Consider the following 57,671-nt stretch of genomic DNA (forward strand, 5'->3'; position numbering starts at 1 on the left):
ATCAAAAAAATCATATGAAATATTTTCATTTCTTTCTAACATTTCATTGATGAGTTTTTCACGTCTTTTACTAGGTCCTAGCAAACCAATATAGGCAACTTCCTTTTCTGTAACAACAGATAAGTACTTGAGATCCTTTACATAACTATGTGTCATAAACATAATTGCTGTTTGCAAATCAAGTTCAAATGAACCAAATTCAGTTTCAGAAATCCCGTGATAATTTGAAGCTCCCGGAAAATTATTAATGCTCTTAGGATCGTCTGGAGGAGCAATTATGTCGACTTCCCAACCTGTTGATGATGCATATTTGCATAATTGAACAGCATCGTGTTCTGATCCAATAATCACTAATTTAAATCCAGGTTGAATGGTTTGTTGAAAAACATCTAATGAAGTATCATTAGAACTGTTCTTACTTACAGCATAAGTTGCATTTGAAAAATGAAAGGTAGATAGACCTTGAAACCGTTTGTCTTCTTCTTTGGAAAAAGTGGAAGAAATTGTAAAAGGTTTTCGGGATGTGCACTGTGTTTCAAAAGCAGTGTAAAATTCATCCTCAGGATCAAATGGTTCGATAAGAATGTATAAAATTCCTTCACAGCCCAGGCGATATCTTCCGTCATAAACCATAAGTTTGGGTTGATCTGACTCGAAAACACTTTGTGCCTGTCTTAAAACTTCCTTTTCTACACAACCGCCACTAACGGCACCAATCATTTTGCCATTGTTTTGAACAGACATTCGTACTCCGGGTCTTCGGTAAGAAGAACCGTCTAGTGCAACTACGGAAGCTAAGGCAGTTTTAATCCCTTTCTCTTTAGCGATCTTAGCAGATCTGATAATATCTTTGAGTTCGTGCAGCATAAAATTAGAGTAGCAAAATACGAATTTTACTGTTTTTGATCTTACAGAAAAGCCGCAAGTTTTGTTAAGGATTTATGAAAATTAAAAAAAGATGTCTTGAGCTGTTCGAAAGGTATTGGCATGAGCTTCTACAATAACTTTGATATCTTTAGAATAACCGCCTCCCATACTACACACTACAGGAATTGAAAAATCTTTACACGATTGTAAAACAATTCGATCTCGTTCTTTACATCCTTCCATAGACAGAGAAAGCTTTCCTAATTTATCGGACTCGATCACATCAACTCCAGATAAATAAAAAATAAAATCAGGCTCTTGCTCTAAAATCAGTTTAGGAATGGTCTCTTTTAAAATTTGCAAGTATTCTTCATCTCCAACTCCGTTATCCAAGGCAATGTCTAAATTGCTTTGTTCTTTGATAAATGGATAATTACTCTTCCCATGCATAGAAAAAGTAAAAACGGAATCATCATCCTTAAAAATTTCAGCAGTTCCATTTCCCTGATGTACATCAAGATCGATAATCAAGATCTTATCTGCCAAATTCTTATGCTGTAAATAACGAGCTCCAATTGCTTGGTCATTAAATAAGCAAAACCCTTCTCCTTTGTTTGTGAAAGCATGATGAGTACCACCGGCAATATTCATAGAAATCCCATTCTTTAAAGCATATTCACAAGCTTTTAGAGTTCCGTCTGCGATAACTATTTCACGCTCAATCAACAATTCATCCAAAGGAAACCCTATGCGACGAGCAATTTTTGGATCGAGCGTAAGATTCATCAGATCCGATACATATTCAGGATCGTGAGCCAAAAAGATATACTTGTTGTTAGGGATTTCAGGTTCAAAAAAGTTCTCTTCTGTACAAGTCCCTTCGTGAAGCAATTGATGATATAACAGCTCATACTTACCCATGGGAAACCGATGCCCCAAGGGTAAGGGATGCCTATAAATAGGATGGTACGCTATTTTAAGCAGTGTATTGTTTATCTATTGATCGTTTTAGTTTGAGAAAGAAGCTCTTTCCCATTGATAATTCCTTCAATATACAAATTTACACTTCCATTGTAACTTCTCGGAATTTTAAACGAAGCAATTCCATTTTCATCAACATTTACTTCAGGAACCCAATCTACAACTCCATAATCTCTAAAGAATTGAGATCTTTTGGTAGAATAGATAGGCTTGTAAAACTTTTTAGGAGCGCTAAAGGTTAAAGAATACTGGTATTTAGAAACACTTTTTCCTCCGTTGTTGTTATTGAAAGCCAACTTAGGATTGGTCACAATTTTGATAAGAGTTCTACCTCCTCGTACACCAAAACCTAAACCTCCTCTGTTGATATCGATGTAATCTATTTCATCCATTCTCATGTAGTAAAGGAAGTTAAAATCTTCTGTTACAATTCCGTTGATCATAAATAAAGGAACTGTAGCATTAGGGCTTAATGGGTTTCTATCTTCAATAGTATATTGACCGATTCCTCCTGAGTTTTCAATTCTAAACCCTCTACCACTAAGGTATTGAGATAAAGATCGGATATTTCTTCTGTCACTGTCATCAAAAACATGCACATTTCCCCAACTCTTATTCCTGATCTTTTCAATTCTGGAAGATCTTCTGTACTTAGACTTAACTACAACTTCGTTCAACGCCTCTGCGTCTTCAATATCCCAATTAGCAATTAAAGGATTTGTATCTAATGAAGTTATAGAAGACAAGTCTCTTAATGGAGTATTGTACGAATTAAGTGTAAAATCAGGAACTTCTGAAGGATAGAACTGCAAGTACATTGCTGCTTTTTGAGTACTACCGTTCTTTCTTAAAATACTAACACCATAGCTATCTTCTTCAAAAGGGAAGATGTTTGCATGAGTGAATTTTTTATCATTTTTACGCACCTGTACCACATTAGGTCTACTTCCTTCTACAGGATACACCATAAAGCGATCACCCTTCTTTTCGTTGATATTGGCAATCACATCAATTCCACTTTCAAAACGGTGATTGATGACAATTTTGGAAAAGATATTATTCCAATCATAGCTACTCCATCCTTGAGTGATTAGCAGATTATCCAGATCGGCTTTTGATTTTTTGTTAGGATTGGCAAAGTAATACCCGGCATTTTCAACAAACCCTTTTACATAAGGATTCAAATAAGCTTGAGAGAAAATATTTGAATTAAATCGGTACGACTTTGTGCTTTTAGGAAGTATAGAAACACTCAGGTTTTGTACTTTAGAAGGATCAATGGTTTGAGCTACTTTTAAAGATACCACCAAAGAATCTTCAACTTGTGTTGTATTTACATCAGTGATGTTTGCCGTTGCAACATCTTTCCAGTTAAAATAGACACGCTCTAAAATAGGCACATTCTTTTCAGGATCGAAAACAGTAAAGATGTTTACCCCCGAATATAGGTTTTGATGACTTAGTGCTTTTACAACCTGACCGTTATCTCCAAATTGGAAAGATGTGGTTTTAACAGTTGACCCGTTGTGTATAGCTAAGATGTATTCTTTTCCTTTTACATAAGGAATAGACTTTTGATTGGCTCTGAATAACAGTGCGATCTTTTTAGGATAACTAAGAATAGAAATATTAAACCCAATAGGATCGATATCTGTGATCTGCTTTTCAATATTTTGTTCATTGTTAGCCACAACTACCTTGTAGTTTTGACCTTCTAAAGGTTTTAAAGGAACTTTGGCAACACCAAATTGATTGAGTTGAAATTCTTTAATGGTTTGATTGTTTCCATCTACGATAGCGCCGGAAGCATTGGCCAAACCAAATCCGTTAGAATCTTTGACAATTACACCAAGGTAATTACTTACACCTTCAACCAAGTGTCCACCTTCAGGTAATGCTTGAATAACAAAAGAGCGTTGCTTTTTGGTAGTTACAATTTCTTTTTGCTTATCAGGATCGATAACACTAAAAGAGTGTTCGTAGAAGTTACGCTCATCAAAATTGAGCATCCAGTTGGTATAGGCTCTAAAGGTATACTTACCGGAGGTAAAGAGGCTGTCTATTTTAAATATATTAGAAGAAACCCCTTTGTTTACTTCGATGAGTTTGCTTTTGATGATCTTTCCGTCTTTATCAGACACAGTACAGTATAAGTTCTTGGTAACCAATGAAGGTTGTCTAGTAAACTTATCAAAGACATAGGCTGTAAACCCTAACATTTCATTTTTTATAAGAGTGGATTTGTTAAGATGCGCATAAGCAACTTCTCGTGGAGAAGACACAAAGTCCTTATAAGAATTGATAATCTTGTCTTGTGATGTTTGAGCTAATGTGCTCAATGAAAAAATGAAAGAAAAAGCGAAAAGTAAGTTTCTTTTATAAGCAATCAGTTTCATGGGATTTCGTTATTTAATATCTATTCAATTATGACAAATTAAAACCTAAAAGGTTTAAATGGAGCCTTAGACCAATAAAACATTGGTCGATAACAAAGATAATCCTTAACAAAATGAGGCCTCTTTTTTTTAACGAATAATTAGGAAACGAGACGTTTTATTGAGTAAACGTGCTTTTTTAGGTAATTAACTGATCTGCTGACCGTTTCTTACCACTCTTTCAGGTTCTACAAATGCAAGCTTTCCATCTGGAGTATCGGTCATTAAGATCATTCCTTGACTCTCTACACCTCTAATTTTTCTAGGAGCTAAATTTGTCAAAACAGTTACTTGTTGCCCTATGATCTCTTCCGGAGAAAAGCTTTCAGCAATACCAGAAACAATAGTCCTTACATCAATTCCAACATCCACTTTTAATTGAAGTAATTTTTTGGTTTTGGCTACTTTTTCGGCCTCTAAAATAGTTCCCACACGAATATCCAATTTGGTAAAATCTTCAAATTCTATAGTTTCTTTTTGAGGCTCTACAGTTTTGTTTGCCTGTTCATTAGCTAGTTTAGTAGCTTCTAACTTTGCCAATTGAGCTTCAATAGTTTTGTCTTCTATTTTAGAGAATAACAATTCAGATTTACCAATTTGATGACCGGAAGCTAAAAGAACATCTTGTTCTGCAACATCATTCCAAGACAATTCTTGAAGTTGTAAGATCGATTTCAATTTAGCAGAAGTAAATGGTAAGAAAGGTTCAGAAACAACAGCCAATCCAGCAGCTATTTGTAAAGCTACATACATGATGGTCTTTACACGCTCTTCGTCAGTTTTAATCTTTTTCCAAGGCTCTTCATCGGCAAGGTATTTATTACCTAATCTTGCCAGATTCATTAATTCTTGAGAACCTTCTCTAAATCGGTAACGCTCTACAGATTTTCCAACAATACCCGGAAAATTTTTTAAGGCTGCAAGTGTATCCTCATCAACCTCAGATAATTCATTCGGTTCAGGAACAATCCCGTCAAAGTATTTGTGAGTTAATACAGCAACACGGTTGATAAAGTTTCCGAAGATCGCTACCAGTTCATTATTATTTCTTGCTTGAAAATCTTTCCAAGTAAAATCATTGTCTTTGCTTTCAGGAGCATTGGCAGTTAAGGTATAACGCAACACATCTTGCTGACCCGGGAATTCTTCCAAGTATTCGTGTAACCATACAGCCCAGTTTTTAGAAGTTGATAGTTTGTTTCCTTCTAAATTTAAAAACTCATTAGCAGGAACGTTTTCTGGTAAGATATAACCACCATGAGCTTTTAACATGGATGGGAAAATGATACAGTGAAAAACAATATTGTCTTTTCCGATAAAGTGAACCAGTTTGGTGTCTTCATTTTTCCAATAATCTTCCCAGTTCTTTCCTTCTCGCTCAGCCCACTCTTTTGTAGAAGAAATGTATCCGATAGGAGCATCAAACCATACATATAATACCTTTCCTTCACCTCCTTCAACAGGAACAGGAATTCCCCAATCCAAATCACGAGTTACAGCTCTCGGTCTTAATCCATCTTCAACCCACGATTTTACTTGCCCGTATACATTTGGTTTCCAGTCGTGCTTATGACCTTTTAAGATCCATTCTCTTAAGAAATCTTCGTGTTTGTCTAAAGGCAAGAACCAGTGTTTGGTTTGTTTTACTGTTGGAGTATTTCCGGTGATCGCAGATTTTGGATTGATCAGGTCTGTGGCATTATGACTGGTTCCACAATTCTCACATTGATCTCCATAACTTTCTTCAAACCCACATTTAGGACACGTTCCTACAACAAAACGATCGGCTAAGAATTGATCTGCTTGCTCGTCGTATAACTGCTCTGTAACTTCCTCTATAAACTCTCCTTTGTTGTATAGATCTACAAAGAATTCAGAAGCTGTTTTGTGATGAACATCCGCAGAAGTTCTTGAGTAATTATCGAAAGAAATTCCAAACTCTTCAAACGATTTTTTAATGATTCCGTGGTATTTATCAATGATCTCTTGAGGAGAAACTCCCTCTTTCTTTGCTTTCATTGGAATGGCAACACCGTGCTCATCACTTCCGCAGATATAAGCAACATCATTTCCTGTCAATCGTAAATATCTTGAATAAATATCTCCGGGCACATACACCCCTGCTAAATGACCGATATGAATAGGTCCGTTAGTATAAGGTAATGCCGCTGTGATCGTATATCGTTTCGAAGAACTCATGAATTTCTTTTTGGTCAAGTTTTTGCGAGACAAAAGTACAAAAAGGAAGTTGAACTCCTTTTTGAATAACAGATGAAAATAGATACATTTACAAAAACCTTTTTTATGAAGAATCGAAATCGATTCGTAATCGTTTTTTTACTTCTTATGAGTTCTCTGTCTGCCATAGCGCAAACAGAGAATGATTCAATTCAAAGCCCAATGAAATTAATACGTCCGGCATACTTGCAAAAAGGAGATTCTATTGCCATTGTAGCTCCGGCAGGGATCTTAAAGAATAAAAAAGAGATCATTAACAAAGCAAAGCAATTGGCAGAAAGTTGGGGCTTACAGGTAATGATAGGAGACCATGTGTTTAATCAGAATCATCATTTTGCAGGAACAGACGATGAACGAGCTACTGATTTTCAAAAAGCATTAGACAACCCAAACATCAAGGCTATTTGGTCTGCACGCGGAGGATATGGCTCTGGACGAATTCTAGATAGATTGGATTTCACCAAGTTTAAAAACAATCCGAAATGGGTTATTGGCTATTCAGATATCACAGCACTTCATAGTCACATACATAACTTAGGTGTTGAAACCATTCACGGAATGATGGGAACTAGTATGCAGTTTGACCCGGAAGAGAATAAGCAAAGTATTGAAACCTTACGAAAGGCATTGTTTGGAGAAGAATTGAGCTACAAAATTTCTTCATCAAAATATAATAATCAAGGAAAGGCAGAAGGGGAATTAATAGGAGGAAACCTAACGATATTACTCACCATGTTGGGAAGCAAAAGCCAATTAGACACAGATGGAAAAATTCTGTTTATTGAAGAGATCGGAGAGTATAAATACCACATAGATCGTATGTTGCAAAGTTTGAAAAGAGCGGGTTATTTTGATGGATTGAAAGGATTGATCGTAGGAGATATGAGCAATATTAAAAAGAATACAACCAAATGGGGAAGCTCTATAGAGCAGTTGATCTTAGATGCAACGGCAGGATATGATTTTCCAATTTTATTTGGTTTTCCTGCGGGCCATGAAGTAGACAACAGAGCTTTGATCATGGGAAGAAACATACAAATGAGTGTGAAGGAAACAACTTCAGAAGTAAATTTTAATGAGTAGTATAGCAAAAGCAATTCAAGAGTTTTCCTCATTTATATGGGGGCTCCCGTTATTAATATTATTGATCGGAGGAGGAATTTACCTTCTGATCCGTTCTCAATTTGTACCCTTTCGATTTTTCGGTCATGCCATTCAGGTATTACGAGGAAAATATGACGACCCCAATGATCCGGGTCAGATCAGTCATTTTCAAGCATTAACCACGGCTCTTTCTGCCACGGTAGGAATGGGAAATATCTCGGGAGTTGCAGTAGCTATTGCTGTAGGAGGACCGGGAGCCATTTTTTGGATGTGGGTAAGTGCTGTAGTGGGAATGTCTACCAAATTTTTTACCTCTGCTTTGGCAATCATGTTTAGAGGAAAAGACAGCGACGGAGAGTTGCAAGGAGGGCCTATGTATTTTATTACTGAAGGATTAGGGAAAAGTTGGAAACCTTTGGCTCTATTCTTTAGCGCTTGTGCCATGATAGGGGCCTTGCCAGTTTTTAATGTCAATCAATTAACACAAGCAATCAATGACATAATGCTAAAACCCAATGGTGTTACTGTTAATGATACTACCAATTGGATCATCGGAATTGTACTTGTTGTCATCACTTCAATTGTTGTGTTAGGAGGATTGAAACGTATTAGCAAAGTAACAGCCAAATTAGTTCCGGCAATGGTATTACTATATTTCATTCTAGTACTTGTTATATTGGGAGTGAATATTGATGTTGTTCCAAAGTATTTTGGAATGATCTTTACCGATGCATTCTCGGCAGATTTTATCAAACCAGACGCTTTTTACGGAGGAGCTTTAGGAACTTTGATCATATTAGGAATCAGAAGAGGAGCTTTTTCTAATGAAGCAGGTATTGGTACAGCGCCTATGGCACATGGAGCAGCAAAGACAGCTGAACCTGTACGTGAAGGATTGGTAGCGATGTTAGGACCCTTTATAGATACTATTGTTGTGTGTACATTAACAGCATTGGCCATTTTAGTAACCGGAGTATGGCAAACGAGTGGAGATAACGGCGTAAGTTTAACAGCAACAGCTTTTGGAGAAGCTATGCCGGGAATTGGCAAATATCTATTGATGATCTGTGTGGCGGTCTTTAGTATCTCATCACTATTCTCATACTCTTATTACGGAACCAAATCCTTATCTTTTTTAACCAAAGCGAAGTACAAACACTTCTATAACTATCTGTTTATTGCCAGTATTATCTTAGGAGCAACCTCAGACTTGGACACGATGATCAGCCTTATTGATAGTGCTTTTGCACTCATGGCTATTCCAACCATGTTGGCAACGATCATTTTAGCGCCCAAAGTCATGAGGGAAACCAAGAAATATATTTCTAAAATGAAAGAAGATATTTAGAACTCACAAACACTAGGCTTGAGTTTTACCTTGTTTAGGATATTCCAAATATCATGATCTAATTCTTTGGGTGATATTCGAAAAACAACGGTGGTTGTATTTTTCTCCTTACAATAAAAGCTTTTAACTAGAGTGTTTAGGCGAATCATTTTTTTTGTGTGAAAACGATCGTAAAAATGCATTTTCCCAATAAAATCAGAGTCTAAATTCGAATCGTTATTTTTTAGGAAGAGCATAACAGATTCCGGAATTTTAGAACTACCAACACCGGCCAAACCATCATAGTACATTTTCATGTAGACCTCAAGATTTATAGAGGTTGTTTTTTGTTTTCCTTTCACGTGCCAAGCAAAAATATAAGCCCAAAAACCATCACTTTGTTTTTTTGCCCAACCTTCATGAAAACGCAGATCTTCGTAGCCTTCATAAGGGATATCTCTAGCAAACCCTAAAGGGAACTTGAGAATTTCCTTAGTCCATGTACTATCTGTTACAAAGACACCTAAGTGATGTTCGGTTTGTGCAAAACTTATTTTAAAACAGGCAAGCAGCAACACAAGAATTATAGCTCTCATAATTACAAACTAATTTTAACCTCAAAACCTATGGCATCTGAGATAGCATTGTCTTTTAATCTGCTATTGTAATTAACACCCCAACGAGTTCTGTCTATCTTAAACTTAGTAGTCATTGTTTTTTCTTTGAAGTTTACTTCTGCGCGAAAATTGATGGGTTTTGTAATTCCTTTGATGGTCATGTCTGCTTCAATTCTCATATGAGTACTGTCATTATACTCCACCTTTGTAATCGAAAGAGTTGCGTAAGGGTGCTTACTCACATCGAAAAAATCAGGATCTTTTAAATGATTTACCAATCCTTGATTGGATTTAGGATTTTCAATGTCAGTACTTTTGATGGTACTCATGTCTATGATGAACGTACCACCTGATATTTTATCATTGGTTTTTAGGAAATATCCTTCTTTAAGATCAATAGTCCCGTCATGCCCACCAAAATAAAAAGTATAATAACCATACCAGTGAACTGAGCTTTTTGAAAGGTTGATTTTTAATACTTCTTGTGCATTTATATAAGACAAAAAGCAAATACTAATAACGAATGTTAAAAAGAGTTTTTTCATGATATTTTGATTTTCAGGTAAAACTAGAGCGACCTTAAATCGAGAATGTCAAAAAAGTGTAAAAGAAGTGTCAACAGTTGTAAAAAGTCAGGAAATTGTCTGTTCTTTACAGAAATTATGAGCAAGAGAACCATTTATTCATTTGTTGCTATCGTCATTATTATTGCAATGATTCGTTTTTTTGAAAACAATCATGAAGGCTCGGATGACTTCTCTAAACAAATAAAGATCTCACTCCGAGAGGTAGGTAATCAGTTGTTGCTTTCCAACGGAGATTCTACCTCACTTATTTTACCTATAAAAAAACTAAATAACTCTCAATACGAACTTTCCTTTGAAAGCCATTTGTTGTTTTCTCCCGATAGTTTGGTAACCATTGTAAAAAGAACTCTTGAGAGATCAGAGTTATCTGAAAACTATCTTGTAGAAGTTGTTCAGTGTTCAGATAAAGAAGTAGCGTATAGCTACCAAATGAATATTGAAACCGAAAAAACCATCATTCCGTGTTTGTCGAGAGTTTTACCGCAAAGATGTTATACACTGCAATTTCAGTTTTTGGATCAAAAAGAAGGATGGTTCGCAAGATTTCCAATCACATTATATGTGCTCATCTTTATAGTATTTCTGATTCTGGAGTTTGTCTTGCGCAAGACCAAGCCTAAAAAGAAGGAAGAAGAAAAAAACTATACATCTTTGGGAAGCTTTCACTTTTATCCAGAGCAAAACAAATTGATCAAAGAAGCTACAGAGATTGCACTTTCAAAAAAGGAATGTGAACTGTTGGAACTCTTTGTAGCACACCCCAACCAAATCTTAAAAAGAGATGAACTCACCAAAAAGATCTGGGAAGACAATGGTGTTTTTGTAGGCAGAAGTTTGGACACTTACATCTCAAAACTTCGCAAAAAATTAAAAGAAGACCCTTCCATTAAGATTGTGAACATTCACGGTGTTGGATATAAATTAGAGATTTTAAATAGCTGATTTTATGTATTTTTAGCGTAAAAAGCTATGTCTAAACATTATGATCTTGGAAGAACAGGAGAGCAAATAGCCACAGACTTCTTATTAAAGAAAGACTATGAGATTTTGGAAAGAAATTGGCGATTTCAAAAAGCAGAAGTCGATATCATTGCTAGAAAAGAGGGAGTCTTAGCCATCGTAGAGGTTAAAACCAGATCAACCAACGAATTTGGGAATCCGCAAGACTTTGTCAAACAGAAAAAAATCAAACTACTTACAAAAGCCGTTAATGAATATGTAATTCAGAACGATCTAGATATTGAAGTCCGTTTCGATATTATTGCAATCACGCAATCCAAAGAAAAGTTTGACATTGAGCATTTAGAAGATGCATTCTATCACTTTTAATTCAAGCTTCCTAAGATCATTTTTAGATCATCGATCTTTTCAGGGTTGGCAATGATTTTTTTATCCATTCCCAAAACAAAATAGGTAGGAGTTGAATTTACCTGATACATTCTGGCAGTTTTATTTTCCCATTTTCCTAAACCAAGTGCGTGGTGCCATCCAGGTAAGTTCTTGATGTAATTTTTCCACATAGTATCCGAAGTTTCCATGGCAAAGGCAATAACCTTGGTATTGGTTTTTCCTTTCATGAACTCATAGATCTGAGGAACTTCACGCAAACAATGAGAGCATTCTGTACTGTAAAAGATGAGCAAATAACTTTGTCCGTCTTTCAACTGAGAAAGACTCATTTCTTTTCCGTTTTCGGTCCAGGTAAAATCAGGAGCTACTCTACCAATAGCGGTAGCCATAACTTCATCTATGTTTTTCTTGAATTCAAGATTTTGATTCTCTTTAGGAAGCTTTTCAAAGTGATTTGTCATCAAATAATCAACCAGTTCTATGTTTTTAATAGAGGCAAACTGAGAAGTAAGAAACTCGATCACATCAGCTTTGAATGTAAGGTCATTTACTTTTCCTATAGCAATATCTACTGCTTTTTTATGTAATCTCTCTTGTTCTTTTGCATCTCTAGAATAGTTCATGTAAAACACATAATCGGCAATACGGTCTATCAAGAAAGAAGAATTGTATAGGTAAGAACTTGAAAAATCGATCTTATCAAAGAAATGACTAATCACTCCGTTCAAATATTCCTGAGAACTTTTTGCCACAGTAGGAGAATTGTATCTGTCTGTTGCAATGATAAAATGATGTACCAAAGTTCCTTTAGAAGAATTGGCATAAGAGTTCTGAACATTAGAAATGTTTTCCACTGCTTTTTTATAAGCACCTTCCAATTGTTGAGAAGGGTTTTTCAAATAAGCAACTTGCAGAGAATCTACTTTGTATTGTGCAGTAGCAATATCAGCCAAGAACTTTTTATACAGTTGATTTTCTTTAGACTTTGAAAAAACGGTTGTGCCTTCAACATCTCCAGGATTAAAAGAAAGCTCTACATCTTCTTTGTTAAATAAAAAATCTACAAATCCGTTTTGCTGAAGATCGTATGTAATTCTGTAAGCACCTGTTTTTGCATCGGCAGGAAACTCAAACTCAAAAGTTCCATAGGTTAAGTTTTTTCCGTCAACCTGTTTTACTTCTTGTTTGATCTGAGTGTTTTTCACAAAGACTTGTCTGGCACCTTCTACCTTATAAAGCAGTACCCAAGTATATTTTTTAGGAGGATGTAAGTTTCCCTTTACAGAATATTGTGCTTGCGCTAATGAGCTGATAAATAAAAGTAGGATCAGAATTTTTTTCATGAATCTCGATTTAAATTGAACTCCCAAGAAGTGTACCAAAATTACTGTTTCTCTATGAAAATATGTACATTGCTGTAAAATAAATCAACATGAACTTTCAAGATAAAGTAGTTTGGGTTACAGGAGCATCCTCAGGAATAGGAAAAGCATTAGCTGTAGAACTATCTGAACAAGACGCTTTGCTAATCATTTCGAGTAGAAATGAAGAAGCTTTGAAAGAAGTAAAAGCAGCGTGCAAATTTCCGGAAAGGGTAAAAGTATTGCCTTTGGATCTTGAAAAACACAATGATTTTGAAGAGAAAGTAAAGCAAGCCATATCTTGGAGTGGTAGAGTTGATATATTAGTAAATAACGGAGGAATTAGTCAACGTTCCTTTGCGAAGGATACTGTGATTGATGTAGACAAGCGAATTATGAACATCAACTACACAGGAACCGTTGCTTTAACAAAAGCATTGCTACCTCATTTTTTAGAAAGACAGCAAGGTCACTTTGTTGTAACTACCAGCATTGTAGGAAAGATAGGAACTCCTTTACGATCTAGCTATGCAGCATCTAAACATGCACTTCATGGCTTTTTTGATAGTCTGCGAGCTGAGGTTCATGAGAATAACATTCAAGTTACCTTGGTCTGTCCGGGGTATGTAACCACCAATGTTTCTATCAATGCCTTGCAAGGTGATGGAACGGCACAGCAAACAATGGACAAAGCCACAGCAAATGGAATCAAACCCGAACGATTTGCCAAACTGATGGCTAAAGCAATCGCCCAAAAAAAGCAAGAAGCGTATATAGCCGGAGCAAAAGAAAAGTTAGGTGTTTATGTAAAACGATGGGTTCCTAAACTCTATTCGTACATGGTTAGAAAACTGAGTGTTACATAGGATTCAGTAAGCATTTTTACCCACCTGAAAAGCGGTAGTCAATTCTGCGCACTTTTACAATTGAGTATATCTACTCTAGTGAGTTTAGTATCTCTGTATGATCTTTATATGATTGTTAATCAGTTAATTATTTAACAACTGTTAAATCCGGAACAACCTTTAAAATTTATATAGCAAGACATTAAAAATTGGGGGGAATGCCCATGGGTCTGAGTCTCGGGAATTTCACCAGAGTTTTCGGGGCTCTATTTATTGTTTTGGAAAAAAATCCATCGCTTCGAAATAGCCGATAATAGCTTCTTTCATCAAAACAGTTTGCTCTCCCGGTTTTAAATTAGGAAGCTCTGTAAGCATTTTGTAATGAGGCCAACCATCTTCATCAAAATAATCGAATTCATAATAACCATAAGGCTCAAGAAGTTTACAAATGGCAATATGCATTAAGTTCATCTTCTCATCTTTTTTGAAACGTCTCTTTCCCTGACCCAATTCCTGAACTCCAATCAAGTAAATGATCCCATCTACATTGAGATCTTCGCCATCAGAGAATTGTTGGGTAAGTTCTTTCACTAAATACTCCCACTTTTCTTTTAAGTTGCTTTCTTTCTGCATTGCCAAATATTGTTGCGCAAAGGTAGTAGATTTTGGCTACTTTTGTTCTGCATGGATCTGCCAAAAAAACTTCAAGGAAAACTTCAAACAAGGATCGAAAACAATTCTTTAAGGAAACTTTCGAAACCAAAAGATTTGATTGATTTCTCCTCGAATGATTACCTCGGATTTTCTTCTTCAGTTGAAATTTTTCAAGAAACTCATCAGTATTTACAAGAAAAAAACTTCTTAAAAAATGGAGCTACCGGTTCCCGTTTGATTTCGGGAAATCATTCTTTATACAATGAAGTTGAGAAGTTCTTATGCGATTACCATAAATCAGAAGCTGCATTGATCTTTAACTCAGGATACGATGCCAATATTGGCTTTTTTGCTTCGGTTCCTCAAAGAGGAGATGTGGTTTTGTATGATGAGTTATCTCATGCTTCTATTCGCGATGGAATCACAATGAGTCATGCAAAGTCTTTTAAATTCAGGCATAACGATTTGTCTCATTTAGAAGAGCAATTGCAAAAACTCAAAGAATCTGATACAGTTTATGTGGTTACAGAATCAGTCTTTTCTATGGACGGAGATTCTCCTAACTTGGAAAAAATAACAGAGCTTACCAATGCATACAACGCATTTTTAATTGTAGACGAAGCACATGCTTTGGGTGTTTTTGGAAACAAGGGAGTTGGACTGATTCAGAAATTAGGGTTAGAAGAAAAGATCTTTGCAAGAATTGTCACCTTTGGAAAAGCATTGGGCTGTCACGGTGCGGTTATATTAGCTAACAATCCATTGAGAGAATATTTAATAAACTTTGCCCGAAGCTTTATTTATACTACAGGTTTGCCACCTCACTCTTTGGCAACTATTCTAAAGAGTTATGAGCAGATGCAAATTTCCGGATCTCAGGAGAAACTTAGAGAGAACATTCAATTCTTTACAGAAGAGGTAGAGAGAATGGGAATGTCAAAACAATTTATTTTAAGCAGTTCTGCCATTCATTCTTGCATCATTCCGGGCAATAGGCAAGTAAAACAAGCTGCTAAAGAACTTCAAGAAAAAGGTTTTGATGTCAAAGCAATTTTATCTCCTACAGTACCTCAAAATGAAGAGCGTCTTCGTTTTTGTTTGCATGCATATAATTCTTTTCAAGAAATCACAGCTGTCTTAGAAGCACTTCGTATTTTTGTTGTTGCTTAACAACGTCGAATGAATAACGATTATATCATTTTAACCGTCTTCGAATATTCTACAGAAGCACATGTAGTTAAATCTAAACTGGAGTCAGAAGGAATCAGAACCATGCTGATGGATGAAAAAACAATCGATTCAGACCCATTATTGAGTCAAGCTATTGGAGGAGTTAAACTTCTTGTACACAAAGAAGATTTGGATAAGGCCATGCAGATCTATAATACAGTAAGAAAGTATGAGAAAGACGAAGAAGGAAATGATTTGTATTGCCCTTCGTGTAATTCCAATCAAATTCTAGTAGCGCCGTTAAGAAGAAGAAATATATTTTTTATGCTTTTTCCTTTTTTTGAAAGGAGAAGATATATCTGTAATACCTGTAAAACGATTTTTTAAATGTCGAAAAAGTATTTTATCACTGGAATTTCAACTGAAGTAGGAAAAACCATAGCTTCTGCTATAGTTACAGAAGCTCTAGAAGCTGATTATTGGAAACCGGTTCAGGCAGGAGATTTAGAATTTTCAGACACACATAAGGTTCAAAACCTAACCTCTAATTCAACCTCTGTATTTCATTCAAATGCCTTTGCATTAAACACTCCTATGAGTCCACATGCTGCAGCAGAAATTGATAAGATTCAAATCCGATTAGATCAAATTATTGAGCCCAAAACTCAAAATGATTTGGTTATTGAAGGAGCCGGAGGCTTATTAGTTCCGTTAAATGATACAGATACGATTTTAGATATTATCAAGCCGGGTTATAAGGTGATTGTTGTGTCTAGACATTATTTGGGAAGTATCAATCATACCTTATTAACAGTGAATTTATTGAAAGAAAAAGGATTCGATGTTGCAATCATCTTTTCAGGAGATGAGCATCCTACAACAGAAGAAATCATTGAAAAGATGACTCAGGTACCTGTTTTAGGGAGAATTAATGACGAACCTTATTTTGATCAGAATGTGATCAAGGAATATGCAGCAAAGTTTAAAACTGTTTTGTAGATGAATTTAAGAGAGAGAGATCAAAAGCACTTATGGCACCCGTTAAAACAACACCAATTACAACCTGAAAGTTTAGGAATTGTAAAAGCAAAAGGATGTGTATTAACGGATGAAGATGGAAATGAATACATAGATGCCATTGCAACTTGGTATACCTGTATGTTTGGACATTGCAACGATTTTATTACCAGTCGTGTTTATGCTCAAATGCAACAGCTAGATCAAGTGATGTTTAGCGATTTTACGCACGAACCCGCAGTAAAACTTTCGGAAGAGTTGATAAAAATACTTCCCGAAGGACAAAACAAGATCTTCTTTAACGATAATGGATCTACAGCGGTAGAAGCAAGTATTAAAATGGCATTGCAATACTATTTTAACAAAGGAAAAAAACGCTCAACATTTATTGCTTTTGAAAATGGATTTCACGGAGACACTTTCGGAGCGATGGGAGTTTCAGGACTATCTGTTTATAATGGTCCTTTTGAAGATCTATTGATCGATGTAAAACGTATTCCTACACCAAACGGAGAGAATCATGAAGAAATTTTAAGCCTGTTAAAAGACTATGCGTCAAATGATGACATTGCTGGGTTCGTATATGAGCCTTTAGTACAAGGAGCAGCAGGGATGAAAATACATGATGCAGAAGGCTTAAATGAAATTTTAAAGTTTTGTAAAGAACACCAGATCATTACAATTGCCGATGAGGTAATGACCGGATTTGGGAAAACAGGAAAGCATTTTGCCTCAGATCATATAGAAACCAAACCGGATATTATTTGCTTGAGCAAGGCATTAACAGCAGGGTTGATTCCTATGGCTATTACATCCTGTACGCAAGAAATTTACGATGCTTTTTTAAGTGATGATATAGCAAAAGGATTCTTCCATTGTCATACCTATTCTGCAAACCCGGTAGCTTGTTCTGCGGCAATTGCCGGGATAGAACTCTTACAAACAGATGCTATTCAAAAGAACATAAAAGAAATAAGCATAGCACATAAGGCTTTTGAAGAGCAAGTCAAAAATCACCCTAAGATAAAATCAACGCGACATATCGGAGTAATTTTGGCTTTGGATCTCAATACAAAAATGGCACGTTATGGCGATTTAAGAGATAAACTCTTGAAGTTTTTTATGAGTCGCGGAGTCTTTTTAAGACCTCTGGGAAATACAATTTACATCCAAGTCCCTTATGTAATTACAAAAGAAGAATTAGAGAAAGTATATCGTACTATAGAGGAAGCTTTAGATACCCTCTAAAGATTTGTCTAAAAGGTTTACTTGTTGATTATTATCTTTTAGTACGATGTAGAGTTTTTCGTAGTGCCACTCACCGTCCACTTTTTCAGCAACAACACGAATTCTAGCTTTTCCATTTGGGCCTGCTACTGGGATAACAAGATCTGCATCACCGCTATTATTGCTAAAGTTGATTTCACCGGAAACCATTCCTTTTACTTCTAAAGGAGTTCCAATTTGCTCAATTACAATAGGATTTTCAGAGGCTTTATCCAAAGCATACTTAGCAGGAGTAGATTCAGACATCATTCCTGTTACGCCAAAGATCAAAGCGCCAACACCTAAAAAGAATAAGATGATTAAAGTTCCACACCCTACTGTGGGTACAAACCATAGCCAATTTCTTTTGAACCAGCTTTTTTGCTGTTGCTCTTCCATATGTTTCTTTTTGAGGCAAGATACATAAAAATAGATTTCAAAAGATTCCTATGGTCAATAATTACGGTTACTGTATTTTTGCAAGCAAAATACACTCAGTTGAAAGAACCTGTTTCTATTACATCAATTGCTTCAATTTCTGCTTTGGGAACCACTCCAGAAGAAATTTGGGAGCAGTATTTAAACGACAATCATTCGATTGCAGAAAAGCAGTTTGATCAAACGAGTGCTTTGGTGGCAGAATTACCCTCTTCTCTTAAAAAAGAGATCAAGAAACTGAAGGGTTCAGATACAAAATATAAGAAGTTGGACGATTCTGTTTTGTATGCTATTTATGTATCTAGAGAGGCAGTAAAAGAGGCAGGTTGGAATTCTAACGACGACTTTGGAGTAAACATAGGATCTTCAAGAGGAGCCACACGACTTTTTGAAAAGTACCATCAAGAATTTTTAAAGAATAACAAAACAGCCACATTGGCTTCTCCAACAACAACCTTAGGGAACATAGCTTCATGGGTAGCTCATGACTTGCAAACCAAAGGTCCGGAGATCTCTCATTCCATTACCTGTTCTACAGCACTTCATGCTTTACTGAATGGAGTAGCGTGGATTCAAGCAGGGCTTACAGATAAGTTCTTGGTAGGAGGATCTGAAGCCTCTTTAACAGATTTTACCATTGCTCAAATGAATGCAATGAAGATCTACTCAAAGCAAAAAACAAGCTATCCGTGTAGAGCTTTTGATCTTGAAAAGAAAAAGAATACGATGGTTTTGGGAGAAGGAGCTTCTTCCATTTGTTTAGAGAGAGGAAACTCGCCTAAAGCAATTGCTAAGATCGAAGGAATTGGGTACGCTACGGAGATTTTGGAGCACAATATTTCTATCTCTGCAGAAGCCGAATGTTTTCAGAGATCTATGAAAATGGCTTTAGAAGGAGTTGATCCCAAGGAGGTTGATGCAATTGTAATGCATGCGCCGGGAACCATTCAAGGAGACCTTTCAGAATACAAAGCCATCTCATCTGTGTTTTGTAACAAAATTCCATTTTTAACTACTAACAAGTGGAAACTGGGACATACTTTTGGTGCTTCTGGACTTTTAAGTTTAGAATTGGCTATATTTATGCTCCAAAAACAGCAAACGATTGCTGTTCCTTTTGCTATGAAACAACACCCACCAAAAAAAATCAATAAAATTCTGGTGAATGCTGTAGGTTTTGGCGGAAATGCAGTTTCCGTTTTACTGTCGAAATAAGCTCAACTTATTTCCTCAAGAATTGCTATATTTAATAACTTTAAAAACAATAACACTATGATGGAATGGTTTTCTGAACTTTCGTCTTTTGAAAAGTTCTATTGGGTCATTACTGGAGTTTCCTCGCTTTTTTTTGTATTTATCTTGATATCTACTTTTGTAGGAGGTGATGTTGATGATGTTGGAGATGTAGACGCCGAGATTGATGCTGATACAGGTGTCGGATTTCAGTTTTTTACACTTAAAAATACGGTAGCCTTTTTTGCAATATTTGGATGGAGTGGAGTTTCTAGTATCAACTCAGGAAATTCAACTTCAACAACCCTAATTATCTCAATGATAAGTGGGCTAATTATGATGATTTTAGTTGCACTTTTAATGTTCTATATGAGAAAATTAAATGATAGTGGAACATTGAGAATAAAAAATGCTTTAGGAGGTATTGGTGAAGTTTATACAACTATTGGTGCTAATAGATCTAAAATAGGGAAAGTACAAATCAAAGTTCAAAGCTCCCTCAGAGATTTAGAAGCATTAACTGATCATGATACTGATTTAACTCAAGGTGAAGTCATCAAAGTGGTTGAAGTAACATCTAACGGAATATTAATTGTTGAACCTCAAAAAAAATAAAAAATGTCTATGTTAAACTATTTAATTACAATGCAAATTGATAGCTTTTTTGGTCCCACAGCCACCATTGCTGTTGGAGTACTAATACTGGTTATTCTTTTTACAGCCTTTATAAGAAGGTACAAACGTTGTCCATCTGACCGGATTTTAGTTGTCTATGGTAAAGTTGGTGGAGGTCAGTCTGCTAAGTGTATTCATGGAGGAGCTGCGTTTATTGTTCCTGTAATTCAAGATTACGAATTTTTAGATTTGACACCTATTTCTATAGAAGTAAGCTTGGTAAATGCCCTGTCTAAACAGAACATTCGTGTCAATGTTCCTTCAAGATTTACCATTGGTATTTCTACAGAGCCGGGAATTATGCAAAATGCAGCAGAACGTTTACTAGGTTTAGGGCAAAATGAGATTCAAGACCTAGCACAAGAAATTATTTTTGGTCAATTACGTTTGGTAGTTGCTTCTATGGATATTGAAGAAATTAACTCCGATAGAGATAAATTTTTAGCCAATATTTCTCAAAGTGTAGAATCTGAATTAAAGAAAGTAGGATTGAAATTGATCAACGTAAACATTACAGATATCGTTGATGAATCAGGATATATCGAAGCACTTGGTAAAGAGGCTGCTGCACACGCAATTAACGCAGCTCGTAAATCGGTAGCTGAAAAGAACAGAGATGGGTCTATTGGTGAAGCAAATGCTGTTCAAGATCAAAGAACACAAGTTGCTGCTGCCGATGCCAAAGCAGTTGATGGAGAGAACACAGCAAAAATTGAAGTAGCAAATTCAAATGCCTTAAGAAGGCAAAAAGAAGCAGAGGCAGAACGTACTGCAACCGCTTCAGAAAAAGTACAAGCAGCAAAAGCATTAGAAGAAGCATATGCTGCTGAGCAGGAAGCAGAAAGAGCCAGAGCAGAAAGAGAAAGAGCGTCTCAAACAGCAGATATTATTGTACCAGCTCAGATTGACAAAAGTAAAGTAGAGATTGATGCAGAAGCTGAGGCAGAAAGAATTAGAAGAAAAGCCAAAGGAGAGGCAGATGCAATTCTATTCAAAGCACAAGCAGAAGCACAAGGATTGTATGAAGTATTAACGAAACAAGCAGCCGGTTTAGATCAGATCGTACAAGCAGCCGGAAACGATTCTCAAAATGCTGCCTTGTTACTGATTGCAGATAAGCTTCCTGAGTTAGTAAAACTACAATCAGAAGCCATTAAGAACATCAAGATCGATAAAGTAACCGTGTGGGAAGGAGGAAATTCCAAAGATGGAAAAACATCTACTTCAAACTTTATTTCAGGAATGTACAAAGCAGTTCCACCATTACAGGAAATGTTTAATATGGCAGGAATGCAATTGCCGGATTACCTAAAAGGGAAAGAGATTTCTGCTGAAGGAACAACAGTTCCTGTAAAATCTGAAACAAAAGAAGAGAACAAAAAGCCCTCGGACGATAAACCATCTGATGAGAAGAAATAAACAAGAATAAATTCCGCTACTACAGCGGAATTTTTTACTTTTGATCTTATAATTATCTCGAATATATGAGCGTAACTAGACACAATTGGACGAAAGAAGAGATTCTTGAAATTTATAACAAACCCTTAATGGAACTGCTTTACGAAGCAGCCACGATTCACAGAGAACATCACGATCCGAATACAGTACAGGTATCTACCCTTTTATCGATTAAGACAGGAGGATGCCCGGAAGACTGCGGATACTGCCCTCAAGCAGCAAGATATCATACAGACTTAGAAGGAAACGACCTAATGACCGTTCCTCATGTAAAAGCACAAGCTTTAAGAGCAAAAGCCTCGGGAAGCTCTCGTGTGTGTATGGGAGCCGCTTGGAGAAACGTAAAAGACGGACCAGAGTTTGAACAAGTTTTGGAGATGGTAAGAACCATTAACAAACTAGATATGGAAGTTTGCTGTACGTTAGGAATGTTAACTGAGAACCAAGCACAACGTTTGGCAGAAGCCGGATTATACGCGTACAACCACAATTTAGATTCATCAGAAGAATATTATAAAGAAGTAATTTCTACTCGTGGATATGAAGATCGTTTAGAAACGATTGACAATGTTCGCAAAACCAATGTAACTGTTTGTTCAGGAGGAATCATTGGAATGGGAGAAAAAGAAGAAGACAGAGCAGGAATGTTAGTAGCTCTAGCTACATTAAATCCTCAACCGGAATCTGTGCCGATCAATGCCTTGGTTGCTGTAGAAGGAACTCCGTTAGAAGATCAACAACCCGTTTCAATCTGGGATATGATCCGTATGGTAGCTACCACTAGAATTGTAATACCGGAAACTCAGGTAAGATTATCTGCCGGGAGAACAGAAATGAGTAGAGAAGGTCAAGCAATGTGTTTCTTTGCCGGAGCAAACTCAATCTTTGCAGGAGATAAATTATTAACCACTCCAAATCCGGATGTAAATGAAGATATGGAGATGTTCAAACTTTTAGGATTGAATCCACAGAAGCCTTTTATCAAAAAGATGCAACCTAAAACAGTTGAAGCAGAAGACTCTCAATTTAAGTCTCTAGGTGAAAAACCTAAATGGTCAAGACCTGAGCATACCATTGAAAGAAATGAAGAAGCTAAGAAGAAGGGAAGAGACAAGAAAATAGATAAAGTAATTCAACAAGCAATAGAAGCCGAAAGTAAAGAAGAGACAAAAATAAAAGCGTAAGCTGAACTTGTTGAAACAACCAAATCATAAAAACCATCGTCTTTGCAGATGATGGTTTCTTTTTTAAGAAATCATTTTGAAACGTTTTATTAACTTTGCCTTTAATATATAGTTGCGAATGAGTCTGAATTTGTCTGAGATTGATAGAGTAAAAACCATAACTAAAGAAGACTTTATCAAGAACTACTTTAAACCACAAAAACCTGTGGTAATCGAACGTTTTATTGAAGATTGGCCTGCCTATACTGATTGGTCTTTAGACTATATGAAGAAAGTAGCAGGAGATAAAACTGTTCCTTTATACGATGACAGACCTGTAGACTACAAAGATGGCTTTAACGAGCCACACGCAACAATGAGAATGAAAGATTATGTAGAACTTCTTAAAAAGGAACCTACGAAATACAGAATCTTTCTTTGGAATATTTTAAAAGAAGTTCCTCAGCTACAAAAAGATTTTAGCTATCCTGACTTTGGGCTTAAACTGATGAAGGGTCTACCCATGTTATTTTTTGGAGGAAAAGACTCGTACACATTTATGCACTACGATATTGATTTGGCAAATATCTTTCACTTTCATTTTGAAGGGAAGAAACAGTGTATATTATTTGATCAAAAACAAAGCAAACACCTGTATAAGATTCCAAATTCTTTGATTACCAGAGAAGACATCAACTTTTCAAACCCCGACTTCGAAAAATGGCCGGCTCTTAAAAACGCCAAAGGATATATAGCCAATCTAGAACATGGTAATGTATTGTATATGCCGGAAGGATATTGGCATTATATGAAGTACATAACACCAGGATTCTCTATGAGTTTACGAGCCATTGCAAGAAACCCTGCCAACTTAGGAAAAGCAATCTATAATATCGTTGTTATGCGATCTGTAGATAATATTATGCGTAGAATAAGAGGGCAAAAATGGATCGACTGGAAGAACGATTACGCCATAAAGCGAACACACAAACAAAACAGAATTTAAGATTTTTTAACCTCTATCTCTTTTAAAAGCAGTACCTTACTCAGGCTAACTAATCCTGTTTTGAAAAAATGCCCTCATTGCTCTTCTACCAAAAGAAGTAGGAGAAGAAGAAAAATGATCTTAAAATACATTCCGTTTTCTAAGGCTTATGCTTGTGAGGAATGTTATACAAGATATCTGTATTTAGAGCCTTTGAATGTCTCCATTAAAATAAGAAAGACACTTTACTAAAAAAGCCCGCTTAAGAAATCTCAAACAGGCTTTTTTATTTATAATGGATACTCTTTTCTAATCAAAGAGCCTAAATATATCGTTTCCGTTGGCAAATAGTAATAATGCTACCAAGATAATAAACCCGGTGATTTGCGCATACTCTAAGAATTTATCACTCGGTTTTCTCCCGGTGATCATTTCCCATAAAGTAAACATCACATGACCTCCATCCAAAGCAGGAATAGGCAATAGATTCATAAACCCTAACATGATCGAAAGGAAAGCTGTAATGTTCCAGAAAGTCTCTGCACTCCACTCAGAAGGGAAAATACTTCCAATAGAAATAAAACCACCCAAACCTTTATATGCTCCGGTTTTAGGGTTAAATATCTTCTTTAACTGTTTTACATAGCTAGTTAAAGTCTCGTATGATTTTCTGAATCCCGCAGGAATAGCTTCCGAAAAGCTGTAAGAAATATTAGCTTGTTCGTAGTACCCTAACTTTTCAAGATCATCAATCTTTAAATTAGCAGCATAAGCCCCTACTTTTCCTTTATCACTAATTAGTACAGGGATTTCTTTAATCTCACCATCTCTCTTTACAGAAATAATGATGTTTTGCCCTTTGTGCTGACCAAATAACTCAGTAATCTGATCGTAATATTTTACATCTTGACCATTTACTTTTACAATCAAATCCTTAGGCTGTAACCCAGAATCTTTGTTTTGAGATTCGTCAGGAATATTTCCAATAATAAACGGATATCTAACAGATACTACCGGACCTGCATCCTTTCCTCTGTCAACCAACTTTGAAATAAAATCAATAGGCAATTGTTTTTCTATCAATTGTCCATCCCTTTCAATAGTATACTTATTTCCATTGATAAACTTTACAGTAATATCATTAAAGCGCTTTACCTCTTCACCATCAACAGAAACAATCTTATCTCCGTTTTGTAACCCTATGTTCATAGCTAAAGAATCCTGCACCCAAATACCGTCTTTTACATTGGCATTTGGCAGATAATTCTCACCATAAGCATACATCAACATGATATAGATGAAAATTCCCAGAACAAAGTTCACAAAAACACCACCTAACATAATGATCAATCGTTGCCAAGCCGGTTTAGACCTGAATTCCCAAGGTTTTGGCTCTTCTTTCAATTGCTCTTTGTCCATGCTTTCATCGATCATTCCGGCAATTTTCACATATCCTCCCAGAGGAATCCAACCAATACCGTAAACGGTTTCACCGACTTTCTTTTTTAGCAAAGAGAATTTATAATCAAAGAACAAGTAGAACTTCTCTACTTTGGTCTTAAATAGTTTCGCTGGGATAAAATGCCCCAATTCGTGTAGTACAATCAATAAAGAAAGACTTAAAATGAATTGAGAGGCTTTAATTAGAATTTCCATCAACAATAATATCTTCTAGTTTCAAACGCACAAATGTACGCTTTTCAGGAGAGTTGTAAAAGATTCATTTTCCAATCCCATTTTATTTTAACAAAGATTTAGGCAGTAAAAGAGGCGAAATTGTTTTAACAGAGGAATTCTATGCCGTAAATTTGCAAAAGAATTCAGAATCATGAAGTTGAGTTTCTTTAAAAAGTCTATTCCTACACTTATTTTTTTGGCAGTCTTTTCTGTGATCGGAATCACTGTTTTCTATCAATTATTGTCTGTAGATAAACGATTGAAAATTTACAACCCTATTGATGTCAACCCAAGATTGGTAGATGTTTCAGTAAAAAATGTGCAGAAGAATCATATAATTTCAGACTTTGCATTAACCAATCAGAACGGAGAAACCATAACCAATGAAGATTATAAAGGCAAAATCTATATTGCCGACTTCTTTTTTACCCGTTGTCAGACCATTTGTATTGCCATGGCATATAATATGAGTGAATTGCAAGAATATTATAAAAATGACAATGAGATTATGTTCTTATCACATTCTGTAACCCCTGTAATGGACAGCGTTCCTGTATTAAAGGAATATGCTTTAAGAAAGGGAGTGATCGATGGAAAATGGAATGTGACTACCGGCCCCAAAAAGCACATCTATGACTTAGCCAGAAAAAGTTATTTTGCAGTATTGGACGAAGGAAATGGTGATGAAAACGACTTTATTCATACCGAACAATTTGTTTTGATCGATAAAGAAAGAAGAATTCGTGGTTTCTATGACGGAACCAACAAAGAAGACATGCAAAAGATCAAAGACGATATCAAAACACTTAAAAAAGAGTACGAGTAAAGTTCTTGACAAAGAAGTGAGAAAGTTAAAAAACACTTCTTCGTTGTTTAGAATCATTCTAATATAGTATCTTTGCGTTCTAATTTATTTCTGCATAAGCAGGAATCTCTATTGAGTGACAACAATTGCATCCTTACAAATTGGCGAATTAGCCTATGTTTCTGAAGAATCTCTAAGCGAGATTCCTTTAAAACTATTAGAAATGGGTTGTTTACCGGGAGCCGAAGTAGAGCTCATTCAGGTAGCGCCACTAAAAGACCCGTTATACATCTGTGTAAACGGAAGTCATCTAGCCATTCGAAAAGAAACCGCTGCTAAGATTCAAATCATTAAAGCCAACGAATGAGCGAAAAGAAAACCATTAATGTTGCTTTAATCGGAAACCCCAATACAGGGAAAACCTCTTTATTCAATCAATTAACAGGATTGAATCAAAAAGTAGGAAACTACCCAGGGATTACCGTTGATAAAAAAGAAGGAACCAGTAAACTTCCCGGAAACGTAAAAGCATTGGTAACCGATTTGCCGGGAACCTACAGTATCAATCCTACGTCTGCTGACGAAAGTATCGTTTTGAAAACTTTATTGAATTCAAGACACGATAAAACACCGGACGTAATTGTTGTGGTGGCCGATGTTGAGAATTTAAAAAGAAACTTGTTGCTCTTTTCGCAGGTTAAGGACTTAGAAATCCCTACCGTTTTGGTCATCAACATGGCTGATCAGATGAAGCGCAAAGGAATCACCTTGAACTTAGATGAGTTAAAGAATGAAGTAGACAACGAGGTAGTATTGATTAGTGTTCGAAAGGATGATGGAATCGAACATGTAAAAGAGGCAATTGTTAAAAGTTACGAAAAGAAAAAAGCCTCTCCTTTATGCAATATCAATCATAAGATTGATTCTACATATTTTGAGAGACTACAAGAAGTCAACCCAAACTATTCCATTTATGAATTGTGGTTGATGATCACTCAGGACAGTTTTCCAAAAGCGATCACTGAAGAAGAAAAACAACAGTTGATCGATTTTAAGAATAACTCTAAAAACCTAAAGAAATACCAACACAAAGAAACAATCTACCGCTACCAAAGAATCAATGAGATCTTAAAGAAAACCTATGTAGTAGATAGATCCCAAGCGACAGATACAAGAGCTAGATTAGACAAGATCTTTACTCACAAGATCTTTGGATATGTACTGTTCTTTGGATTGTTATTGCTCATTTTCCAATCTATTTTTGAATGGGCAACTGTACCGATGGACTTTATCGACGCTACCTTTGCTGATCTAAGTTCGTTCATTAAAAAACAAATGCCGGAAGGTGTTTTGAATAACTTAATTACAGAAGGAATTATACCGGGAATTGGTGGTGTTGTCATCTTCATTCCTCAGATTGCCATTCTGTTTTTATTTATTGCCATTTTAGAAGAAACAGGTTATATGAGCCGTGTGGTTTTCTTGATGGATAAGATCATGAGAAAATTTGGAATGAGCGGAAAGAGTGTAATCCCATTGATTTCAGGAACTGCCTGTGCAATTCCGGCTGTAATGGCAACGAGAAATATCTCAGGATGGAAAGAACGACTAATTACTATATTGGTCACACCATTCACTACCTGTTCAGCTAGATTGCCAGTATATGCTATCTTGATTGCATTGATCATACCAGATACAGAAGTGTTAGGTTTTTTAAGCTTGCAAGGACTTACCTTATTAAGTTTATACATCCTCGGATTCTTAACAGCAGTAATTGCTGCAATAATCTTACACAAAACACTTAAAGTAAAAAGCACATCATTCTTTGTGGCAGAAATGCCGGATTATAAAGTTCCATCAATTAAAAATGTATTTTTTGAAGTAGTTGAAAAAACCAAAGCTTTTGTTTTTGATGCAGGAAAAATCATTTTAGCACTTTCTATTGTCTTATGGTTCTTGGCATCTAATGGACCACAATCATTCAAAGATGCAGAACAAAGTGTAATTGAGAATGTGAATAACCGACAATTATCACAAGAAAAGTTAGATCAGAAGATTGCTTCAGCAAAATTGGAAAATTCTTATATAGGAATCATGGGGAAAACCATAGAACCTGTGATCAAGCCTTTAGGATATGATTGGAAGATAGGAATAGCTTTGATTAGTTCCTTTGCAGCTCGTGAAGTATTTGTTGGTACATTAGCTACTATCTACTCTGTAGAGAGTGATGATGAAGATACCACAACAATCAAAGAACGAATGGCTTCGGAGGTCAATCCGGATACAGGAGAAAAACGATTTAATTTCCCTGTAGGAATGTCCTTACTGGTATTTTACGCTTTTGCCATGCAGTGTATGGCTACCTTAGCCATTGTAAAAAGAGAAACCAAGAGTTGGAAATGGCCATTAATCCAGCTGTTTGGAATGGGAACATTAGCATATCTGGCATCTTTTCTAGTATACCAAATATTGAGTTAATGCAAGAGGTCATTGTATATATTATTGTTGCAGCAGCTGTAGTTTTCTTAGCTAGAAAATTCTTTTTCAAACCCAAATCCAATTCGGGGTGTGGAACAAACTGTGGATGTTAAAATCTTAACATAACATTAATACTCTTCCATTGTAAGGAGTCTTAATTTTAAGGACTAATGGTTTAAATCAAACTAAAATATTTCATCATGAAAAAAACTCTTTCTTTAGTAGCGGCTTTAGTATTAGCTGTTATTTTTTCTAACCAAGCAACAGCACAAGAATTTAAAGGACTAGATAAGAGTCCTATGGATGTAGCAGCATACCCTTCTAGCTACAGAGTTTCTGATAAAGTTGTAAAAGTAACATACAGCAGACCTCAATTAAAAGGGAGAAGCCTAGGAAAATTAGCTCCGGCCGGAAAAGTTTGGAGAACAGGTGCCAATGAAGCAACTGAAATCACATTCTACAAAGACGTAAACTTTGGAGGAACTCCAGTAAAAGCAGGAACGTATACAATGTATGCTATTCCTGGTGATAAGGAGTGGACGATCATTATTAGTAAACAATTGAATGTTTGGGGATCGTACTTCTACAAAGACAGTCAAGATGTAGCAAGAGTAAAAGGAAAAGTATCTAAGTCTAAAGACAATATCGAAGCGTTTTCAATTGCTTTTGGAGACGACAAGACTATGTATTTAGGATGGGGCGATACGATCGTAAGTGTTCCTGTAAAGTAACATCTACGACTTTATATATCTCCAGGCCGCAAACGTAAGTTTGCGGTTTTTTTATGCCTTTTTAGGTTGCTTACTTATTAGAAAAACACCTAAGAAAACCAACAAACAACTTACAATTTTAATCCAGCCAATGTCTTGCTTATACTGCTCGTGTCCTAGCCAGTAAGCATAAATACTCACCATAATAAAGCTAATTGCCGGTTGTAAATAAATATAACTACCATTTACAGAAGGAGCAACATTGTTCAAAGCATAAATATTAAACAGATAAGCCAAGAAAGTAGTTCCGATAATTACAAAAGCAACGGTTAAGTATGTATGTAAAGTAAAGGCCGAAAAATCCGTTTGAACCGCATCTCCAATTCCAAACGGAAACATAAAGATGAAGCCAAATAAGAATACCCAGCTTACTACTGTAATCGTATTGTATTTGGCCATCAAAGGTTTTACCAAAACCAAATACAAACCATAAGAACAAGCATTGATAAAGATGAACAAATTACCGAGTAAAGAACTGGTTCCATCAGAAGAATTTCCGGTAGAGATAAGCAAGATTGCTCCAATTGCACCAATGGTAACACCAATTACTTTGTTGGAAGTAATCTTTTCTTTTAAAATGAAAAAACTAAAGATTAGTACCAATATAGGAACCGCAGTAATAATAATAGACGCATCAATAGGTGAAGTTAGATTTAACCCATGAAAGAATAACAACTGATTGGCAGCAACACCTAATAATCCACAGATCAATAAGCGCATCATATCCTTTTTCGCAACACTTTCCTTGATAAATGCTTTTAACAACCAAAACAAAATTCCGGCCCCAACTATTCGTAAAAAGACAAAAGCAGAAGCTCCGATCTTATGGGGCATAATCCCTTTGGCGATGATGTGGTTTGCTCCGTAGATTAGGTTTGCTCCTAAAAGTGCCAAATGCGCTTTTAATATTTTAGAGTTCACGATGGTTGGTTTTAGAAGTACAAAGAACAGGAATTTCACAGAATTGAAAGCATGAAAAATAAAGATTCACAGCTTTTAGAGATTTGTTAGAATTTGAAAAAAATAACTGGAGTTAAAAATCTGAAAAAGAAGAACCTATCTCTTTAAGGTTTTTTTGCAAAAAGAAAAGGAGGGTTTTTGGCATAGTACTTGTTTTTATAGCTCACGAAATAAAAAAAACAAGAATTAAAATGATGAAAAAATTACTATTTGTTATGTTATTAGGAGCGTTTGCTATGAACATGAATGCTCAAGAAGTAAAACTAGGATTAAAAACAGGATTAAACATAGCTAACATAAGAGTGAATAGCTTAGATGCCGACTCTAGAACAGGATTCCATTTTGGGGCAATAGCTGAATTACAATTAACAGATCGATTTTCGATACAACCAGAAGTTTTGTACTCTCAATTTGGAGCAGAAGAAGAAAGTGAGAGTTTAAGAATCAATTATATTTCTATTCCAATCATGGCAAAATACTATATCGTAGATGGATTTTCTTTTGAAGCCGGACCTCAGTTTTCTTTTTTGGCAAACGACGAATTAGAAGTGTTTAGTCCTATTGGAAGCGGAGTATTTAACCCTGAAGTAAATAGCTTTGATTTGGCATTAAATTTAGGAATGGGATATCAATTTAATGGAGGAATCTTTTTTCAAGCAAGATATAATTTAGGTCTGACCAACGTACAATCAAATCCCGATGTAAAAAACGGAGCACTACAATTGTCCTTAGGATACAGATTTTAGTTTTTATAACACGAACAAACCTCTTCATTTTGAAGAGGTTTTTCTTTTCTACACGTTTTTCACTTCCAAACAATAAATGTAAATTTGCATCCTTTAAAAGAGAAGAAATACGATGCAATACAATCATCAAGAGATAGAGAAGAAATGGCAAAAGTATTGGGCAGATAACCAAACCTTTAAGGCCAGTAATGAATCTGACAAACCGAAATATTATGTCTTAGACATGTTTCCTTACCCATCAGGAGCAGGATTACACGTAGGGCACCCACTCGGATATATTGCATCAGACATCTATGCAAGATACAAACGTCACAAAGGATTTAACGTATTGCACCCACAAGGGTACGATTCTTTTGGGTTGCCGGCAGAACAATACGCCATCCAAACAGGGCAGCATCCTGCTAAGACCACAGAAGAGAATATTACAACCTACCGCCGTCAGTTAGATCAGATCGGATTTTCTTTCGATTGGTCGCGTGAGGTAAGAACATCCAATCCAAAATACTACAAGTGGACACAATGGATCTTTATCCAATTGTTCAACTCGTGGTACAACAACGATTCAGATAAAGCAGAAGATATTTCAACCTTGATCTCTCTATTCAAAGCTTCAGGAAATGCAGAAGTAAATGCAGCTTGTGATGAAGATATAGAAAGCTTTACAGCAGAAGATTGGAAGAACTTTTCAGATAAGAAACAACAAGAAATACTATTACAATACAGATTAACTTTCCTATCAGATACCGAAGTAAACTGGTGTCCTGCTTTAGGAACTGTATTGGCAAATGATGAGATCGTAAATGGAGTTTCAGAGCGTGGAGGACATCCGGTAGTTCGTAAAAAAATGACCCAATGGTCTATGCGAATCTCTGCCTATGCACAACGTTTGTTAGATGGGTTGAACGGCATCGATTGGCCACAGCCTTTAAAAGATTCACAAACCAACTGGATCGGTCGTTCACAAGGAGCTATGGTAAGTTTCAATGTAGACGGACACGATGCACAGATCGATGTGTTTACCACAAGACCTGACACCATTTACGGAGTAAGCTTTATGACCTTAGCACCCGAACATGAGTTGGTTGCTAAGATCACTACTGATGAGCAAAGAGCAGAAGTAGAAACCTATATAGAAGCTACATCTAAGCGTTCAGAACGTGATCGTATGGCCGATGTAAAAACCATTTCAGGAGTTTTTACCGGAGCCTATGCTATTCACCCTTTCTCAGGAGAAAAAGTGCAGATTTGGATTGGAGATTACGTATTGGCAAGCTATGGTACAGGAGCTGTAATGGCAGTACCTTGTGGAGATCAACGTGATTACGATTTTGCGAAGCACTTTGGAATTGAGATTCCTAACATTTTTGAAGGGGTTGATATTTCTGAAGAAGCATTTGCTGATAAAGAAAAAACTGTGATCGCCAACTCTGATTTCTTAAACGGATTGTCGTATAAGAAAGCCATGAAAACCGTGATCTATGAAATGGAACAACGAGGAATTGGTTACGGAAAGATCAATTACCGTTTGCGTGATGCAGTATTTAGTCGCCAACGTTATTGGGGAGAGCCATTTCCGGTATATTATGTAGACGGAATGCCGCAGATGATTGCAGATGAACATTTACCAATCAAACTACCGGAAGTAGAAAAATACTTGCCAACTGAAGACGGAAGACCTCCATTAGGAAACGCAGAAGTTTGGGCGTGGGATACTGAACAATGTACAGTTGTCAGTAATCAATTAATTGATCACAAAACAGTATTCCCGTTAGAATTGAATACGATGCCGGGTTGGGCAGGAAGTTCACAATATTTCAACCGTTATATGGACCCAACCAATAATGAAGCAATCTTCTCTCAAGAAAGCATCAATTACTGGAAGCAAGTAGATTTGTATATCGGAGGATCTGAGCATGCTACTGGTCACCTATTGTATGCGCGTTTCTGGCAGAAGTTTATGTTTGATAAAGGATTTGTACCGGTAGATGAATTTGCACAAAAACTGATCAACCAAGGGATGATTACTGGAGAAAGTGCATTTTTTTATTGGATAAAACTTGAAATTGACTATCTGATAATAGATAAAGATTCTGAAGGAAATATTTTATCAGAGTTTGAAGCTGAGACTACAAAAATGTTTATTATTGAGATAGACCTTGTCAATAGTGTTGGAAATACCTCTCATGCGTTAGTATCCAAATCAATTGACGAAATACGAAAAACATTTGGCCCAAATACTGAAATCAAATTAAGGAATTTCTCTGGAGGACTAGCTCATGGTCAGCATGTAGATGTTTCTCTTATTAACCCTTCAAACAATGAATTAGATATTAAGAAATTTAAGTTTGATAAAAGGTATAAAGACTTCCAAGATGCAAGAGTTATATCTAAAACTGATGGAAGAACGTATGTTACTCAAAGAAGTATTGAGAAAATGTCTAAATCCAAATTCAACGTAGTAAACCCAGATCGCATCTGTGAAGAGTACGGAGCAGACAGTTTACGTTTGTTTGAAATGTTCTTAGGACCCTTAGAGCAATCTAAGCCATGGAAAACTTCAGGAATTTCAGGAGTATCTTCTTTCTTAAAGAAACTATGGAAGTTGTATCATGATCAGGAGGGTGTCAACATTTCAGATGCCGAGCCTACCAAAGACGAGTTAAAAACATTACATAAAACCATCAAAAAAGTAGAAGAAGACATTGAGAATTTCTCATTCAACACGTCCGTTTCTACCTTTATGATCGCTGTGAATGAATTAACAGCTCAGAAGTGTAACAAACGAGCAATTCTTGAGCCATTATTAGTATTGATCTCACCTTATGCACCGCATATTGCAGAAGAATTATGGTCTAAATTAGGAAACAGCGAGTCTATCTCAGAAGCAGCATTTCCGGTATTTGAAGAAAAGCACTTGGTAGAAAGTACCAAGAACTATCCAATCTCATTCAACGGAAAAACACGTTTTATGTTGGAGTTGCCATTAGATATGAGCAAAGAAGAGATTGAGAAAGTAGTGATGGAACACGAAAAAACCCAAGCGCAATTGCAAGGACGTACACCTAAAAAAGTAATTGTTGTTCCGGGTAGAATTATCAATATTGTAGGATAAATCAAATAAAAAAATAGCAAAGAACCCAAGGTCGTTGTATTTTTACAACGACCTTTTTTATTTTACAATCATGGGAATCAAAACACAACGAATTACCAGAAAAACACATCGGTATTTAGGATTGTTTATTGGAATTCAATTTCTCTTTTGGACCATCGGAGGCTTGTACTTTAGCTGGAACAACATGGATGATGTTCATGGAGAAACACTGTTAGACAAGACCGAACACAACTTTCATTTTTCGTATGATCAAAGAACAACCGATCTGCTAGCTCATCTAGAAGAATGGGATTCACAACCCATTTTAAGTGTAGAAGGTGTGGTGGTAAATCAAGATAGTCTATTGCGAATCACAAGAGCAAACGATGTAAAGTTTGTGAACTTGACAGACAAGAAAATTCAGGAAGCATTAACCAAAGACGAAAGTGTTGCATTGGTAAAAAGCAGGCTGTACGAAGATTTAGACATTGCCAATGTAAACTACCTGACAGAAAAAGAAATTACAAAAGGACACGAATACAGAGGAGGAGCACTTCCTGCGTACGCAATTACCTTAAAACACCCAACAAACACCACAGTATATGTACATCCTATAACAGCAAAGATCACCAAAGTTAGAAACGACAACTGGAGAAGGTTCGACTTTTTATGGATGCTGCATGTAATGGACTTTGAAACTAGAGATCACATTACAAATTGGACTCTCAGAATCTTTTCCATCTTAGGTTTATTAACTATCTTGTCAGGGCTTTACTTGTTTTATATAAGTTCCCCTACCATTAGGAAATTCAAAACCAGATTGAAAAAATGAGATTGAAAAATATAGCCTTATTCATAAGCTTTGGAATGCTATTTGCTTCCTGTGGGAAAGAGAATCATAACCTAAAAGAATATATGGTAGATTCTTGGCAAACCACTTATATAAAAATAGAGATGCCTACATTTCAGAAATCAGATTCTACCCATGTTTTTGAAGATACCTTTGAAAACAATCCTGCCAGAATTGTACAATCGTCTTATAAAGATGATGGTACGTTTACCACCTGGTCTTTGAACAGAGAAGGAAAACGTTATGGAGATTCTAAGGGAACTTGGGATGTAAAAGGAGATTCACTTTTCTTAGAATTTTTCTACGATGGCAGAACCGTAAAAGAAGCCTATTTTGTAGAAAAGATTGAAAACGGATTCAAAGGAAAGAGTTTGTATGATTGGGATAAAGACGGAGAATTTGATGATCTGCTTCAAATGAGAACCAAAAGAATTGAGTTAAAAGAGTAAAAAGTAAAGAGAAAGAAGTGTTTAACGTTAAAAACATATCGCTACGTATTCGCATATTCCTGTCGATGATTCTCATTGTATTATTGGCATCGGTACTGATTATTACAGTAACCATATATCAATATGACGAGCAAACCAAGGACTATAATGTAAAGCGTTTTGAGCGTAAAGAACAAAACGTAAAAAACAGGATTAGTATAGACTTTCATAATACTTCATTCCCTGTCAATACCCAAAATCTTGGAAACATTTTTCAAGAACGTATTTTTCAGATCTCAGACATTCACAAGTTAGAGATTTCAATGTTTGACCTTAGCGGAAAGTTGATCAAAACCTCCATTCCGTATTCGTTCAAAGACTCTGTTTCTAAAGATTTGAATCAAACGAGAGTTCAAGAACTGTTAAATGCTCCTGAGCATAGAATTTTTGAAGTAAAAGAAGAAGAAGATGCGAGTTACGAGACTTCCTTTACCTATTTAAAAGACCCATTAGATAAAACCATTGCCATTTTAAAATTAGAGTTTCGTCAAGACAACTCAGAACAAGAACAAGAGTTACGAGAATTTCTTTCTAGATTAACCTTAGTATACTTCTTTATGTTCCTGTTGGCAATAGTATTGGCCTATTTCTTATCAAGCTATATCACTAGATCTATCAAAACCATTACGAGTAAAATGCATCAAACTCGTTTGTATCATAGAAACGAAAAGATCATTCTAGAAGACTCGAGTTCCGAATTAGACATTCTGGTTGAAGCCTATAACAATATGATTGATCAATTGGAAGAAAGTGCCGTTAAATTAGCGCAAAGTGAACGTGAACAAGCATGGAGAGAAATGGCAAAACAAGTTGCTCATGAGATTAAGAATCCATTAACTCCTATGCGACTCTCTGTACAGAGTTTTGAGCGTAGGTTTGATGCCAATGACCCTAATATTGATGAAAAAGTAAAAGAATATAGTGAAACATTGATTCAACAGATCGATGTTATGAGTTCTATTGCATCGGCATTCTCAGACTTTGCTAAAATGCCTACTCAGAAGAAAGAAAAGATTGAAGTGATTGGTGTAGTAAAAATGGCATTGGATATCTTTAATGAAGGATATATAACCTATCATCCTGAAGAAAAAGAACTGTACGGAAATCTAGATAAAACTCAGTTGATCCGTATCGTAACCAATTTGATTACCAATGCAACACAAGCAGTAGAAGAAAAACCTTTCCCGCAAGTAAGAGTAATAGTATCTACAGAAGACGACAAGATTGTTATTGAAGTATCAGACAATGGAAAAGGAATCAAAGAAGAAGTAAAAGAATTGGTTTTCGAGCCGAAGTTTACCACTAAATCAAGTGGAATGGGACTTGGATTACCAATGATCAAAAATATTATTGAAGCCTATGACGGTACCATAGGATTTACCTCTCAAGAAGGAGTAGGAACAACATTTAAAGTAATTTTACCTAAAACATAATTAGAACAAACCATAATGGAATTTGAAAATATTTTAGTTGAGCAACAAAACGGATTGGCAAGTATTACTATTAACAGACCAAAGAAATTAAACGCATTAAACAAAGCTACCATAGCAGAACTACACGATGCTTTTGATCAGTTAGATAAAGATGCTGCTACCAAAGCAATTATTATCACTGGAAGTGGAGAAAAAGCTTTTGTAGCAGGAGCAGATATTTCTGAGTTTGCTGATTTTTCTGTTGAAGAAGGAGGAAAACTAGCTGCAAACGGACAAGAAACACTTTTTGACTTTGTAGAAAATTTATCTACACCGGTAATTGCCGCTGTAAATGGATTTGCTTTAGGAGGTGGATTGGAATTGGCCATGTCTTGCCATTTCAGAATTGCTTCAGACAATGCCAGAATGGGATTGCCGGAAGTATCTTTAGGAGTGATTCCCGGATATGGAGGAACCCAACGTTTACCTCAGTTGGTAGGTAAAGGAAAAGCCATGGAAATGATTATGACGGCCGGAATGATCTCTGCCGATGAAGCAAAAGAATCCGGATTGGTTAACCACGTGACTACACAAGAAGAATTGATTCCTTTGGCTGAAAAATTAGCCGGAAAGATCATGAGAAACTCATCTGTAGCCATAGCCGCAGCCATTAGAGCTGTAAATGACAATTTTGTTGATGGAGTAAACGGTTTTGAAACAGAGATCAGAGAATTTGGAAACTGTTTTGGAACAGGTGATTTTAAAGAAGGAACAACGGCATTCTTAGAGAAAAGAAAACCTAATTTTCCAGGAGAATAAAATTTTTTTAAGAATTGTGTCCAATCCAAGACAATAAATTCGTCTTTATCCAAAATCATTAACAATCAAAAAGTAACATTATGAGCAATTTTTTGTATTTATTTAGAGGAGGAGAAGAGAAATATCAGAGTTTATCTCAAGAAGAAAAAGAAGCACACATGCTAATTTGGCAAAAATGGATGGGTGGTTTGGCAGAAGAAGGTCGTTTGGTAGACGGTTTGCCATTGGCACAAGAAGGAAAGGTAGTTGTAAACCGAGGTGAGGTTATTACCGACGGACCTTTTGCAGAAGGAGCAGAAATGGTTGGAGGTTATCTGATTGTATCAGCCAAAGACCTCGATGAAGCTACCGAAATATCTAAAGGCTGTCCTATCTTCGACTACGATGGAAGTACCGTAGAAGTAAGAGAGATCTTATCGATGGATATGTAAACATCAAGAGAACATTAATAAAGTCCGAAATTGTATTTCGGACTTTTTATTTTCATGCATCAACAAAACCAAAATACCACATTAGATCATATATTCAGACATGAATATGGAAAGATCATCTCTATTCTAACGCACAAATTTGGCCCGCAAAACTTAGAGAAAATAGAAGATGTGGTGCAAGATGCTTTTTTAAAAGCAATGCAAGTTTGGGGATACAAAGAAGTACCACAAAACCCAACAGCTTGGCTGCTAAGAGTAGCCAACAACGGGTTGATTGATGTACTTAGAAAATCAAAAAAACATCAAGAGCACGATCATCTTAAACTACCACAAGATGAGGTAAAACCACAAGAAGTAATTTTAGAAAATGCTATTCAGGATAGTCAATTAAAGATGATCTTTGCCTGTTGCAACCCTGCATTATCTTCCGAAAGTCAATTGATTTTAAGCTTAAAGCTTATTGGAGGATTTAGCAACAAAGAGATCTCTAGAGCACTTCTAAAAAAAGAAGATGCCATTGCCAAATCTTTTACCCGAGCCAAGAAAAAGTTTCGGGAACATATCAAAACCTTAGACATTCCGGTAGAGATGGCTTTGTCATCTAGAATCAATCTGGTTTTAAAGGTTATTTACTTACTGTTTTCAGAAGGATATACAGCCAGTACCGGAGAAGAGATCATCAAAAGAGATATTTGTTATGAAGCCATACGATTGGCTCTTTTATTGACAGAAAATTCTTCTACAGACGCATCAGAAACTCATGCCTTAATTGCTTTGATGTGTTTTCACACAGCTCGTTTCGATGCTCGAACATCAGATGAAGGAGAATTGATCGATCTAGAACATCAAGATCGATCTAAGTACAACAAAGAATTGATAAGAATAGGAATGGGACATTTTAGATTGGCAGAGAGAAAAACTTCTCAGAACCCACTATACTTTTTGCAAGCAGCGGTTTCTTATACCTACTGTGAAGCCCAAAACTTTGAAGAAATTCAATGGAAAAGGATTTTACATGCCTATGACCTTCAACTTAAGTATTCATACTCTCCCATTATTAGATTGAACAGAATTGTATCCTATTATAAGGTTTATGGAGCTCAAAAAGGACTGGAAGTCTTGGAGGAGATTTACAAAGATTGCTCTTTAGAAGAAAATGGTCTGTACCATTCAATCAAAGCACAGCTGCTGCATGAGCTTAGCGAGTATAGTAAAGCTAAGGAATCGTATTCAAAAGCAATTAAATACACAAAGAATGAGGTTCAAAAAAAGCATCTTTCTAAGAAACGAGATCAGATGTAATAAAAAAACGAGCCTTTAGGCTCGCTTTTTCACAAATCAAAATTATGGTCGTTTACAGAGAAAACTCGTTGATATAAATACGATCGTTAGCTTTCATGACCATTTTATACTTTCCTTTGATATCTTTTCTTAGATTATAAACTCTTTTTAATACTTTTTCACCTTTAAGCGTTTCTCTTAAAATTACTTCACCATCAAAGTAAAGAGTTACCTGTAAAGGAGCTGCTTCGAAATCTAATTTAGAAACCATTACTTTGTTCCCTTCTGTTCTTACAACAGGCTTAAAAATAGTTTTCTCTTCTTTAGTGTAAAAAGTTGCTTGCCCCGAGATCACAGTAAACGGACGTACTTCAATTTGAAAATCTTTGTTGATTTCTAAAGTATAATACCCATTTTGAAGTGACTGAAAGTTGAAACCTTTATCTAAACTCCCTGTTTTTTCAATTACCTCTTCGTGTAACACTTTTCCTTCGGCATTCTTGATGTAAATATGTTGTCCTTTTTTGACATTTACTAAAGATGCACTGATCTCAGATTTGTTGTTCACGATTGTTGTTCCAGTTGCGTAGCTGTTCAATGTTCCCAACATCAATGCTACGATGATACTTTTTCTGATAACTGTTCTCATTTTTTACGTGTTAAAAATTAACAGTACAAAGATGCGGCGGGTTTGAAGGAGAAAAAACAACAGAATTGGCTAATTTATATTCAAAATTAACCCGTATTAAAAATAAGAGAGTATTTAAGGTTAAAATAACATATAAATGAGGTAATTTTGCAAAGAAATCTATAGTAAGTGCATACTAATTTTGTACTACAAAATTACAGATGGTTAAGAAGAAACCTACATTAGAGAAGATAGACCCGGGCTTTGGTAGCTCTATATTGGTGAAGAGACATATGGAGTTTTTAGGAAGCTATAAACCTTTTTGGCATTTTCACCCGGAGATGGAGTTGGTATATATAGACAAAGGCCAAGGGAAAAGACATATTGGTAACCATCTTTCCTACTTTAATAACAGTCAGTTGTTGTTAATTGGAGCCAATTTACCTCACAACGGATTTACAGATCGTTTAACAACTACTGGGTCTGAAACCCTAATTCAATTCAAAGAAGATTTTTTAGGGATCAACTTTTTTGACATTCCAGAAATGAAACGTATCAAAGAAATGTTTGAGCGCTCTAAAAAAGGAATTCTATTTGGGGCAGAAACTAAGGAGAAGGTAGGGCCGGAGATTCAGAAGTTACCCGAAAAACAAGGCTTTGAAAAAATTGTTTCTTTCTTAGAAATCTTACATGCACTGTCTAATACAGAAGACTATAAAGTGTTAAATGCTGATGGATATGCCTTTGAAACTGAACAACAAGACAGCGCAAAGATTGATGCTATTTACAAATACATCAATCAAAACTTTAAAGAACATATTCCTCTAGATGAGATTGCTGATGTGGCTACGATGACTGTTCCGGCTTTCTGTAGATATTTTAAAAAAGTTACCGGAAAAACCTTTACCAAATTGGTTAATGAATATCGAGTAGTACATGCTACCAAATTATTATCCGAAAGTCAAATGAGTATTACCGATATAGCGTTTGAATGTGGATTCAACAACTTCTCTCATTTCAACAAACTTTTCAAAGAGATTACCGGGAAAAGCGCTTCTAAGTATAGAAGCGAAATGAAGAAGATTCTATAAATTCTTTTCAAAGATGATCTTCGTCTGTTTAGAATCATTGGTGTACACTTGAATAATATCAAACCCGTTCTTTAAATTTAAAATGATCATAGGCTTAAATCTATTCATCGACTTTGTACGAACCTTTTTATACTCCTTTTCTTTAGCACATTGATGCTGAAGCTCCATTAATTTTTGAGCAATACCTTGTTTTCTATACTCAGGAAGCACACCACCTACCCAACTATATAACGTAATTTGATCATACTTATACCCTAATTTAAAACCTACCAACACATTGTTGTGATAACAAAGAATAGTTACCAGATCTTCTTTGGTGTTGATTCGATCTACAAAAAAATCAAGACGAGCATCATCAAACAAAACATCATACAAATGCAATAATTCATCCAGAACTTTCTGTTCAGGAACCCCGCTTATCGTTTGGTATGTAAATTTATTTTCTACCATTCCATTCATTGTAAAACTGAGTTAAAAAACCTTCCATATAAGAATGCCTCTCTTCAGCAATACGTTTTCCTGTTTTAGTATTCATCTTATCCTTTAAAAGCAACAACTTTTCATAAAAGTGATTGATGGTTGGAGAAGCAGACTTTTTGTACTCTTCTTTTGTCATATTCAAATTAGGAGAAATAGAAGGATCATATAAAACTCTGTTCTTAAACCCACCGTAATTAAAACAACGAGCAATACCTATGGCGCCAATAGCATCCAAACGATCAGCATCCTGTACTACAGAAAGTTCTGGAGACGTAAATATATTTTCGGAATCTAAGCTAGACTTAAAAGAAATGTACTTGATAATATTTTCGATATGAATTATAACCTTTTCATCAACTTGCTGAGATTCTAAAAACTCTCTGGCAACCCTTGGCCCAACAGACTCATCACCATCATAAAACTTAGCATCTGCAATGTCGTGCAACAATGCGCCTAACGAAACAACAAACGCATCTACATCTTCTCCCTCAGCAATCAACTTAGCATTGCTATACACCCTGTGGATGTGAAACCAATCATGCCCTCCCTCAGCATTTTCTAAGGTCTTTTTAACAAAATTGACTGTATTTTCTATAATAAGTTCCTGATTCATCTTGCGAAGATACCAAACAAAATGTTATTGCTTTTCAATCAAAAATTATTGTTTATCAGTAATTTTTATATATTTGTAGAAAAATAATACATATGAAAACCATCAGAACACTTCAAATCTTGATCAACCTATTATTCTATGTCCTTTTAGGAATAGTTATCATAACAATAACCTATTACTTGATCTTATTTATATACCCGGAAATTTTGCCAGACATCCTTCAAATGTCGAGAATGGCCTTTAGTTTCTTTGACTGGAAATTCTTTATCGGCCCTGTATTAACCTCTCTAAACTTTATACTGTTTGTATATGGAGTTTACTTATTAAAAAAGATCATTCCATCTTTCAAAAGAGCAGATTTTTATGGATCGCTAGTTGTGAAGAACCTTAGAAAAAGTGGACAACTCTTCATCTTTATTGGATTAAGTACCATTTTAATCAAAGTGATCTTCTTTTTTGTAGTTCAAAACTCCATTGGATTTATAGGAAAAGGAATGCAGAGCTTTTGGTATATCTCTACCTCATTGATCAGCTCTATAGACATCACGATGATCAGTTTAATTGTAGTTGGATTATTCTTACTGTTATTTAGCGATTCATTTAAGAATGCGCAGCTTTTGAAACAAGAAAACGATCTAACAATATAAATACATCATGATACGAAACCTAAAAATTGTAGTGTACGTCCTTTTTGCATTCCTACTACTTGGAATGTGCATCAATATCTTTTTTGATTTCTCATCCTTGGTCTTGGGAAAAAGCAACATAAAAGTTTTCTTTAGCAAACCGCCAACTCTTTCTCCAATATTCGTAAAATTAATAGGTGCTTTATCGGTCATGGGAACTTTGAGTTTTTGTGTTGGAGTGTTTTTCTTGATTCGAATTTTAACAACAAGAACCCTTTCAGAATATTTTTCAAAAAGAGTTATTGGGTATTTTAAAACATCAGGAGTTTTTATTACCCTCTCAGGAGTTATTAATTTTTCAATAGGAATTACTTGTTTAATTTTGTCGATAAATCAGGTAGCCTATTTAAACCCACAAACACCCAAAACTTTATCTGTATTGTCAATTATAATAGGGGTGTTTTTCATTATTTTAAGTTTGGTACTCAAAAAAGCGCAGAAATTGAAACTAGAAAACGATCTAACAATATAATTATGGCAATCCGAGTAAACTTAGATGTAATGTTGGCCAAACGAAAGATGAAAAGCAAGGAGTTGGCAGAGATCATTGGTATTACCACAGCCAACCTTTCAATTTTAAAGTCGGGCAAAGCCAAAGCAATTCGATTTTCTACACTGGATGCCATCTGCAAAGCACTAGATTGTCAGCCGGCAGATATTTTAGAATATATAGAAGAATAAAAAAACCGCTCTCCCTAAAGTTTCGGGATGAGCGGTTTTATCTTGTTTCTCTTGTATCAATAATCTTGATTCTCTATTTAGCAGAACTCGTCGTAAGCAGCTACTAGGTTCTGAGCGATCATTTGAGCCGATCTTCCTTCGATGTGATGACGCTCTAACATGTGTACCAACTCACCATCTTTAAACAAAGCCACTGCCGGCGAAGATGGAGGGAATGGGATCATGTGTTCTCTTGCTTTTGCTGTAGACTCCTTATCAACCCCTGCAAAAACAGTTGTTAAATGATCAGGTTTCTTATCAAATTGCAAAGAAGCTAGTGTTCCTGGTCTTGCAGTTCCTGCAGCACAACCACACACAGAATTTACCATTACCAATGTAGTTCCTCCTTTTGCCAAAGCATCGTCTACATCATCTGCTGTATATAAAGCTGAAAAACCGTTGTCTGTCAGTTCTTCACGCATTGGTTTTACTAATTCTTCTGGATACATAATTTTTTAAAAATTTAGAGTACAAAGATAACGATAAAAAAGCAATATGATTTTATATCTTTGGGCTTCATAGAATCAAAAAAATGTCAAGTTTTTCAAAATGGTTAGGAGCCGGAATAGGATTTGTTTCCGGAGGACCGATTGGAGCAATTATAGGCTTCGTAGCGGGTAGTGTTGTTGATGCCTATACAAAAGAAGATTTCGAAAGAGATCGTAAGACTTTTCAACAAGAATATTCAAACAGACCTAGCAGAACTCAATCAGGAGATTTTGAGATCAGCCTACTGGTCTTAGCAGCAATCGTGATCAAGTCTGATGGGAAGATCGATCAGCGAGAACTAAACTATGTGCGTTCTCAGTTTGTAGGAATGTACGGAAAAGAAAGAGCCAACAATGCCTTTAAGTTATTTAAAGGAATCATTAAAAAACAAATTTCTGCAAGACAAGTATGTATGCAGATTCGCCAACATATGCCACATGCCTCACGTTTGCAACTAATCCACTTTTTGTTTGGAATAGCCAAGGCAGATGGACATGTATCCGAAGTAGAGGTAGATGAGATCAGAAAAATTGCTGGGTATTTATATATCAATCAGTACGACTTTGAATCGATCAAAGCCATGTTCTACAACTCAACAGACAGCGCTTATAAGATTCTAGAGATCGAAAAATCAGCTTCAGATGATGAAGTGAAAAAGGCGTACAGAAGAATGGCAAAAAAATACCACCCAGACAAACTACAAGGTTTGGGTGAAGAACACTTAAAAGGGGCACAAGAAAAATTCCAGAAGATTCAGTCAGCCTATGAATCAATCAAAAAAGAAAGAGGACTAAACTAAACTTAGAAAGAGTACATTTTATGACACAAGAAAGCTACGATGCGATAGTTATTGGAGGTGGGCCTGCCGGAGGGCAAGCCGCGAGAGATTTAGCAAAAAAAGGTCACAAGGTCCTGTTGGTAGAACGACTGAAGGATTTTTCACAAAATAACTTTTCCAGCGCAGGAATGACGTTGGATCCTTTAAGAGAATTTGATCTTCCTGATCATGTGATTGGAGCCTATTGGAACGATTTGGTGATTCAATGTACCAAAGAATGCTACGATTGGAAAGGAGAAAAAGCCAAAGGAGTTGTGTTGGATTTTGCCAAATTACGTCAGTTTTTAGCCGATGATTGTGTTGCTCATGGAGGTGAAGTATTACTAGGACATCGTTATGAAAGTAAAGAAGTTACCGAAGACGGAGTAATCTTACAGCTGCAAAATGTCAAAACCTTAGACAAAATAAAAGTCAAAGCAAAATTGGCGATTGATGCTACGGGTCCTTCAAGAAAAGTAATTTACGATTCTAAAGACGAAGAACCGGAAATGGTATTAGGTAGTGGAACAGAATACCTAATTGAAGTTGAGCAAGAAGTGTACGATCGATACAAAGACAAACTAGTTTTCTTCTTAGGACACAAGTGGGCTTTAAAAGGATATTCATGGATCTTCCCAATGGAAAATAAGATCTTAAAAGTAGGATCCGGAAAAGCACACATCAAATCCAAAGACCAAGAAAACACTAACCAAACAACCAAAAAACTCACCGAGAAGATCATCAAAGAATACATGGAGGTTGAAGAGTATAAATTGATTGATATCCATGGAGGAGTTTTACGATATACTTTGGGAATTAAAGACACATTCTATCAAAACAAAGTAGTAGCCATTGGAGATGCAATTTCTGCTGTAAACCCCAGTGGTGGAGAAGGAATTAGATTTGCCATGCAAAATGCAGAATTGGCCTGTGAGTATGTAGACAAGTACCTTAAAAATGGCTCTGCAAACTTTAAACAATACCGTAGAAGATGGAAAAGAAGAAAACTGTTGAAATGGCGTTTGAGTCAAGCTTCAGCTATCAGAATGTACGGTAGGTATTCCGATGAACAGATAGAAAGAAGAATTCAGTTTATCAATAAAAGTTTAAACATAGATGAGTTGATCCAAAGCCTTTTTCATCAGAAATATAAAAAAGCAGCAGTTAGGATACTTCGTATGTATATGCTAAAACTTCGCTTCCGCTTTCAGGGCAAGGATTTCTAAAGACATTCTTAACCTTTATTTTTAGGGCTTCAAAGCCTAGATTTACAGGAAAATATGTATTTTCGCATTCTTATTAGAATTTGTGATTTATGAGTACAAAGTTTCCTGAATATAAAGGACTTAACTTACCGAATGTAGCCAAAGAGATTCTTCAATATTGGGAAGAGAATAACATCTTTGAGAAGAGTATTTCAACACGCGAAGGAAATAAACCTTTTGTGTTTTTTGAAGGACCGCCGTCTGCCAATGGATTGCCGGGTGTTCACCACGTGTTAGCAAGAGCTATTAAAGACATTTTTCCTCGTTACAAAACCATGAAAGGATTCCAAGTAAAGCGTAAAGCAGGATGGGATACTCATGGACTTCCTATTGAATTGGGAGTTGAGAAAGAATTAGGAATCACAAAAGAAGATATTGGAAAAACCATTTCTGTAGAAGAGTACAACGCTGCTTGTCGTAAAGCAGTAATGCGTTATACAGATATTTGGAACGACCTTACTCAGAAAATGGGGTATTGGGTAAATATGGATGACCCATACATTACCTATGAACCTAAATACATGGAGAGTGTTTGGTGGTTGTTAAAACAGATCTACGACAAGAGTTTGTTGTACAAAGGATACACCATTCAACCATATTCGCCAAAAGCAGGAACCGGATTAAGCTCGCATGAGTTGAATCAACCGGGAACCTATCAAGACGTAACCGATACAACCGTTGTTGCTCAGTTCAAAACCTTGCCGGAAACCTTACCTGATTTTTTACAAGGTGAAGGAGATGTACATTTCTTAGCATGGACAACAACTCCGTGGACGTTGCCAAGTAACACAGCATTAACAGTTGGTCCTAAGATCGATTATGTATTGGTAGATACTTTTAACCAATATACGTTTGAACCAATCAAAGTAGTATTGGCTAAAAACTTAGTGTCAAAACAATTTGTAGGAAAATATCAACAAGCAGAAGATCGTTCCGAGTTAGCAAATTATAGCGAAGAAGATAAGAAGATTCCTTTCTTCGTAGTAAAAGAGTTTGTAGGAAAAGACTTGGTAGGAATTCGCTACGAGCAATTGTTACAATATGCTTTACCAAACGACAATCCTGAAAATGCTTTTAGAGTTATCTCAGGAGATTTCGTAACCACAGAAGATGGAACCGGAATTGTACATACGGCTCCAACCTTTGGTGCAGATGATGCATTGGTAGCTAAACAAGCAACACCGGAAGTGCCTCCAATGTTGGTAAAAGACGAAAACGGAAACTTAGTGCCGTTGGTAGACCTTCAAGGAAGATTTAGACCTGAGATGGGCGAGTTTGGAGGAAAGTATGTGAAGAATGAATACTATGCAGCAGATGAAGTGCCGGAAAAGTCGGTTGATGTAGAATTGGCCATCAAATTAAAAACAGAAAACAAAGCCTTTAAGGTAGAAAAATACAAGCACAGTTATCCAAATTGCTGGAGAACTGATAAGCCTATTTTATACTATCCGTTAGACTCTTGGTTTATCAAAGTAACGGATATCAAAGATCGTATGCATGAGTTGAACTCAACTATTAACTGGAAACCAAAATCTACCGGAGAAGGTCGTTTTGGAAATTGGTTGGCCAACGCAAACGATTGGAACCTGTCTCGTTCTCGTTATTGGGGAATCCCATTACCTATTTGGAGAACAGAAGACAAACAAGAAGAGATTTGTATCGGTTCTGTAGCTGAATTGAAAGCAGAGATTGCAAAAGCAGTTGAAGCAGGCGTGATGAGTGAAGATATTTTCGCTGCTTTTGAAGTAGGAAACATGTCAGAAGAAAACTATGCTACCATCGATTTGCATAAAAACATCGTAGATCAAATTACATTGGTATCTCCATCAGGAAAACCGATGAAACGTGAGAGCGATTTGATCGATGTTTGGTTTGATTCAGGATCAATGCCCTATGCACAATGGCACTATCCGTTCGAAAACAAAGAATTGATTGACGAGAACAAATCGTTCCCGGCAGATTTTATTGCAGAAGGAGTAGATCAAACTCGTGGATGGTTCTATACATTACACGCAATCGGAACAATGGTATTTGATTCCGTAGCTTACAAAAATGTAGTTTCTAACGGATTGGTATTAGACAAGAACGGACAAAAGATGTCTAAGCGTCTTGGTAATGCAACCGACCCTTTTGAAACCTTAGAAACCTACGGAGCAGATGCTACACGTTGGTATATGATTGCCAATGCAAACCCTTGGGATAACTTAAAGTTTGATGTAGACGGAATTGAAGAGGTAAAACGTAAGTTCTTTGGAACACTTTACAACACCTATTCGTTCTTTGCGTTATATACCAATATAGATAAGTTCTCTTACTCAGAAGAAGACATTCCGTTAGCAGAACGCCCGGAATTAGATCGTTGGATTTTGTCTGAGTTACATACTTTAATTGAAAAAGTAGATAAATTCTATGCAGCTTATGAACCTACAAGAGCTGCGAGAGCCATTTCAGATTTTACACAAGATTATTTGAGTAACTGGTATGTGCGTTTGAGTAGAAGAAGATTCTGGAAAGGAGACTATCAAAAAGATAAGATCTCTGCATACCAGACGTTGTATACTTGTATGTTGACCATTGCGAAGTTAGGAGCGCCAATTGCACCATTCTACATGGATCAATTATACAAAGATTTGAATGCTGTATCACAAAAAGAGAATTTTGAGAGTGTTCACCTGTCACAATTTCCGGAGTTCGACGTCTCCTATGTAGACAAAGCTCTTGAACGTAAGATGGAGAATGCACAAACCATCTCATCTTTGGTGTTGTCATTACGTGCAAAAGAGATGATTAAAGTTCGTCAACCTTTGCAAAAGATCATGATCCCGATTGATAGTGAGCAACAGAAGGAAGAAATTTCTGCGGTAGCTGATTTAATCAAACAAGAGGTGAATGTAAAAGAGATCGAGTTGATGGATGATGCTTCAGACATCTTGGTTAAGCAAATTAAGCCTAATTTTAAGGTGCTTGGACCTAAGTATGGACGCGACATGAAGTTGATTTCCAGTGCGATACAAAAGTTCACAAAAGAGGATATTTCCAAAGTTGAAAAAGAAGGAAAAATACATGTTGAAATTGACGGAAAAATCATTAACTTGGAGCTCGCTGATGTAGAAATATCTTCCAAGGATATTGAAGGGTGGCTAGTAGCCAATGAAGGAGCGTTAACCGTTGCTCTGGATGTTACAATTTCTGATGATTTACGTGAAGAAGGAGTTGCCAGAGAATTGGTGAACAGGATTCAGAATGCAAGAAAAGACTCTGGATTTGAAGTGACAGACAAAATAAAACTGACAGTTTTAAAGTTTGAAGAATTAGAAAAGTCTATTGAAAACAATAGAGAGTACATCATGACAGAAACATTAACCAATGAGTTAGTGTTTGCAGAGGAACTATCAGAAGGGATTGATGTAGAATTTGACGGAATTAAAAGTAAAATTGTAATACAAAAAATGTAAGATTATGGCAGCAGAATTAACAAGATATTCTGATGATGACTTACAAGAGTTCAAAGATATCATTCTTAAAAAGATTGGTAGAGCAGAGGAAGATTTAGCATTGCTAAAGAGCTCATACATGAATGGAAGTAATAATGGAACGGATGACACCTCTCCTCAGTTTAAATCTTTTGAAGAAGGCTCTGAGACTATGAGTAAGGAAGCTAATGTTCAATTGGCCATTCGTCAAGAAAAGTTTATACGAGACTTGAAGAATGCATTAATTCGAATTGAAAACAAAACCTACGGTGTCTGTAGAGTTACCGGTAAGCTAATTCAGAAAGAACGCTTAAAATTGGTACCTCATGCCACACTAAGTATTGAGGCAAAACGCAGACAATAAAACAAGCTTCCTAACGGGAGCTTTTTTTATGCTTCACCTTTATATAAAGTCATGTTAAAGTAGATGTAACAAACGATAAATTAAAAAGTTGTTATATTTACGTGGGGACAAATCAAGCTATGACTTATAAAATCGATTATATCGGCATGGCGATCGTATACATAAATATGATCATCCTATTTGCGGTGATATGTTTAGCTATTCGATTGTATTTTAAGTACAGTAAGTACTTGGATGTAAAGAAAAAGTATATTCAAAGAAAAGGCAGAAGCCTTTAAACAGCTCGTATTTTGGAAACTTCAGTTAACAACTTTAATATAGGACTGTTTATATGGCAAATGCTAGCATTAATAGCTGTTTTTCTTGTATTTCTATTACTTATAAAGATCTATAGGAAGATCTCTAAATACCTAGACCTTAAAATCAAGCACTTAGAAAAAACAATGAACTCTTCAGAAGAGTAAAAAACGGATATCCCCATTTATGGGGAGATAAAAATTTCACGTTTTTCGGGGATTGACGAGTATCAAAATCGTTCCTAACTTGCTGATAATTATTAGGGGACAATCAAATTAACTTAAAAATGGAATTAGCTATTGCCGCTTCGGGGATAATGGTATGGCAGATACTAGCACTGGTGTTTATTATTTTTGTTGCATATTTTGCACTTAAATACTATTCGGCAGATAATGCTGATATTTAATCAAGTGCTATTTTTTTCCAATTCATTAAAAGGCAGATCATCAGATTTGCTTCATCTTTTATGTTTCTATTAAGGGACTCGTTGTATTTTTTGCGATACCTTTGTTATATGAAGCACAGCATACTCTTATTGTTTTTTCTTTTCTCAGTTGCACTATCTGCTCAACAAAAGATTGTTCGAACTGTAAAAAGCAATGCACCTTATGTAGAGGTGAAAACAGACGGGATTGATAATCTTGTGATCGAAGAGTCTGATTCTGACGAGTTGGAAATGATTATTTATGATGCTGATGGCTTAGGTGTTATTGATGACTTTACATGCAACGATTTTAATTGTGTTTTAAGTATCAAAACCGAACTGAAAATAGAAAATCCTATAACCAATAAGATCAACCAATTTCCTTTAGCCCCACCCAGCAATGTAAGTGCTGTGGTAAAGATTCCTAAGAATAAAAAGGTAACCGTGTATGGAGAAACCATTGATGTTCAAACCCAAGGATATGAAGGAATTCTTAGAATACTTATCGACAAAGGGAATGTAAGGATCAAAGGCATTAAAGGAATTACCGAAGTAGAGTTGTTTACAGGAACTGTTTTTGCTGCTGTTCATCAGAATGCTCTCGATATCAAAACCCGAAAAGGGAGAATATCTCTTAACGAAGAAACTCAAAAATCACCTTACAGAAAGAAGAAAAAGAAGGCACATAAACTGGTGGTTAGATCTATCAATGCCAATGTTGTGTTAACAGAGCGCTCATAGTCAATAATATTGTTATTTTTGTGAGCACAATTTTTAGGATATGTCTAAGAAAAATATCGCCTTAATTACCGTTATACTTGCCATTTTGATCGATCAGATTATTAAGATCTATGTAAAGACTCACTTTATTATTAATGAAGAGGTGAAGGTTTTCGATTGGTTTAGAATCCATTTTGTTGAAAATAACGGGATGGCTATGGGGTTTGAATTTGGCGGTAGTGGAGGAAAATTATTCTTAACGCTTTTCAGATTGGTTGCTGTCGTAGGAATTGTGTATTGGTTGATGAGTACCATCAAAAAGAAAATGCCAAATGTTGTTGTTGTTGCTATTGCTCTGATATTTGCAGGAGCCGTTGGAAATATTATCGACTCAGTATTCTACGGTGTTATTTTCGATGCACCGCAACATAGCGTTGCCACGCTGTTTTCTGATGAGCCTTATGGGAAGCTGTTTTACGGAAGAGTGGTAGATATGTTCTACTTTCCAATTTGGGAGGGGACTTGGCCCAGCTGGATTCCAGTCATTGGAGGAAAACCAGGAGGTTTCTTTAATTATATCTTTAACCCGGCAGATTCCTACATTACCATTGGTGTAGCCCTTCTTTTTATCTTCAATAAGAAAGCATTTCCGAAAGAAGAAAAAAAGAAAGAAGAATTGACTACAGATTAAAATCTGAAGAAGACAATTCCACTAATTTTTTCTGAATACCATAGATAACCAATCCGGCAACATTTTTAGATCCGGTTTTTAGCAACAGATTGTTTCTATGACCATCAACAGTTCTTGGGCTAATAAATAGTTTCTCTGCAATCTCGTTGGTTGTGTATTCAGCACAAATAAGTTCTAACACTTCAATCTCTCTTTTAGATAACAGTTTTTTGTCCAAATCACTTCTTATTTTTTTGCCGCTAGACGATAGGAGGTTTTCGTGAATCATTTTCATCACTTTTTCGTTATAATAGAATCCTTTTTCGTTTACTTCTTTGATCGTAAATATTACATCTTTAGGACTGGTATTCTTAAGCAAATAAGAAGATGCCCCCACATCGATCATATTAATAATAAATGATTTACCGCCATAGCTGGTTAAGGCTATGATCTTTACATCCGGATAGTCTTTATGGATAATCTTTGTTGCCTCAACCCCGTTTAGATTAGGCATTTTAAGATCCATAAGAATGATGTCCGGTTTCTCTTCAGAAGACTTTAAACGGTCTACAAGTTCTTGTCCGTCTCCAGCTTCAAAGAGGATCTCAAAGTCTTCGTCTCTTTCCAATAGGAATCTCATTCCTTTGCGAAAGAGCTGCTCGTCGTCTGCAATTACAATTTGAATTTTTCCTTTCATCTGTATAGTTTAAAAAATGATTGAAACTTTGATTCCTTCATCAATAGCACTCTGTATCATAAGTTCGCCGTTGAGAAGTTCAACGCGACTTTCTATATTTTTCATTCCTAAACCTTTCTTTTGATTCAGGATTTCCTGACTAAATCCTACACCATCGTCTTTATAGTCGATGGCTAAATCTTCCTGTCCTTTTTTAAAGTCTAAAGAAATGTTTTCAGATTTTCCGTGACGTACCGAGTTGTTTACCAATTCCTGAACGATACGAAAAACATGAAGTTCTTGAGTTTTATCTAATTCCCCTACGGGATATTCTATATTAGATTCTATGTATACTTTCTTGCTCATATTGTACTCATCTATCAACTCTTCTATGGCCGGTTGTAAGCCAAACTTTGATAGGATAGGCGGTAAAAGGTCATGAGCTATTTTACGAGCATTCCCTAAGGTTTTTTTGGTCACCTTAATGATGTTCTCATTTACCTTGGTATACTCATCAGGAGAAAGATCTCCATCAATCAAAAAGTTGGAATTTAAAAGAATTACATTCAGTTTAGAACTGATGTCGTCATGCAGATCTTGCGCAATACGTTTGCGCTCTTTTTCCTGGGTAAGGATGGTGGCATGAATGATCTCTTTTTGGTGTTCTATTTCCATCTCTTTCTTCTCTAACTCCTTCTCAACGATCTTTTTCCTGGAGAAAAAGAAGAACAACAAGAGTGCTACCGCCATTAAAAGGAGAAGCAGTACCCCGATAATTACAATAGTAACTATCTGATTTTCTTCCGAAAACAGTTTTTCCATGAGGGGAGGGTTGATTGTATCCGAAGATACAAAAAAGAGGTATAGATTCTCACAAATCTCTTAACATAGGTAAAAAAAATAGGTAGTTTTACGGGGATTTAGAAGGAAATAAAACGGTATTTATCTGTAAAACAAGTGGTTTGGTTCCTGAATTCGTTTTTTTAGAGCTAAAAAGAAAGGGAAAAAAGTACTATTCTATAGAACCACAGTCAGTAGGACAAGGTTTTATAAAATCTATAGCTTCACCACTTTTTAATGGATATTTTTCGTTTTGAAGAATTAGCTGATTCAAACCATCTTTTTGTAAAAATACAGTAGTTAGTTCGCTACGATCGTTCAAGCCAAAAAACAGAGCAATGCAAGATACTTGTGTTTTGGAGATCATCTCCATCATTAACTCTCTTTTCATGGTAAAGTAACGATAACGAATACCTTCATCAGAGATCATCTCTTCGATGTTTTTGGTAGGTAAGGCAGTTTCCCACCTGTGTAAATATTCATATACCTTAGAATAAGGCAACAAATGACCTCCTATAACAGGATGATTTATACGTTCTGTTTCGTACGTAAAAGAGCTTTCTTTAAGACTGCGAATAGCATCTTTGTATGCATTTCCTTTGTATGGGTTTGAAAATATCTTTAAAATCTCTTTTCCTTTTTCATCCACACCAACCATTACCACTTGAAGTTCATTTTCCACCAAACCTAACACAAAACGAAAAGCAGCCACATTTCGAATTCTCAAAGCATTATTGATATCTCTTTTTTCGAAGTTGTAATGGGAAACTTTTGCCTGCTGATCAAAGAAGTCGTTATCCAAAGAACTGTTTTGCCAGTTTTTTTTAAGATCAACAATGTTATTTACAGGGGAGGTTCCAGGAAGCTCGCCATCCTGTTCAGTACAGGCTGCCACTACGATGAGTGCAAAAAGAGCGAGTAACAATTGTTTTGTCTTCATGGGTTGGTTGATTTTGCTGGGGAGCTAAGGTACTAAAAAATGTAAATAATTGAAAAAGAGGTGGCTGTTGTTTTTAAAACTCTTAAGAAGAAAGCTCTTTTTTACGGAAGTTTTTATACCAATCTATGAAGATTAAGATTTGGTAAACAAGATATAGTATAACATTTGAATACCAAATATAACGTTTGATAGAAGCTTCTATATTTCCGGAAACAAATAGTAAAGTACTACATAATAAATATAATAAGATCCCTGAACTTATATAGACATATTTTTTTTCAGGGTGATCTATTTTTTGGAGTAAAAAAAGAAAACAATATGTAAGAATAGGGACAGAAGTGATGACAATTTCAATAATATTAAATCTAAAATACCTGTCAGGGTACTTTATATAGAAAATGATTAAAAAAGTAGAGACCAAAAGCATTAACACTAAGACCAAGTTTTTGTAGATATACTTTTTAAGTAAGTTTCTGTAGAATATACTTATTAAAATGAATTGCCCGACAAAATAATAGTGAGACAAGAAGATATTTTCCTCACCAATTAATCTAACAGCACTAGTAGTTAGTTGAATAATTAGACAAAATAAAAGATAAAAAGTAAATATTTTAAAAGCTATCGATTTTCCACGATAGCTTTTAAAATAAATAATAGTGTTTATTGCTAAAATTAGATACCCAAAATATGCAATGCCTCTAAAGAATTCACTAATAACCATTTAGAGGGCTTTTATCATCGCACCAATCGGGGCAAGGTTCAGAAAAATCATAAATACCTGTATTGATCTCATCATCAGATAAGCCAACATTCTTTGGATCTATATAATGCCCTTTATTATCTAATTTTCCGTTGATAATATCTCTTTGAACGATCTTCTTTTTATCATAATCAATTTGAGGTTCAGTTCCTAACAAAATGATCTTTTCACCCCCTCCGGCTTTCTCATTTTCATCAATGGCCATGTATGCACGCACTCCGTTGGGTGTTTGTTCGTCTACTACAAACAAACCGGTTTTTCCGGCTTCCTTGATTACTCCAATTTCTTTTAAGACACCTACTAAGTCCTGTACAGGAATTAAAAAGGCTTTACAATTGTGAGGACATGTTTCTCTCCACTTTTCCGTCCATGCAACGGCTTGTTCTAATGTGATTTGTTTGTTTTCGTAACCCATGTTTTTAAAATTTTAGTTAGACTTATTTGAAAGGAAGCCTAAAAATAGAGGGTTTTTAATTTATAGGTGTTAAGAAAATTAAAAAACAGGTATTTTTACCTACTCTTTTCTGGCTACCCAAAAATGGGGAGAAGAAGATAAATTATGTTAAATACAGAATCAAATCTTTATTCGCTTTTTTCGCATTGATACATTCCTGTAAAAGTGGTATTTTCGTTGTATGCCTACAGCACTAGAAGTTCAGATCAAAACCCTACCCGATGCTCCGGGAGTCTATCAGTATTACGATAAGGAAGATCAAATCCTGTATGTAGGAAAGGCCAAGAACTTAAAAAAAAGAGTTGCTTCCTATTTTACCAAGAATCATGAGAACGCCAAGACTCGAGTATTGGTTAAGAAGATCGTGTCTATAAAGCATATTGTTGTCAATTCAGAAACAGATGCCTTGTTGTTAGAAAACAACCTCATCAAGAAGTATCAACCACGATACAACATCATGTTGAAAGATGACAAAACCTATCCGTGGATTTGTATCAAAAAAGAGCGTTTCCCAAGAGTGTTTATGACGAGAAATGTGGTGAAAGACGGATCGGAATATTTTGGGCCGTATACCAATGTAAGAACTGTAAAAGCATTGTTGGATCTAATTCGAGAACTCTATCCTTTACGTACCTGTACATACGACCTAAGTCAAGAAAAGATAGATGCCGGAAAGTATAAGGTGTGTTTAGAATATCATTTAGGAAACTGTTTAGGGCCTTGTGAGAATTTACAAACAGAAACCAGTTATAATGAGACCATCAAGGCCATTCGAAACATCATCAAAGGAAACTTTAAACAAAGTTTGGAAGCTTTTGAAAAGTTAATGATGTCTTTTGCTGAAAAGATGGAGTTTGAAGAAGCGCAAAAAATCAAAGAAAAGGTATCGTTGTTATCCAACTACCAAGCAAAATCTACCATAGTGAATCCAACCATCAACAACGTAGATGTTTTTTCTATTATTTCTGATGAAAGCTATGGGTATATAAACTTCTTTAAGATTGCCAACGGAGCCATTATTCAATCTCATACAACCGAAATAAAAAAGAAGTTGGATGAGACAGATAAAGAAATGCTGGAACTGGCAATTGTGGAGATTCGACAACGATTCAACTCAGTATCTAAAGAAATCTACGTGCCATTTGAGGTTGACTTAGGGGATAACGTAAAAGTTACGGTGCCAAAGCTGGGAGATAAAAAACGAATTGTAGAATTATCTGAGCGAAATGCAAAATATTACCGTCAAGAACAATTCAAACAAATAAAAATCGTTGATCCTGACAGACATGTGAAAAGAATCATGACTCAGATGCAAAAAGATCTGAGACTTTCTGAAGAGCCTAGACATATTGAGTGTTTTGACAATTCAAATATTCAAGGAACACATCCTGTAGCAGCTTGTGTGGTATTTAAGAACGGAAAGCCGAGCAAGAAAGAATATCGCCATTTTAATATCAAAACAGTGGAAGGACCTGACGATTTTGCGTCTATGGAAGAGGTAGTGTATAGAAGATATAAAAGACTGCTTTCTGAAGGAGAATCTTTACCACAGTTAATTATTATTGATGGAGGAAAAGGACAGCTCTCTTCTGCATTAAAAAGTTTGGATGTGTTAGGATTACGTGGAAAGATTGCCATCATTGGAATTGCTAAACGATTGGAAGAAATTTATTATCCGGGAGATT

Annotated in this window: 57 protein-coding genes (2 of these 57 only partly in view); 38 read left to right on the forward strand and 19 right to left on the reverse strand. The window is 35.8% G+C overall.

All coding sequences use genetic code 11. From position 1 onward, the window contains the following. The 4 genes from ACFSRZ_RS06900 to metG form a co-directional block, all read right to left on the reverse strand. Window positions 1–867, reverse strand: the 5' portion of a protein-coding gene (locus ACFSRZ_RS06900; RefSeq protein ID WP_379665806.1) for an XdhC family protein. Its footprint begins 144 nt before the window's first position; 867 of the gene's 1,011 nt are visible here — the first part of the coding sequence; its start codon is at window positions 865–867; its stop codon lies beyond the left edge, outside the window. Window positions 868–948: 81 nt separating this feature from the next. Further along, on the reverse strand, window positions 949–1,851 hold the full coding sequence (locus ACFSRZ_RS06905; protein WP_379666075.1) for a histone deacetylase family protein: 903 nt from the start codon (window positions 1,849–1,851) through the stop codon (window positions 949–951). An 8-nt stretch (window positions 1,852–1,859) separates the two neighbouring features. Then, window positions 1,860–4,244: a hypothetical protein gene (locus ACFSRZ_RS06910; protein ID WP_379665807.1), complete on the reverse strand. Its 2,385-nt coding sequence runs from the start codon at window positions 4,242–4,244 to the stop codon at window positions 1,860–1,862. Between the two features lie 186 nt (window positions 4,245–4,430). After that, window positions 4,431–6,482 (reverse strand): methionine--tRNA ligase, encoded by a 2,052-nt coding sequence (gene metG / locus ACFSRZ_RS06915; protein ID WP_379665808.1) that lies wholly within the window; start codon window positions 6,480–6,482, stop codon window positions 4,431–4,433. Between the two features lie 105 nt (window positions 6,483–6,587). On the opposite strand from metG, the gene ACFSRZ_RS06920 reads away from it, so the two are divergent. Both ACFSRZ_RS06920 and ACFSRZ_RS06925 read left to right on the forward strand, forming a co-directional pair. Then, window positions 6,588–7,604 (forward strand): S66 peptidase family protein, encoded by a 1,017-nt coding sequence (locus ACFSRZ_RS06920; protein ID WP_379665809.1) that lies wholly within the window; start codon window positions 6,588–6,590, stop codon window positions 7,602–7,604. Then, a complete protein-coding gene (locus ACFSRZ_RS06925; protein ID WP_379665810.1) occupies window positions 7,597–8,973 on the forward strand; it encodes an alanine/glycine:cation symporter family protein in 1,377 nt (458 codons plus the stop codon). Before ACFSRZ_RS06920 ends, ACFSRZ_RS06925 begins: the two co-directional genes overlap by 8 nt. Here ACFSRZ_RS06925 and ACFSRZ_RS06930 read toward each other — a convergent pair. Then, on the reverse strand, window positions 8,970–9,548 hold the full coding sequence (locus ACFSRZ_RS06930; protein WP_379665811.1) for a hypothetical protein: 579 nt from the start codon (window positions 9,546–9,548) through the stop codon (window positions 8,970–8,972). The genes ACFSRZ_RS06925 and ACFSRZ_RS06930 overlap by 4 nt on opposite strands. Window positions 9,549–9,550: 2 nt before the next feature. Beyond that, window positions 9,551–10,114: a YceI family protein gene (locus tag ACFSRZ_RS06935; protein ID WP_379665812.1), complete on the reverse strand. Its 564-nt coding sequence runs from the start codon at window positions 10,112–10,114 to the stop codon at window positions 9,551–9,553. 117 nt (window positions 10,115–10,231) lie between these two features. On the opposite strand from ACFSRZ_RS06935, the gene ACFSRZ_RS06940 reads away from it, so the two are divergent. Next, a complete protein-coding gene (locus ACFSRZ_RS06940) occupies window positions 10,232–11,098 on the forward strand; it encodes a winged helix-turn-helix domain-containing protein (RefSeq protein WP_379665813.1) in 867 nt (288 codons plus the stop codon). A 27-nt stretch (window positions 11,099–11,125) separates the two neighbouring features. After that, window positions 11,126–11,485, forward strand: coding sequence for a YraN family protein (locus ACFSRZ_RS06945; protein ID WP_379665814.1), 360 nt, complete (start codon window positions 11,126–11,128; stop codon window positions 11,483–11,485). Here ACFSRZ_RS06945 and ACFSRZ_RS06950 read toward each other — a convergent pair. Then, window positions 11,482–12,849: a TlpA family protein disulfide reductase gene (locus ACFSRZ_RS06950; RefSeq protein ID WP_379665815.1), complete on the reverse strand. Its 1,368-nt coding sequence runs from the start codon at window positions 12,847–12,849 to the stop codon at window positions 11,482–11,484. The two genes, ACFSRZ_RS06945 and ACFSRZ_RS06950, sit on opposite strands and share 4 nt — an antisense overlap. Before the next feature lie 89 nt (window positions 12,850–12,938). Here ACFSRZ_RS06950 and ACFSRZ_RS06955 point away from each other — a divergent pair, with 89 nt between their 5' ends. Further along, window positions 12,939–13,733, forward strand: a complete 795-nt coding sequence (locus ACFSRZ_RS06955) for an SDR family oxidoreductase (protein ID WP_379665816.1) — start codon at window positions 12,939–12,941, stop codon at window positions 13,731–13,733. Window positions 13,734–13,982: 249 nt separating this feature from the next. On the opposite strand, the gene ACFSRZ_RS06960 is transcribed toward ACFSRZ_RS06955, so the two are convergent. Next, window positions 13,983–14,345 carry a hypothetical protein gene (locus tag ACFSRZ_RS06960; protein ID WP_379665817.1) on the reverse strand — a complete coding sequence of 121 codons (363 nt, stop codon included), beginning with the start codon at window positions 14,343–14,345 and terminating at the stop codon, window positions 13,983–13,985. Between the two features lie 51 nt (window positions 14,346–14,396). On the opposite strand from ACFSRZ_RS06960, the gene ACFSRZ_RS06965 reads away from it, so the two are divergent. From ACFSRZ_RS06965 to bioA, 4 genes are read left to right on the forward strand one after another with little or no spacing between them, the layout of a single operon-like run. Continuing rightward, a complete protein-coding gene (locus ACFSRZ_RS06965; protein ID WP_379665818.1) occupies window positions 14,397–15,536 on the forward strand; it encodes an aminotransferase class I/II-fold pyridoxal phosphate-dependent enzyme in 1,140 nt (379 codons plus the stop codon). A gap of 9 nt (window positions 15,537–15,545) precedes the next feature. Continuing rightward, on the forward strand, window positions 15,546–15,923 hold the full coding sequence (locus ACFSRZ_RS06970; protein WP_379665819.1) for a putative signal transducing protein: 378 nt from the start codon (window positions 15,546–15,548) through the stop codon (window positions 15,921–15,923). Next, a complete protein-coding gene (gene bioD / locus ACFSRZ_RS06975; RefSeq protein WP_379665820.1) occupies window positions 15,924–16,535 on the forward strand; it encodes a dethiobiotin synthase in 612 nt (203 codons plus the stop codon). Further along, window positions 16,536–17,801: an adenosylmethionine--8-amino-7-oxononanoate transaminase gene (bioA, locus tag ACFSRZ_RS06980; protein ID WP_379665821.1), complete on the forward strand. Its 1,266-nt coding sequence runs from the start codon at window positions 16,536–16,538 to the stop codon at window positions 17,799–17,801. It abuts the gene before it with no gap. On the opposite strand, the gene ACFSRZ_RS06985 is transcribed toward bioA, so the two are convergent. Beyond that, window positions 17,787–18,218 carry a cytochrome c oxidase assembly factor Coa1 family protein gene (locus ACFSRZ_RS06985; RefSeq protein ID WP_379665822.1) on the reverse strand — a complete coding sequence of 144 codons (432 nt, stop codon included), beginning with the start codon at window positions 18,216–18,218 and terminating at the stop codon, window positions 17,787–17,789. The two genes, bioA and ACFSRZ_RS06985, sit on opposite strands and share 15 nt — an antisense overlap. A gap of 99 nt (window positions 18,219–18,317) precedes the next feature. On the opposite strand from ACFSRZ_RS06985, the gene ACFSRZ_RS06990 reads away from it, so the two are divergent. From ACFSRZ_RS06990 to ACFSRZ_RS07010, 5 genes are all read left to right on the forward strand, one after another. Beyond that, window positions 18,318–19,472: a beta-ketoacyl synthase N-terminal-like domain-containing protein gene (locus ACFSRZ_RS06990; protein WP_379665823.1), complete on the forward strand. Its 1,155-nt coding sequence runs from the start codon at window positions 18,318–18,320 to the stop codon at window positions 19,470–19,472. Between the two features lie 57 nt (window positions 19,473–19,529). Continuing rightward, window positions 19,530–20,105, forward strand: coding sequence for a hypothetical protein (locus ACFSRZ_RS06995; protein WP_379665824.1), 576 nt, complete (start codon window positions 19,530–19,532; stop codon window positions 20,103–20,105). 3 nt (window positions 20,106–20,108) lie between these two features. Continuing rightward, window positions 20,109–21,584, forward strand: coding sequence for a flotillin family protein (locus ACFSRZ_RS07000; RefSeq protein ID WP_379665825.1), 1,476 nt, complete (start codon window positions 20,109–20,111; stop codon window positions 21,582–21,584). 65 nt (window positions 21,585–21,649) lie between these two features. Next, complete coding sequence (gene bioB / locus ACFSRZ_RS07005) at window positions 21,650–22,807, forward strand: biotin synthase BioB (protein ID WP_379665826.1); 1,158 nt, start codon at window positions 21,650–21,652, stop codon at window positions 22,805–22,807. Window positions 22,808–22,925: 118 nt separating this feature from the next. Next, window positions 22,926–23,792, forward strand: a complete 867-nt coding sequence (locus ACFSRZ_RS07010) for a cupin-like domain-containing protein (protein WP_379665827.1) — start codon at window positions 22,926–22,928, stop codon at window positions 23,790–23,792. 288 nt (window positions 23,793–24,080) lie between these two features. On the opposite strand, the gene rseP is transcribed toward ACFSRZ_RS07010, so the two are convergent. Continuing rightward, window positions 24,081–25,427: an RIP metalloprotease RseP gene (gene rseP / locus ACFSRZ_RS07015; RefSeq protein ID WP_379665828.1), complete on the reverse strand. Its 1,347-nt coding sequence runs from the start codon at window positions 25,425–25,427 to the stop codon at window positions 24,081–24,083. Window positions 25,428–25,599: 172 nt separating this feature from the next. On the opposite strand from rseP, the gene ACFSRZ_RS07020 reads away from it, so the two are divergent. From ACFSRZ_RS07020 to ACFSRZ_RS07040, 5 genes are all read left to right on the forward strand, one after another. Next, a complete protein-coding gene (locus ACFSRZ_RS07020; RefSeq protein WP_379665829.1) occupies window positions 25,600–26,274 on the forward strand; it encodes an SCO family protein in 675 nt (224 codons plus the stop codon). Window positions 26,275–26,389: 115 nt separating this feature from the next. Then, on the forward strand, window positions 26,390–26,620 hold the full coding sequence (locus ACFSRZ_RS07025; RefSeq protein WP_379665830.1) for a FeoA family protein: 231 nt from the start codon (window positions 26,390–26,392) through the stop codon (window positions 26,618–26,620). Beyond that, window positions 26,617–28,731: a ferrous iron transport protein B gene (gene feoB / locus ACFSRZ_RS07030; protein WP_379665831.1), complete on the forward strand. Its 2,115-nt coding sequence runs from the start codon at window positions 26,617–26,619 to the stop codon at window positions 28,729–28,731. Before ACFSRZ_RS07025 ends, feoB begins: the two co-directional genes overlap by 4 nt. Continuing rightward, entirely contained in the window at window positions 28,731–28,844 is a 114-nt protein-coding gene (locus ACFSRZ_RS07035; RefSeq protein WP_379665832.1) for a FeoB-associated Cys-rich membrane protein, read from the forward strand. The genes feoB and ACFSRZ_RS07035 overlap by 1 nt, the downstream gene beginning before the upstream one ends. A gap of 87 nt (window positions 28,845–28,931) precedes the next feature. Beyond that, a complete protein-coding gene (locus ACFSRZ_RS07040) occupies window positions 28,932–29,462 on the forward strand; it encodes a DUF2911 domain-containing protein (RefSeq protein WP_379665833.1) in 531 nt (176 codons plus the stop codon). A 51-nt stretch (window positions 29,463–29,513) separates the two neighbouring features. Here the strand turns inward: ACFSRZ_RS07040 and ACFSRZ_RS07045 are convergent, their stop codons facing one another. Continuing rightward, on the reverse strand, window positions 29,514–30,422 hold the full coding sequence (locus ACFSRZ_RS07045) for a DMT family transporter (protein ID WP_379665834.1): 909 nt from the start codon (window positions 30,420–30,422) through the stop codon (window positions 29,514–29,516). A 233-nt stretch (window positions 30,423–30,655) separates the two neighbouring features. Between ACFSRZ_RS07045 and ACFSRZ_RS07050 the strand changes: the two genes are divergently transcribed. The 8 genes from ACFSRZ_RS07050 (at window position 30,656) to ACFSRZ_RS07085 (ending at window position 39,600) form a co-directional block, all read left to right on the forward strand. Continuing rightward, a complete protein-coding gene (locus tag ACFSRZ_RS07050; protein WP_379665835.1) occupies window positions 30,656–31,207 on the forward strand; it encodes a porin family protein in 552 nt (183 codons plus the stop codon). Window positions 31,208–31,319: 112 nt separating this feature from the next. Next, the gene (locus ACFSRZ_RS07055) at window positions 31,320–34,319 is read left to right on the forward strand and encodes a leucine--tRNA ligase (RefSeq protein ID WP_379665836.1); all 3,000 of its coding nucleotides are present in this window, start codon (window positions 31,320–31,322) and stop codon (window positions 34,317–34,319) included. 70 nt (window positions 34,320–34,389) lie between these two features. Beyond that, a complete protein-coding gene (locus ACFSRZ_RS07060; protein ID WP_379665837.1) occupies window positions 34,390–35,130 on the forward strand; it encodes a PepSY domain-containing protein in 741 nt (246 codons plus the stop codon). After that, complete coding sequence (locus ACFSRZ_RS07065) at window positions 35,127–35,597, forward strand: hypothetical protein (protein ID WP_379665838.1); 471 nt, start codon at window positions 35,127–35,129, stop codon at window positions 35,595–35,597. Before ACFSRZ_RS07060 ends, ACFSRZ_RS07065 begins: the two co-directional genes overlap by 4 nt. A 65-nt stretch (window positions 35,598–35,662) precedes the next feature. After that, on the forward strand, window positions 35,663–37,069 hold the full coding sequence (locus ACFSRZ_RS07070; protein WP_379665839.1) for a sensor histidine kinase: 1,407 nt from the start codon (window positions 35,663–35,665) through the stop codon (window positions 37,067–37,069). A 15-nt stretch (window positions 37,070–37,084) separates the two neighbouring features. Further along, window positions 37,085–37,867 (forward strand): enoyl-CoA hydratase/isomerase family protein, encoded by a 783-nt coding sequence (locus ACFSRZ_RS07075; RefSeq protein WP_379665840.1) that lies wholly within the window; start codon window positions 37,085–37,087, stop codon window positions 37,865–37,867. 80 nt (window positions 37,868–37,947) lie between these two features. Next, window positions 37,948–38,298 carry a YciI family protein gene (locus tag ACFSRZ_RS07080; protein WP_379665841.1) on the forward strand — a complete coding sequence of 117 codons (351 nt, stop codon included), beginning with the start codon at window positions 37,948–37,950 and terminating at the stop codon, window positions 38,296–38,298. 54 nt (window positions 38,299–38,352) lie between these two features. Continuing rightward, entirely contained in the window at window positions 38,353–39,600 is a 1,248-nt protein-coding gene (locus tag ACFSRZ_RS07085) for an RNA polymerase sigma factor (RefSeq protein WP_379665842.1), read from the forward strand. A gap of 52 nt (window positions 39,601–39,652) precedes the next feature. Here the strand turns inward: ACFSRZ_RS07085 and ACFSRZ_RS07090 are convergent, their stop codons facing one another. Beyond that, the gene (locus tag ACFSRZ_RS07090; protein ID WP_379665843.1) at window positions 39,653–40,228 is read right to left on the reverse strand and encodes a hypothetical protein; all 576 of its coding nucleotides are present in this window, start codon (window positions 40,226–40,228) and stop codon (window positions 39,653–39,655) included. Between the two features lie 200 nt (window positions 40,229–40,428). Between ACFSRZ_RS07090 and ACFSRZ_RS07095 the strand changes: the two genes are divergently transcribed. Next, entirely contained in the window at window positions 40,429–41,298 is an 870-nt protein-coding gene (locus tag ACFSRZ_RS07095) for an AraC family transcriptional regulator (RefSeq protein ID WP_379665844.1), read from the forward strand. Here ACFSRZ_RS07095 and ACFSRZ_RS07100 read toward each other — a convergent pair. Then, window positions 41,293–41,748, reverse strand: a complete 456-nt coding sequence (locus tag ACFSRZ_RS07100; protein WP_379665845.1) for a GNAT family N-acetyltransferase — start codon at window positions 41,746–41,748, stop codon at window positions 41,293–41,295. The genes ACFSRZ_RS07095 and ACFSRZ_RS07100 overlap by 6 nt on opposite strands. Beyond that, window positions 41,735–42,391, reverse strand: coding sequence for an HD domain-containing protein (locus ACFSRZ_RS07105; RefSeq protein ID WP_379665846.1), 657 nt, complete (start codon window positions 42,389–42,391; stop codon window positions 41,735–41,737). The genes ACFSRZ_RS07100 and ACFSRZ_RS07105 overlap by 14 nt, the downstream gene beginning before the upstream one ends. 92 nt (window positions 42,392–42,483) lie before the next feature. On the opposite strand from ACFSRZ_RS07105, the gene ACFSRZ_RS07110 reads away from it, so the two are divergent. From ACFSRZ_RS07110 to ACFSRZ_RS07120, 3 genes are all read left to right on the forward strand, one after another. Continuing rightward, window positions 42,484–43,038 (forward strand): hypothetical protein, encoded by a 555-nt coding sequence (locus ACFSRZ_RS07110; RefSeq protein ID WP_379665847.1) that lies wholly within the window; start codon window positions 42,484–42,486, stop codon window positions 43,036–43,038. Window positions 43,039–43,141: 103 nt separating this feature from the next. After that, on the forward strand, window positions 43,142–43,549 hold the full coding sequence (locus ACFSRZ_RS07115) for a DUF2975 domain-containing protein (protein ID WP_379665848.1): 408 nt from the start codon (window positions 43,142–43,144) through the stop codon (window positions 43,547–43,549). Window positions 43,550–43,551: 2 nt separating this feature from the next. Then, a complete protein-coding gene (locus ACFSRZ_RS07120; RefSeq protein WP_379665849.1) occupies window positions 43,552–43,758 on the forward strand; it encodes a helix-turn-helix domain-containing protein in 207 nt (68 codons plus the stop codon). A gap of 77 nt (window positions 43,759–43,835) precedes the next feature. On the opposite strand, the gene ACFSRZ_RS07125 is transcribed toward ACFSRZ_RS07120, so the two are convergent. After that, on the reverse strand, window positions 43,836–44,246 hold the full coding sequence (locus ACFSRZ_RS07125; RefSeq protein WP_379665850.1) for a BrxA/BrxB family bacilliredoxin: 411 nt from the start codon (window positions 44,244–44,246) through the stop codon (window positions 43,836–43,838). Between the two features lie 83 nt (window positions 44,247–44,329). Between ACFSRZ_RS07125 and ACFSRZ_RS07130 the strand changes: the two genes are divergently transcribed. The 6 genes from ACFSRZ_RS07130 (at window position 44,330) to ACFSRZ_RS07155 (ending at window position 52,337) form a co-directional block, all read left to right on the forward strand. After that, window positions 44,330–45,085 (forward strand): TerB family tellurite resistance protein, encoded by a 756-nt coding sequence (locus tag ACFSRZ_RS07130; protein ID WP_379665851.1) that lies wholly within the window; start codon window positions 44,330–44,332, stop codon window positions 45,083–45,085. A 20-nt stretch (window positions 45,086–45,105) separates the two neighbouring features. Continuing rightward, window positions 45,106–46,329 (forward strand): NAD(P)/FAD-dependent oxidoreductase, encoded by a 1,224-nt coding sequence (locus ACFSRZ_RS07135; protein WP_379665852.1) that lies wholly within the window; start codon window positions 45,106–45,108, stop codon window positions 46,327–46,329. Window positions 46,330–46,418: 89 nt separating this feature from the next. Then, window positions 46,419–49,823 (forward strand): isoleucine--tRNA ligase, encoded by a 3,405-nt coding sequence (gene ileS / locus ACFSRZ_RS07140; RefSeq protein ID WP_379665853.1) that lies wholly within the window; start codon window positions 46,419–46,421, stop codon window positions 49,821–49,823. Between the two features lie 4 nt (window positions 49,824–49,827). After that, window positions 49,828–50,205, forward strand: coding sequence for a TraR/DksA family transcriptional regulator (locus ACFSRZ_RS07145; protein ID WP_379665854.1), 378 nt, complete (start codon window positions 49,828–49,830; stop codon window positions 50,203–50,205). An 811-nt stretch (window positions 50,206–51,016) separates the two neighbouring features. After that, window positions 51,017–51,667 (forward strand): hypothetical protein, encoded by a 651-nt coding sequence (locus ACFSRZ_RS07150; RefSeq protein ID WP_379665855.1) that lies wholly within the window; start codon window positions 51,017–51,019, stop codon window positions 51,665–51,667. Window positions 51,668–51,707: 40 nt separating this feature from the next. Beyond that, window positions 51,708–52,337 (forward strand): lipoprotein signal peptidase, encoded by a 630-nt coding sequence (locus ACFSRZ_RS07155; RefSeq protein WP_379665856.1) that lies wholly within the window; start codon window positions 51,708–51,710, stop codon window positions 52,335–52,337. Here ACFSRZ_RS07155 and ACFSRZ_RS07160 read toward each other — a convergent pair. The 4 genes from ACFSRZ_RS07160 to ACFSRZ_RS07175 all read right to left on the reverse strand — a co-directional run bounded on the left by ACFSRZ_RS07160 (window position 52,327) and on the right by ACFSRZ_RS07175 (window position 55,947). After that, a complete protein-coding gene (locus ACFSRZ_RS07160; RefSeq protein WP_379665857.1) occupies window positions 52,327–53,013 on the reverse strand; it encodes a response regulator in 687 nt (228 codons plus the stop codon). The two genes, ACFSRZ_RS07155 and ACFSRZ_RS07160, sit on opposite strands and share 11 nt — an antisense overlap. 9 nt (window positions 53,014–53,022) lie before the next feature. Next, the gene (locus tag ACFSRZ_RS07165) at window positions 53,023–53,814 is read right to left on the reverse strand and encodes a sensor histidine kinase (RefSeq protein WP_379665858.1); all 792 of its coding nucleotides are present in this window, start codon (window positions 53,812–53,814) and stop codon (window positions 53,023–53,025) included. Between the two features lie 190 nt (window positions 53,815–54,004). Further along, entirely contained in the window at window positions 54,005–54,772 is a 768-nt protein-coding gene (locus ACFSRZ_RS07170; RefSeq protein ID WP_379665859.1) for a hypothetical protein, read from the reverse strand. Window positions 54,773–55,482: 710 nt separating this feature from the next. Further along, entirely contained in the window at window positions 55,483–55,947 is a 465-nt protein-coding gene (locus ACFSRZ_RS07175; RefSeq protein ID WP_379665860.1) for a hypothetical protein, read from the reverse strand. 220 nt (window positions 55,948–56,167) lie between these two features. On the opposite strand from ACFSRZ_RS07175, the gene uvrC reads away from it, so the two are divergent. Beyond that, window positions 56,168–57,671 carry the 5' portion of an excinuclease ABC subunit UvrC gene (gene uvrC / locus ACFSRZ_RS07180; RefSeq protein ID WP_379665861.1) on the forward strand. It continues 293 nt past the right edge of the window, so only the first 1,504 of its 1,797 coding nucleotides appear in the window; the start codon lies at window positions 56,168–56,170; its stop codon lies off the right edge, out of view.

The organism is Pseudotenacibaculum haliotis (assembly GCF_042684245.1).
In the GTDB taxonomy this organism is placed as follows: domain Bacteria; phylum Bacteroidota; class Bacteroidia; order Flavobacteriales; family Flavobacteriaceae; genus Polaribacter; species Polaribacter haliotis_A.

What these genes read in the sequence shown, in the direction of transcription:
- ACFSRZ_RS07120 (WP_379665849.1), top strand. Translation starts at nt 43,552, where the DNA reads ATGGCAATCCGAGTAAACTTAGATGTAATGTTGGCCAAACGAAAGATG.
- ACFSRZ_RS07145 (WP_379665854.1), top strand. Translation starts at nt 49,828, where the DNA reads ATGGCAGCAGAATTAACAAGATATTCTGATGATGACTTACAAGAGTTC.
- ACFSRZ_RS07150 (WP_379665855.1), top strand. Translation starts at nt 51,017, where the DNA reads ATGAAGCACAGCATACTCTTATTGTTTTTTCTTTTCTCAGTTGCACTA.
- rseP (WP_379665828.1), bottom strand. Translation starts at nt 25,427, where the DNA reads ATGGAAATTCTAATTAAAGCCTCTCAATTCATTTTAAGTCTTTCTTTA.
- ACFSRZ_RS07160 (WP_379665857.1), bottom strand. Translation starts at nt 53,013, where the DNA reads ATGAAAGGAAAAATTCAAATTGTAATTGCAGACGACGAGCAGCTCTTT.
- ACFSRZ_RS07095 (WP_379665844.1), top strand. Translation starts at nt 40,429, where the DNA reads ATGGTTAAGAAGAAACCTACATTAGAGAAGATAGACCCGGGCTTTGGT.
- ACFSRZ_RS07010 (WP_379665827.1), top strand. Translation starts at nt 22,926, where the DNA reads ATGAGTCTGAATTTGTCTGAGATTGATAGAGTAAAAACCATAACTAAA.
- ACFSRZ_RS07075 (WP_379665840.1), top strand. Translation starts at nt 37,085, where the DNA reads ATGGAATTTGAAAATATTTTAGTTGAGCAACAAAACGGATTGGCAAGT.
- ACFSRZ_RS07000 (WP_379665825.1), top strand. Translation starts at nt 20,109, where the DNA reads ATGTCTATGTTAAACTATTTAATTACAATGCAAATTGATAGCTTTTTT.
- ACFSRZ_RS07035 (WP_379665832.1), top strand. Translation starts at nt 28,731, where the DNA reads ATGCAAGAGGTCATTGTATATATTATTGTTGCAGCAGCTGTAGTTTTC.
- bioB (WP_379665826.1), top strand. Translation starts at nt 21,650, where the DNA reads ATGAGCGTAACTAGACACAATTGGACGAAAGAAGAGATTCTTGAAATT.
- bioA (WP_379665821.1), top strand. Translation starts at nt 16,536, where the DNA reads ATGAATTTAAGAGAGAGAGATCAAAAGCACTTATGGCACCCGTTAAAA.
- ACFSRZ_RS06940 (WP_379665813.1), top strand. Translation starts at nt 10,232, where the DNA reads ATGAGCAAGAGAACCATTTATTCATTTGTTGCTATCGTCATTATTATT.
- ACFSRZ_RS07085 (WP_379665842.1), top strand. Translation starts at nt 38,353, where the DNA reads ATGCATCAACAAAACCAAAATACCACATTAGATCATATATTCAGACAT.
- ACFSRZ_RS07050 (WP_379665835.1), top strand. Translation starts at nt 30,656, where the DNA reads ATGAAAAAATTACTATTTGTTATGTTATTAGGAGCGTTTGCTATGAAC.
- ACFSRZ_RS07105 (WP_379665846.1), bottom strand. Translation starts at nt 42,391, where the DNA reads ATGAATCAGGAACTTATTATAGAAAATACAGTCAATTTTGTTAAAAAG.
- ACFSRZ_RS06960 (WP_379665817.1), bottom strand. Translation starts at nt 14,345, where the DNA reads ATGCAGAAAGAAAGCAACTTAAAAGAAAAGTGGGAGTATTTAGTGAAA.
- ACFSRZ_RS06945 (WP_379665814.1), top strand. Translation starts at nt 11,126, where the DNA reads ATGTCTAAACATTATGATCTTGGAAGAACAGGAGAGCAAATAGCCACA.
- ACFSRZ_RS07090 (WP_379665843.1), bottom strand. Translation starts at nt 40,228, where the DNA reads ATGAGAACAGTTATCAGAAAAAGTATCATCGTAGCATTGATGTTGGGA.
- ACFSRZ_RS07175 (WP_379665860.1), bottom strand. Translation starts at nt 55,947, where the DNA reads ATGGGTTACGAAAACAAACAAATCACATTAGAACAAGCCGTTGCATGG.
- ACFSRZ_RS07020 (WP_379665829.1), top strand. Translation starts at nt 25,600, where the DNA reads ATGAAGTTGAGTTTCTTTAAAAAGTCTATTCCTACACTTATTTTTTTG.
- ACFSRZ_RS06955 (WP_379665816.1), top strand. Translation starts at nt 12,939, where the DNA reads ATGAACTTTCAAGATAAAGTAGTTTGGGTTACAGGAGCATCCTCAGGA.
- ACFSRZ_RS07065 (WP_379665838.1), top strand. Translation starts at nt 35,127, where the DNA reads ATGAGATTGAAAAATATAGCCTTATTCATAAGCTTTGGAATGCTATTT.
- ACFSRZ_RS07040 (WP_379665833.1), top strand. Translation starts at nt 28,932, where the DNA reads ATGAAAAAAACTCTTTCTTTAGTAGCGGCTTTAGTATTAGCTGTTATT.
- ACFSRZ_RS07130 (WP_379665851.1), top strand. Translation starts at nt 44,330, where the DNA reads ATGTCAAGTTTTTCAAAATGGTTAGGAGCCGGAATAGGATTTGTTTCC.
- ACFSRZ_RS06950 (WP_379665815.1), bottom strand. Translation starts at nt 12,849, where the DNA reads ATGAAAAAAATTCTGATCCTACTTTTATTTATCAGCTCATTAGCGCAA.
- ACFSRZ_RS06985 (WP_379665822.1), bottom strand. Translation starts at nt 18,218, where the DNA reads ATGGAAGAGCAACAGCAAAAAAGCTGGTTCAAAAGAAATTGGCTATGG.
- metG (WP_379665808.1), bottom strand. Translation starts at nt 6,482, where the DNA reads ATGAGTTCTTCGAAACGATATACGATCACAGCGGCATTACCTTATACT.
- ACFSRZ_RS07135 (WP_379665852.1), top strand. Translation starts at nt 45,106, where the DNA reads ATGACACAAGAAAGCTACGATGCGATAGTTATTGGAGGTGGGCCTGCC.
- bioD (WP_379665820.1), top strand. Translation starts at nt 15,924, where the DNA reads ATGTCGAAAAAGTATTTTATCACTGGAATTTCAACTGAAGTAGGAAAA.
- ACFSRZ_RS06925 (WP_379665810.1), top strand. Translation starts at nt 7,597, where the DNA reads ATGAGTAGTATAGCAAAAGCAATTCAAGAGTTTTCCTCATTTATATGG.
- ACFSRZ_RS07055 (WP_379665836.1), top strand. Translation starts at nt 31,320, where the DNA reads ATGCAATACAATCATCAAGAGATAGAGAAGAAATGGCAAAAGTATTGG.
- ACFSRZ_RS07080 (WP_379665841.1), top strand. Translation starts at nt 37,948, where the DNA reads ATGAGCAATTTTTTGTATTTATTTAGAGGAGGAGAAGAGAAATATCAG.
- ACFSRZ_RS06970 (WP_379665819.1), top strand. Translation starts at nt 15,546, where the DNA reads ATGAATAACGATTATATCATTTTAACCGTCTTCGAATATTCTACAGAA.
- ACFSRZ_RS06995 (WP_379665824.1), top strand. Translation starts at nt 19,530, where the DNA reads ATGATGGAATGGTTTTCTGAACTTTCGTCTTTTGAAAAGTTCTATTGG.
- ACFSRZ_RS07165 (WP_379665858.1), bottom strand. Translation starts at nt 53,814, where the DNA reads ATGGAAAAACTGTTTTCGGAAGAAAATCAGATAGTTACTATTGTAATT.
- ACFSRZ_RS07170 (WP_379665859.1), bottom strand. Translation starts at nt 54,772, where the DNA reads ATGAAGACAAAACAATTGTTACTCGCTCTTTTTGCACTCATCGTAGTG.
- ACFSRZ_RS07110 (WP_379665847.1), top strand. Translation starts at nt 42,484, where the DNA reads ATGAAAACCATCAGAACACTTCAAATCTTGATCAACCTATTATTCTAT.
- ACFSRZ_RS06920 (WP_379665809.1), top strand. Translation starts at nt 6,588, where the DNA reads ATGAAGAATCGAAATCGATTCGTAATCGTTTTTTTACTTCTTATGAGT.
- ACFSRZ_RS07100 (WP_379665845.1), bottom strand. Translation starts at nt 41,748, where the DNA reads ATGGTAGAAAATAAATTTACATACCAAACGATAAGCGGGGTTCCTGAA.
- feoB (WP_379665831.1), top strand. Translation starts at nt 26,617, where the DNA reads ATGAGCGAAAAGAAAACCATTAATGTTGCTTTAATCGGAAACCCCAAT.
- ACFSRZ_RS07060 (WP_379665837.1), top strand. Translation starts at nt 34,390, where the DNA reads ATGGGAATCAAAACACAACGAATTACCAGAAAAACACATCGGTATTTA.
- ACFSRZ_RS07070 (WP_379665839.1), top strand. Translation starts at nt 35,663, where the DNA reads ATGATTCTCATTGTATTATTGGCATCGGTACTGATTATTACAGTAACC.
- ACFSRZ_RS06935 (WP_379665812.1), bottom strand. Translation starts at nt 10,114, where the DNA reads ATGAAAAAACTCTTTTTAACATTCGTTATTAGTATTTGCTTTTTGTCT.
- ACFSRZ_RS06930 (WP_379665811.1), bottom strand. Translation starts at nt 9,548, where the DNA reads ATGAGAGCTATAATTCTTGTGTTGCTGCTTGCCTGTTTTAAAATAAGT.
- ACFSRZ_RS07155 (WP_379665856.1), top strand. Translation starts at nt 51,708, where the DNA reads ATGTCTAAGAAAAATATCGCCTTAATTACCGTTATACTTGCCATTTTG.
- ACFSRZ_RS07125 (WP_379665850.1), bottom strand. Translation starts at nt 44,246, where the DNA reads ATGTATCCAGAAGAATTAGTAAAACCAATGCGTGAAGAACTGACAGAC.
- ACFSRZ_RS06965 (WP_379665818.1), top strand. Translation starts at nt 14,397, where the DNA reads ATGGATCTGCCAAAAAAACTTCAAGGAAAACTTCAAACAAGGATCGAA.
- ileS (WP_379665853.1), top strand. Translation starts at nt 46,419, where the DNA reads ATGAGTACAAAGTTTCCTGAATATAAAGGACTTAACTTACCGAATGTA.
- ACFSRZ_RS06910 (WP_379665807.1), bottom strand. Translation starts at nt 4,244, where the DNA reads ATGAAACTGATTGCTTATAAAAGAAACTTACTTTTCGCTTTTTCTTTC.